Raw genomic sequence first — 56,567 nt, 5'->3', positions numbered from 1 at the left:
CGCTGGAAGCGGACCTCCGCGGCCTGCTCCAGCACCCGCAGGTCCGCCGCGTGCCGCGCCAGCGTCGCCCGCGCGCGGAAGTCACCCGGCCGCTGCCCCGGACCCACCAACTCCGACCGGTGCGTCGACGCCTGAAGGCGAACCGATACTTCAGCGAGCGCCTCACCGGTCAGCCAGCGCGCCGCCGGCCCGGGTCTGCCCCAGGTCAGCGCGGCGAGCGAGGCATCCACCGCCCCGCCGGGCGCGTCGAGGCCGTCGTCCGACCGGTGGTCGAGCAGCCGCTCGGCCAGGGTCTCCAGCCCGGCCCGGTACGGCGTACGGGACAGCCGCCGCGCCGCCGCGTACACGCGCGCGGGGACCAGCACCGACCCGTCCGCCTTGGCCAGCGCGGCGACCGGCCGGACCAGATGGCGCCGCTTGCGGTCCATCAGCAGGTCGGCCAGCCGCGCGGGATGGGCGTCCAGGACCTGACGCGCGCCGTACCCCGTGAAGTGGTCCGCGCTGCCGGCCGCCAGCCGCGCCCGGTGCCGGGCCGCCGACACCAGGGACGGCCCGGGTTCGTCGGTCAGCGGGACGTCCAGGTCGGCGTACGGCAGGGTCTCCTCGCCACCGGCCACGACCACGTGGTGCAGCCGCGGGTTCGCCGCCAGCGCCCCGGCCCGCTCCAGCTCGGCCTCGCGCCCCGCGACGGCGAGGTCGTTGAACGTGACGGCCAGCAGCCGCTCCCCCGCGCCCGTGCCGTGCCCCAGCACGGTGCCCGGCATCCCGGGCAGCCCCGCGGCCAGCAGCGCCAGTGTCCCGGAGGCCGGCCCGCCGGACAGGTCCGCCCCGATCCCCGGCACCGGCATCCCGCGCGCGGCACGCCGCTCGGCGGGTCCCATGCCGGGCACGGGCCCGGGGTCGATGTCCGCCCCGGGAACGTGCCGCGGCGCGGACAGCCGCGTCCGTACGGCCTCCACGAGGGCGTCGCGTACGGCGTCGACCGCGCTGTCGGGATCGGCGGGCGGAGCGGCGACCGCCAGCGAGGCGACGGGCTCGTACCCGGCGACCTCCCGCGCCCCGGCGCGCAGGATGAGGGCATGCCCCGGCGGAATGCGCTTCACGCCGTCGTACGGCGTGGAGTCGTGGAGCGCGGCGGGCACGTCAGGGGCGGCCAGCAGCGCGGCGAGGTGCCCGAAGTCGAGGTTGGCCTCGATGAGGTCGGCCAGCGGCAGCGCGGCCGTCGCGTACGCCGTGCCGCCGGCCCAGGGTGTGTAGAACACCGGCCGCGCGCCCGCGAGATCACCGCAGACGGTGATCCTCCTGCCGACCTGCACGATCGCGGTGTAGCTCCCGGACCAGGCGGTCAGATGCCGGAGTGCCCCGCCGCGCGCGGCGAACAGGGCGACGCGCAGTTGCTCGTCGGTGGCGCCGCAGATGCCGAGGACGGCGATCCGGGTGCGGTCGTCGGCCGCCACGACGCGCACCTCGTCGGGGCGCCAGTCGCCGACGGCCCACAGCGGATCGGGATCACCCCACAGGAGTTGGGAACCCACCGGGTGCAGGGTCTCACCGTCGTGCCCGGTGGCCCCCGCCGAACCGGCAGCGACGGCTCCCGCGGCGGTGCTGCTCCATCCCACCAACCACCGCATCGCCGCCTCCACAGGCTGTGGACAACCAGTGCACCGTACGAACCGGTTCACCATGCTGCCATGAAGGAAGCGCTCCAGAGGGTGCCCGCGCCGCTTGCGCTCCGCCGAATGCGCCCCGGCGGAGCCGCCTACGCCGCCCGGAACACCCCGAACTCCCGTACGCCGCACGACGGGCGGGCTAGACCGCCGCACGACGGGCGGGCTAGACCGCCGCACGACGGGCGGGCTCGACGGGACTCAACGAGAGGCGGAGAAGAAGAGCAACGGGAGGCGGAGCAGAGAGCGCGGAGACGGCACCGCTACGCGACCATCCGGCCACGGGACAAGCCCCGCCAGCGACACGTCACCAGTACGACTGCGACGCGAATGCGCCCCCGATACGCGCCCCAAACACGCCGGACGCGCCCTCAACGACCGTGGTCGGAGCCCTGATACCCCGCGAACGACGGGGTCGATTTTCAGCCAAATCGCCGATACGCGAGCAGCCTCGAACACGCTCCGTACAGGCTGGGCGCCGCGTCGCCCGGTCGCGTAGTCCGGGAGACGAGGCGCGCCTCCCGGACCGTTCCGCCGCCCGCGGGGATGGAGGCGGCGGTGTCCCCCAGCCCACTGGATCCAGTACAGCGGGCCGACCCACGCAGGGACCATGGAACCGCTCCCGCGATGGCCGGAGAAGAGCGCACGGACAGGCGCACTGCCACACAGCGGGAGCACGCCGCAACAGGCTGTATCTGAACCGCACTTCAGTACGGACCACAATCCCGCCAACCGGAACAATGCCCCTTAACGCTTGGGATGCGGCGAACTACGCTGGGTTTACGAATGCCGCGTGGTTATGCCAGCACGGCAGCCGTCTGTGTCGAGGGGTGGCGCATGTCCAGGGAGCAACGCGGGCCGAACGAAAAACTCGGCGCCGTTCTCGCCCTCGCGGGAATCAGCAACGCAGGCCTCGCGCGGCGCGTCAACGATCTTGGCGCTCAGCGAGGACTGACGCTTCGCTATGACAAGACGTCGGTGGCGCGCTGGGTGTCGAAGGGCATGGTGCCGCAGGGTGCGGCGCCGCACCTCATCGCCGCCGCCATCGGCCAGAAGCTCGGCCGCCCGGTGCCGCTCCACGAGATCGGCCTGGCGGACGCCGACCCCGCGCCCGAAGTCGGCCTCGCCTTCCCGCGGGACGTCGGCCAGGCGGTGAAGTCCGCGACGGAGCTGTACCGCCTCGACCTCGCGGGCCGGCGCGCCGGCTCCGGCGGCATCTGGCAGTCGCTCGCCGGATCGTTCGCGGTGAGCGCGTACGCGACGCCCGCCTCGCGATGGCTGATAACCCCGGCCGACAGTTCGGTCGCGCGTGACGTGGGCCCCGGTGAGGGCTCCGGCGCACCGCTCAAAGTCGGCCACAGCGATGTGCAGAAGCTGCGGGAGGCCGCCGAGGACGCGCGGCGCTGGGACTCCAAGTACGGCGGCGGCGACTGGCGTTCGTCGATGGTCCCCGAGTGCTTAAGGGTGGAGGCCGCCCCGCTCCTGCTCGGCTCCTACTCCGACGAGGTCGGCCGGGCCCTCTTCGGCGCCTCCGCCGAACTCACCCGGCTCGCCGGCTGGATGGCCTTCGACACGGGCCAGCAGGAAGCGGCCCAGCGCTACTACATCCAGGCCCTGCGCCTGGCCCGGGCGGCGGCGGACGTCCCCCTCGGGGGCTACGTCCTGGCCTCCATGTCCCTCCAAGCCACCTACCGGGGCTTCGGCGACGAGGGCGTGGACCTCGCCCAGGCCGCCCTGGAACGCAACCGCGGACTGGCGACGGCCCGCACGATGAGCTTCTTCCGCCTCGTCGAGGCCCGGGCACACGCGCGTGCGGGCGACGCCCAGGCGGCCGGCGGCGCCCTGAAGGCGGCCGAGAGCTGGCTGGAGCGGGCCCGCCCCGGCGACCACGACCCGAGCTGGCTCGGCTTCTACTCCTACGACCGTTTCTGCGCCGACGCGGCCGAGTGCTACCGCGACCTCAAGGCACCCCGCCAGGTCCGCCGCTTCACGGAGCAGGCCCTGTCGAAGCCGACGGAGGAGTTCGTCCGCTCGCACGGCCTGCGCCTGGTCGTGTCGGCCGTGGCCGAACTGGAGTCGGGCAACCTGGACGCGGCGTGCGAGCAGGGGGTGCGGGCGGTGGAGGTCGCCGGGCGCATCTCGTCGGCCCGTACGACGGAGTACGTGAAGGACCTCCTGCACCGGCTGGAGCCGTACGGGGACGAGCCCCGGGTGGTGGAGCTCCGCGAGCGCGCGAGGCCGCTGCTGATGGCCCCTGCCTGAGCATGTACCTGCCTACTGCCCCTCTCCGCGTTTGAAGGCGCTGTCAGTGGCGCAGTGCACTATCGGTAGTGGGAGGTGGTGCGGGTGCGGACCGCATACGACTGTGACGTGCTGGTGATCGGCGGCGGAATCGTCGGCCTGTCGACGGCGTACGCGATCACCCGCGCCGCACCTGGCACACGTGTCACCGTCCTGGAGAAGGAGCCCGGCCCGGCCCGGCACCAGACCGGGCGCAACAGCGGCGTCATCCACAGCGGCATCTACTACCGCCCCGGCTCCCTCAAGGCGCGCTACGCGGTGCGGGGCGCCGCCGAGATGGTCAAGTTCTGCGCCGAGTACGGCATCCCGCACGCGGTCACCGGCAAACTGATCGTCGCGACCGACCGCGCCGAGCTGCCCCGGCTGCACGCGCTCGTGCAGCGCGGCCGGGAGAACGGCATTCCGGTGCGGGAGCTGGGCGCACCCCAGATCGCGGAGTACGAGCCGGAGGTGCGGGGCCTCGCCGCCATACACGTCGGCACGACCGGCGTCTGCGACTTCGTCGCGGTCGCGCGTCAGCTGGCGCACGGCTCGGGGGCGGAGATCCGGTACGGCACGCGGGTCGTCCGCGTCGACCGCCGCCCCGAGCGGGGGGTCGCGGTGCTCACGGCGGCCGGGGACGTCGTACGCGGGCGGGTCATGGTGAACTGCGCGGGCCTGCACTGCGACGAGATCGCCCGGCTGACCGGGGACGAGCCGGAGGTGCGGATCGTGCCGTTCCGGGGCGAGTACTACGAGCTGGCCCGGCCGGAGCTGGTCCGGGGGCTGGTGTACCCCGTCCCCGATCCGGCGTTCCCCTTCCTCGGGGTGCACCTCACCCGCGGGATCGACGGCGGTGTCCACATCGGCCCCAACGCGGTCCCGGCGCTGGCCCGCGAGGGATACGGGTGGGGCACGGTCCGCTGGCGCGAGCTGGGGTCGACGCTGACCTGGCCCGGCTCCTGGCACATCGCCCGTCGGCACTGGCGGTACGGGGCGGGTGAGCTGCGCCGGTCGCTGTCCAAGGCGGCGTTCACGGAGGCGGTGCGCAGACTGCTGCCCGGGGTGTCCGAGGACGACCTGGTGCCGACGGCGGCGGGTGTGCGGGCCCAGGCGGTACTGCGCGACGGCACGCTGGTGGACGACTTCCTGATCCGCGAGGGCCCCCGCACGGTCCACGTACTGAACGCACCCTCTCCCGCGGCCACGGCGTCCCTGCCGATCGGCAGGGAGGTGGCGCGCAGGGCACTGAGCGCGCTGTGAGTGTGCCGGTGCCCGGCGTCGGTGCTAGGCCGGGTGGGTGCGCAACTCGGCGCGACGAGGTGCCTCCCCCAAGCTCTCGGCTTCGCTCGAGCAGGGGGGACCCCCACGCCCACCCGTGCCGCCCTTAGCGGCACGATTGCCCGCAGCTGAGCGGAACCGGCGGCCCGCACCCGCCGGACGACGCAAGGGGACGTGCCGGGGGGTGTCCGCCCGCAGCGGTTGGCGCGTCAACGGACAGTGCGCCGGCACGCAAGTCGATCGCGCCGTTCCGAGGACGGACACCCCCCGGCGCGGCCCCGACCCACCCCCGGCGCGGAGGCGAAGGCGCGCACCCCCACTCACCGCCCGTAAAATCGACCTCACTGTGTCTGACTCCGCGAACACCCCCGCACCCCCGCCCCACACCCCCGGCGTCTCCCTCCGGCACAGCCGGGCCAAGGGAGAGCCGCGCTTCCCCGACGGGCCGCAGGCCGACCCCGCCGGGTCGCACTTCGAGCGGCGGATCCGGAGTTTCCAGCCCCGGCGGAGCCGGGTCACAGCCGGTCAGGCCGACGCCCTGCAGCGGCTCTGGCCCAAGTGGGGCCTCGACATCGACGGCAGCCGGACCCTCGACCTGCCCGACCTGTTCGGCAACGACAACCCCGTCGTCCTGGAGATCGGCTTCGGCATGGGCGAGGCCACCGCCCAGATGGCCGCGGCCGACCCCGCCACCAACATCCTCGCCGTCGACGTCCACACCCCCGGCCAGGGCAACCTGCTCAATCTCGCCGACCGGAACGGCCTGTCCAACATCCGGGTCGCCAACGGCGACGCGATCATCCTGCTCCGCGAGATGCTCGCCCCGGACTCCCTCGACGGCCTGCGCGTCTACTTCCCCGACCCCTGGCCCAAGAAGCGGCACCACAAGCGCAGACTCATCCAGCCGGCCTTCCTCACCCTGGCCGCCACCCGCCTCCGGCCCGGCGCGATCCTGCACTGCGCCACCGACTGGGAACCGTACGCCGAACAGATGCTCGAGGTCCTCACGGCACACCCCGACTTCGAGAACACACAGGCGGACGGCGGTTTCGCGGCGCGCCCCGACTTCCGGCCGCTGACCCGTTTCGAGGGCCAGGGACTGGACAAGGGACATGTCGTGAACGACCTCCTCTTCCGCCGCGTACAGCACGTGGACCAACCCCCCACCGGCGCCTGACCGCATCCGGCGGTCTCCGTCTGCGGACAGCGCCCCTCCGTCGTTAGGGTCAATGCCGTGGCCACCTGCCCCCCACACCCGTCGTACCCCAGCGGCCCCACCGACGGCGCGCCCACGCCCGGCGCCCCCGGCGCCCTGCGGCACGCCCACTGGTGGCAGCGCCCCTGGGTGCGCTACGGCGCGCCGACCACGCTCCTCGCGCTCTCCGGCCTGGTCATCCTCGCCCTGGTCCGCGAAGAGACGGGCACGGAAGGGTTCCTGGTCGGACTGGGGCTGGCCGTCCTCCCGGTGCCGCTGCTCATAGCCGCGTTCCGCTGGCTGGACCGGGTCGAGCCGGGCCCCTGGCGGAACCTGGTGTTCTGCTTCGCCTGGGGCGCCTGCGCGGCGGCGCTGATAGCGATCGTCGCCAACAGCTTCGCGACGCGATGGATAGCGACGGCGACCGCGGACCCGGCCGGCGCGGACACCCTCGGCTCGACCGTCATAGCCCCCGTGGTCGAGGAGTCGGCCAAGGCGGCGGCCGTCTTACTGGTCTTCCTCTTCCGCCGCCGCGACTTCACCGGCATCGTCGACGGAGTCGTCATAGCCGGTGTCACCGCCACCGGCTTCGCGTTCACGGAGAACATCCTCTACCTGGGCACGGCCTTCGGCACCGACCAGCTCACCGGCCACACCGGCATCGCCTCCGTCACGGCGGCGACCTTCTTCGTGCGCATCGTCATGTCGCCGTTCGCGCACCCGCTCTTCACCGTCCTCACCGGCATCGGCTTCGGCATCGCCGCGCTCTCGGCGGACCGCCGCCCCGTCCGCCGCGTCGCCTTCCCGCTCGCCGGGCTGCTGCTCGCGATGGGCATGCACGCGATGTGGAACGGCTCGTCCACGTTCGGGGAGTACGGCTTCTTCGCCGTGTACGCGGCGTTCATGGTGCCCATCTTCGGGCTGCTGACCTGGCTGGTGGTCTGGACGCGGCAGCGGGAACTCAGGACCGTGCGGGAGGAGCTGCCCGCGTACGCCGTGGCCGGCTGGCTGACCCCGGCGGAGCCGTACGCGCTCGGCTCGATGCGGGCCCGGCGGATCGCCCGCCAGTACGCCCGCCGGCACGCCGGGAAGGCCGCGGCGCGGGAGGTGGCCCGGTACGAGGCGTACGCGACGTCCCTGGCGTTCCTGCGGCACCGGGCCGGCCGCGGCCGGGTCGGTGCCGACTTCGCCGTCCGGGAGCGGGAGCTCCTCGACGAACTGTGGCGGCGCCGGGAGGCAGCCCGCCCCGCGCTGGATCACGCGGCCCGGATCACGGCCCCTCCGGTCCCGGTGGCGGCCCCGCCCTGGCCGGTGTACGGGGTGTACGGCTACGGCCACCAGCCGACGCCGTACCCCGCGTACAACCCGTACCGCTCCTAGGGGGTATCCCCAGGCCTGCCTCAGGCAGAGGCCTCGGTAAGCCGTTCCGCCTCCGCCTCCGAGAGCGTCAGGTCGCCCACGCCCAGCAGCGCGGGCAGCTGTTCCACCGTCCGCGCGGAGGCGATCGGCGCCGCCACGGTCGGCTGCGCGGCGAGCCAGGCCAGCGCCACCGTGGCGACGGGCACGTCATGCGCCGAGGCGATCTCGTCGAGGGCGTCGAGGACCTTCCGCCCCCGCTCGGTCTCCAGGTGCCGCGCGGCACTGCCCGCCCGCGCGCTGTCGACGGTCGTACCGGGCCGGTACTTGCCCGTGAGGAAGCCGGAGGCGAGCGCGTAGTACGGAACGGCGGCGAGACCGCTCCGCTCGGCGAGGTCCTGGAGTTCGCCCTCGTAGGTGTCGCGGGAGACCAGGTTGTAGTGGGGCTGGAGGGCCACGTACCGGGCGAGTCCCTCGCGGTCGGAGAACTCCAGGGACTCCCGCAGCCGCTCCGCCGAGATGTTGGAGGCGGCGATGTGGCGCACCTTCCCGGCCTTCACGAGGTCGTCGAGGGCGCCGATGATCTCCTCCACCGGCACCTCGGGCCGGTCGAAGTGCGTGTAGTAGAGGTCGATGTAGTCGGTGCCGAGGCGGCGCAGGGAGGCGTCGGCGGCGGCCTTGATGTTGGCGGCGGACAGTCCCTGGAACTCGGGGTGCTGGCTGACCTTCGTGGCGACGACGACATCGGCGCGGTTGCCGCGCGCCCGGAGCCACTTGCCGAGGACGGTCTCGGACTCACCGCCCTGGTTGCCCTCGGCCCACGCCGAGTAGACGTCGGCGGTGTCGACGAAGTTGCCGCCGGCGGCGGTGTAGGCGTCGAGGACGGCGAACGACTGGTCCTCGTCGGCGGTCCAGCCGAAGACGTTGCCGCCGAGGGCGAGCGGGAAGACCTCGAGTTCGGAGGAGCCGAGTTTGCGCAGAGAAGTCATGTCCCGTGTCAACGGCCGTGCGGGGGAGGCTCATTCCACAGCGGACGCAAAACTCCCGTAAACGCCCCTCCGCACGGAACCGAGGACGCCGTGGTTCAGACGTTCAGGCCCTTGCCGCGCAGCCAGGCCAGCGGGTCGATCCCGCTGCCGGAACCGCCGGAGTGCACCTCGAGGTGGAGGTGGGCACCGGTGACGTTGCCGGTGGCGCCGACGCGGCCGATGACGTCGCCCGTGCTGACCTTCTGGCCGACGCTGACGCCGATCGACGACTGGTGCGCGTACCAGATCTCCGTGCCGTCATCGAGGGTCAGGACCGTCTTGTAGCCGTACGAACCGCTCCAGCCCGCCTCGGTGATGGTGCCGCTGTGCACCGCCTTGATCGGCGTGCCCGTGGGGGCGGCGAAGTCGAGGCCGGTGTGGTAGCCGGAGGACCAGTAGGCACCGGCCTGACCGAAGGTCGAGGTGATGGTGTACGAGGAGGTGGGCAGCGTGTACTGCTTGGCGAGGGCGGCGAGCCGCTCGGCCTCGGCCTTCTTCCGGGCCTCCTCCTCCGCCTTCCGCTTGGCTTCGGCGGCCTTGGCCTTGGCTTCCTTCTCGGCCTTGGCGGCGGCTTCCTTGGCGGCCTTCTCGGCGGCGGCCGCGGCTTCTTCGGCGGCCTTGGTCTCGATCTGGTCCTGCTGGTGCTCGGCCTGGGCCATGATCCGGGCGCGCAGCGCCTCGCCGGCGCCGGAGCTGCCCTGCTCGGCGTCCGCCGTGGCGGTGCCGAGGCTGCTGAGCGGAGTCGCGGAGCCCTGGGGGGTGTCGTCGTCCGAGATGAGGGAACCCACCGAGGGAAGGTCCGGCACGGAGATCGACACCGGCGGCTTGCCGGTCTGGGCGCTGGCCATGCCGCCGGCGCCCACGGCGGCTATGACGCCGACGCCCAGGACGGTGGAGCTGCGGGCGAGTCCTCCGCCGCGCTGCTTGGTGACGCGATGCCGGCCGCGGACGGGACGGATGGACTCCGCGGTGGGGTTCCATTCCTGGAACGGGCCCTCGTCGGTGCGCTGACCTCCGTAGCCGAAGGTCTCGGTGTCGCGCTGGTTCTGCGCGAACGGGGCCGCGGGGGCAGGCCGGTTGGACGCCACGTGGGCGTACTCCTTTCCTTCCTTCTCGCCTACCGGGTTAGCTGACGGGTTCGGAGCAGGAAGGTCTCCTACGCGCGTATACCGACCGTGCTTCCACGGCGGTATGCGTGCGATTCACCCCAAGTGGTGGTTCCCCGGTTCCCTTTCGGGATTCGGCGCGTGCGCACGGAGCCGCCTTCTGTGACGGCTGGGACGACCGCGCTGCGTTATCGAACGTTAATAGACGCGCGGTGGGTATTCCAGCGATTCCGCTTGATCATTAACCTTTTTCGCGCGGACTTACCCCCCATGACCGGGCCAAATCGGGCGAGTTGACCGCCACGTAAGTGACTCACGGGTTTTGACGGTGTGTCAGTCGTTATGCGGAGCGGCGCGATTCACTCACCGAAAGTAATGGAGGGCCCAGAGGAAACACCGAGGGCCGGAACCCTTTCGGATTCCGGCCCTCGGCCTTCAGTAGCGGGGACAGGATTTGAACCTGCGACCTCTGGGTTATGAGCCCAGCGAGCTACCGAGCTGCTCCACCCCGCGTCGTTGTGACACCAGTGTACGCCATCCGCGGGACCGCTCGCGCACACCCGCCGCTCAGCCGCCCGGGGCGCCCGCGTGGGTCAGGGTTTCCCAAGGCACGGGCGCAGGATCTGTTGGGCCGATCGGCCCGCGATCAGCACGACGGCCGCAGTCCGTACGACAGGTCGTGGTCCGTACTCCGTACGACAGGTCGTGGCCCGTACTCAGGGCGACAGGTGGCGGTTCGGGGCCTTGGCCCGCTCCTCGTGTTCGGGCAGGACGACGACCTCCACTCCCCCGGCGGCGAGGACACCGCTGCCGTCGGCCGCGGCCACGAAGGTGTCCGGCTCGCGCCAGGCCGTGACGACCCGCCGTACGCCCGCGTCGAGGATCAGCCGGGCGCAGGGTGCGGGGCGGGAGGCGCGGCGGGCGCACGGCTCCAGGCTGCTGTACACCGTCGCGCCGGGCAGGCGCCCGTCGGCCGGGTCGATCTTGGCCAGGGCCGCCTCCTCCGCGTGCACGACCGGGTCGCCGCCCTCGCGGGAGTGGCCGCGGGCCAGTTCCGTGCCGTCGGCCGCGACCACCACCGCGCCCACGCTGAACGCCGTGTCCGACGGCGGGCACTCCGCCGCCAGTGCGCAGGCGCGGGCCAGCCAGTGGTGGTCGGCGGCGACCGGGAGGGGGCCGGTGCCCGGGGCGGTCGGTTCGTAGCGCATGAGGACGACGTCCTCGATCCGCCGCGTCTCCAGCAGCCGGAGCCGGCCGGACTGGTAGCCGCCGGGGCCGAAGAGGCGGGGTGCCGCCGGGTCGCCCACGAAGAGCGGGGCGAGGACCAGCTGGAGTTCGTCGGCGAGGCCCTGGGTGAGGAGCTGGGTGTGGATCACGCCGCCGCCCTCGACCATGAGGCGCCGTACGCCCCGGACGTCGTGCAGGTGGGTGAGGAGCCGCCGCCAGTCGAGGCCGGGGCCGAGGGGGACGACGTCGGTGGCGAGGCCGAGGGCGCGGGCGCGTTCGGCGCCCTGGTCGGTGGTGTAGAGGACCTTCGCGCCGCCGGTGTGCCAGAAGCGGGCGTCCGGGTCGAGCTCGCCCGTGCCGCTGACGGTGACCTTGAGGGGGTACTCCGGCTTGCCTGCGGCGGTGCGGGCGGCGCGCCGCTCCGCGGAGTTGACCAGGAGGCGCGGGTTGTCGGCGCGGATCGTGCCGGCGCCGACCAGGATCGCGTCGACGGACGCCCGGACCTCGTCGACCCGGTCGAAGTCGGCCGGGCCGGACAGGAGGAGGCGTTCGGGTCCGGTGTCGTCCAGGTAGCCGTCGAGGGAGACGGCGGCGGACAGCAGGACGTACGGGTGGGGCATCGACGCTCCGCGGCTGGTCGGGACGGCGGAAGGGACAGGGCTTGGTTCAAGTTTGAAACAAACCTACACTGGCGGCATGACGACTCGCTGGCTCACCCCCGAGGAGCAGCGCGCCTGGCGCGCCTACATCGCCGCCTCGCTGCTCCTGGAGGACGCGATCGACCGGCAGCTCCAGCAGGACGCCGGCATGCCGCACCTGTACTACTCCATCCTGTCCGTCCTGTCGGAGTCCCCGGAACGGCGGCTGCGCATGACCGATCTCGCCGAGCGGCTGAAGATCACGCGCAGTCGGCTGACCTACGCGGTGACGCGGCTGGAGAAGGACGGCATGGTGCGGCGCGAGGCCTGCCGCTACGACAAGCGGGGCAGCATCGCGGCCCTGACCGACGAGGGCTTCGCCGTCCTGGAGCGGGCGGCGCCCGGGCATGTCGAGACGGTACGGAGCTTCCTGTTCGACCGGCTCAGCGCGGAGCAGGTGGGACAGCTGGAGGAGATCTCCGCGGCGATCGCCCAGGGCCTCCAGGAGGAGGGGACGCGGCCGGACTCGGACGACGTGCCGTGGCGGCGGAGGGCAGCCTCGTCGGCCTGTTCGTGACGCGCGCCACAGGGGCCGTATCCCTCATTGCTTCAAATTTAAAGCACGAGTAGGGTTCCGATCGTGGTTCTGCTTCAAATCTGAAGCAGTACGGCTGTGCAGCCGCCAGGAATACGGCTGTGCAGCCGACAGGAAACGGAACCCGGAGGCCCCGCATGCCCGACACCCCCGCTGTCATCGCCACCCCGCGCTCCCGCGTCCGGGTCCCCCTGCGCTTCCACGACGGCTACGAGGTCGACGCCGAGCTCGTCACCTTCCACGGCCTGGCCGACGGCCAGGAGCACGTGGCCGTCGTCCTCGGCGAGCCGGGCCCGGTCCCGCTGGTGCGGCTGCACTCCGAGTGCCTGACCGGGGACGTGTTCGGCTCGGCCCGCTGTGACTGCGGCCCCCAGTTGCGCGAGGCGGTCGAGCGCATCGCCGAGCGCGGCGGCGTGCTCCTCTACCTCCGTCAGGAGGGCCGGGGCATCGGCCTCTACAACAAGCTCGACGCGTACGCCCTGCAGGACCAGGGCCTGGACACGTACGAGGCGAACGCGGCCCTGGGGCTGCCGGAGGACGCCCGCGACTACACCGCGGCGGCCCAGATGCTCCGGGCCCTGGGCATCGGCGAGCTGGACCTGCTCTCCAACAACCCCGACAAGGCGGGCCAGTTGCGCGAGCTGGGCGTCGGCGTGCGCGACCGCGTCCCCACCGGCGTCTTCACCACCGCGCACAACGTCCGCTACCTGCGCGCCAAGGTGCTGCAGACCCAGCACACGCTGCCGCTCGCCGCGCTGACGGAGCTCAGCGCCGGCTGATCCGGCGGGAGCGCTGAACGGGACTGCTTGTCCCTCGGCTCTTCGGGTACAGCCTTTGCAAGAGGGCGACCTCCGCTGCACCCAGAGCTTATGGAAAGTGATCGTTTCGTGACCGATCTCGGCGGCCCCGGCGACTACCGGGCGAGGAGACCGGACGACGGCCCGGAGGCCGTCGCGGCGCAGATCGCCGATGCCGTGGAGAGCCTGACGGACCTGTGGTCGGTCGCCGCCCAGGAGGCCTCCCTGCGGCTGTCCCCGCACCAGCTGCGGGCGCTGCGCATCCTGCAGGCGGCGCCCGGCCTGAACCTCACGGCGCTGGCGGAGCGGCTGGACATCGGCCTCCCCACGGCCAGCCGGCTCTGCGACCGCCTGGCGGCGGCAGGCCTCCTGGAGCGCGTCCCGCACCCGGACACCCGCCGCGAGGTGCTGCTGATGCTCACCCCGCACGCCCGGCACGTGCTGGGCGAGGTCGCCGACCGCCGGGCAGGGGCCCTGGCCAAGGCCCTGGCGGCGATGGAACCGGCCGAACGGGCGGCCTTGAGCAGGGGCCTGCGGAGCTTCCTCACTGCCCAGAACAGGCCGGCACGCCACGACAGGCCGCCCCGCGGCTAACCGGAACGGGCCGGTACGCCCCCCGGGCAACTAGCCGGAGCCGGCCTCCCGGCAACCAGCCGAAACGGTCCGTACGCCACGACAGGCCCCAGCGACCAGCCGGAACCGGCCCTCACGGCGACTTGGGCGAGGAGGGAGATCGTCTCAGCCCGTCGCCAGCATCCCCGAGCGCAACCGCGCCACCGTCCGCGAGATCAGCCGGGACACGTGCATCTGGGAGATGCCGAGGCGGGCGCCGATCTCCGCCTGGGTCAGCTCCTCCACGAAACGGAGGTGGAGGATCAGCCGCTGGCGCTCGTCGAGTTCGGCGACCAGGGGGGCCAACGCGTGGAAGTCCTCGACGAGTTCCAGGGCGGGGTCCTCCTCGCCGATGAACTCCGAGAGCGTCGCGTCGCTCTCCTCCGCGTCGCCGCTGACCGCGGCGTCGAGGGAGGAGGACAGGTAGCCGTTGGCCGCGATCTGGGCCTCGACGACCTCGTCCTCCGACAGGTTCATCAGCGCCGCCAGTTCCGCGACCTTCGGCGCGCGGCCCAGCCGGGAGGCCAGTTCCTCGGTGGCCTTGGCGAGTTCCGTACGGGCCTCCTGCAGGCGGCGCGGCACGTGCACGGCCCAGGACGTGTCACGGAAGAAGCGCTTGATCTCGCCGATGATGTACGGCACCGCGAAGCTGGTGAACTGCACCTCGCGGGAGACCTCGAACCGGTCGATCGCCTTGATCAGCCCGATGACGCCGACCTGCACGACGTCGTCCATCGACTGTCCGCTGCTGCGGAACCGGCGGGCCGCGAACCGCACGAGCGACATGTTCATCTCGATGAGCGTGTTGCGCGCGTACTGGTATTCGGGCGTGCCCTCCTCCAGCACGGCGAGCCGGTCGAGGAACTGTCCGGTCAGCTCGCGCGCGTCCTGCGGGGTGAGCTTCTGGGGCTCCGCGATCTGCGGCAGCACCTCGCCGGTGTCGGTGCCGGAATCCGTCGTCGTGCCGATGCGCATGGTCGTCGTCACGGGCCCTCCCTCGTAGTTCCGGCCCGCTCCGATCCCCCGACAGGCCACCACCAGCGCCGCTACCCGCACTCGCCCGGCTCATGCCCCGCGTTCACCCCGTCGAGACGTAGACCACAGTCGATGCAGGTCGGGGCGGTGTCGGGGTACCCGCAAACGTGTTGTGACGGTACGGGCGACTACGGGCAGGAGGGTGGGCGGTGCGACGGAGAGGAAGAGACCAAGGGGTTCCCGGAGCGAACAGTTGTCGTTTGACAACTATAGTTGCAAGGCAACAAAGTAACCGTGCCACAGGGCCGCGGGAAAGGAAACGGAAAGGCCGAGTCGTTCCCGCGGGAGGCAGGTCAGGCAGTCCGGGTACCGGACGCGCGGGAGTCGTCGGAGTCGTCGTGTATCTGGGCCGCCGCCGCGTCGCAGAACGCCTCCAGCCCCTGCAGCAGCGCGACCCGCTTGGCGGCGGGCATCTGGTCGAGCACCGCGCGCAGCGCCTCCTCCCGGCGCACGCGCAGATCGGCCAGGAAGGCCCGGCCGCGGCCGCTGAGCCGCAGGCGCACCTCGCGCCGGTCCACCGGGCTGACCACGCGCTCGACGAACCCGGCCGCCTGGAGCCGGTCGCACAGCCGGCTGGTCGAGGGCGGGGTGGAGGCGAGGGAGTCGGCGAGCGTACGCAGGTTGATGCCCTCGTGGTGCTCCAGGATGAGCAGCACGCGCAGCTGGGAGGCGGACGCCGGCGCCGTCGAGGCCCGGCCCCACAGGACCTCCAGCAACTCCGCGGCCGTGGAGGTCACACGGGCGACCTCTGCTGGCTCAGGGCGGGGTCGGAGGGAAGTCACAGTCACACTCTCGCAGGCACCGGGATGGCCGTCAGCGTACTAGGCACGCGAGCGGCCGGGGCGGCACCGGCCCGGGCCGCGGCCGCCCACCACGCCGTCGACCGTACGCGCGAGGCCCCGCACGCGAGCCCCGAACGGGACGACCCGCACCCCATGACCCGCGCGCGACGCCCGTACAGGACGCCCCGCACAACCCCATGACCCGTATCCGACGGCCGCGCCCGTGGGCCCCGTGCCCGAGGGAGCGTCGACGACCGACCGAGGATTGGTGTTTCGACCATCGTGACCGCGACCGTGAACAGATTCGTGGCCGCCGAGCGTGCTCTGCGCACGGCGGCGCCCCACCAACTGCTGGACGCGGTCCGTCGTGTACTGACCGATCAGTACGCGGCGGACTCCGTCGAGCTGTTCCTGGCCGACTACGGCCTGACGGTGCTCCAGCCGGTGTCCGTGCTGCCGCACACCCTCCAGCCGGTGTCCGTGCACAACAGCCCGGCGGGCCGGGCCTTCGGCGCGCAGGAACCGTACGTGGAGACCCTTACGGACGACCTCGTGCGCGCGCACCTGCCCGTCACCGTGCGCGGCGACCGCCTCGGCGTGCTCACCGTGACCCTGCCGGGCGGCGATCACGCCAAGGGCTGCCTGGCCGAACTGGCCGAGATCGCCCAGGTGCTCGGGCACGAGGTGGTCGTGGCCGAGCGGGACACCGACCTGTACCTCCAGGCCCGCCGCAGGGACCGGCTCACCCTCGCGGCCGAGATGCAGTGGCAACTGCTGCCCGGCCGCTCCTGCGTCCGCCCCGAGTACGAGCTGGGCGCGCAGCTGGAGCCCGCGTACGCGATCTTCGGCGACAACTTCGACTGGTCCGCCACGGCCGACCGGCTCAGCCTCTACGTCACCAACGGCATGGGCGAGGGCATAGAGGCCTCCCTGCTGACGAACCTGGCGATCAACGCGCTGCGCAACGCGCGCCGGGCCGGCATCCCGCTGGCCGACCAGGCCGCCCTGGCCGACCAGGCGGTGTACGCCCACTACCGGGGCCGCTGCTACCTGTCCGTGCTCATGCTCGACTTCGACCTGGCCACCGGCCGGGTCCGGGCCGTGGACGCCGGGTCCCCGCACCTGCTGCGGCTGCGTCAGGGCGCGGTGGAGCGAGTGGACTTCGACGCGCAACTGCCGCTCGGCATGTTCGAGGAGACCGACTACGTGGCCCAGGAGTTCCGGGCCGAGCCGGGCGACCGGCTGGTCTTCGTCAGCGACGGCGTGTACAACGTCGCCTCGCCGCGCGGAGAGCCGTACGGCGACGCCGCCCTGTCCCGGGCGATCCAGTCGACCCGGCTGCTGCCTGCCGCCGAGGTGCCCCGGGCCATCCTGCGCGAGCTGACCGGCCACCGCGGCAGAACCGCCCCGGACGACGACGCCCTGGTGGTCTGCCTGGACTGGCGTGGCCGGTGAAGGACGGGGCAAGCGCTGGTCAGGGGCGTGGAGAGAAGTCGTTTGGTGGTGCCGTACGGCGGCACTAATGTTTGTCATATGGCAAGTAACGGCTGAGGCGCCGTCGCGTGACCTCGGTCCGGCCAGTGCAAGGGAGCGATGCAGGTGTCGGTGTCGGTGTCGGTGTCGGAAGAGAACGCGGAACAGGAGCCGGCCGCCCAGCAGGTGAGTGCCTTCCTCGAACGGCGCCGGGAGCAGATCGCCCAGCGGTGGGCGGACGCCGCGCTGTTCCGCACGGTCTTCACCGTGTCCCGCGACGAGGCGGTGGAGGCGGGCAGGGCCGTCGCGGCCGCGCTGGCCGCGGTCGCGGCCTCCGGACGGGTGGACGACATCCGGGCCGCCGGATTCGAGGCGGTGCGCGACCAGCTGGGGCGGATGGCGGCCTCCCGCGCCCGGACCGGAGCCGACCAGGACGGCATCGCCGACGAGGTGGCCGCCCTGCGCGAACCGGTGACCGAGCTGCTGCGCGCCGAGTACCCGGACCCGTACGCCCCCGAGGCCCAGGAGCCGCTGCTGGCGCTGACCGTGCTCATGGGCACCCTGCGCCTGGTCGTGCTGGAGACGACGGTCAGCGCCGGCGAGGAGGTCATCGCCCGGCAGCGCGAGCAGCTGCACGAGGTGGCCACCCCCGTGATCAAGCTGTGGGACAGCACGGTCGCCGTCCCGCTGATCGGCACGCTGGACAGCGCCCGCAGCCAGGTGGTCATGGAGAGCCTGCTGGACGCGATCGTCGCCGAGCGCGCCCGGTACGCCATCCTCGACATCACCGGCGTGCCCACGGTCGACTCGCTGGTCGCCCAGCACCTGATGAAAACGGTGGCGGCGGCGCGGCTGATGGGCGCCGAGTGCATCGTCTCCGGCATCCGGCCCGCGATCGCGCAGACGATAGTGCACCTGGGCATCGACCTCGGCACGGTCCTCACGCGCTCGAGCCTGGCGGACGCCCTGGCCTACGCGCTCAGCCGGCAGGGCGTGGGAATCGGGCCGGTGGCGGCGGCCGGCGCGGCCCCGACGGCCGACGCGGGCGCGCGGTGACCGGGGCCGCCGGGATCGGCCCCGCGGGCGGACACGGCTTCACCGTGCCGGTCCTGCAGCTGGGCGACGTCCTGCTGGTCACCCTCCAGGGGGAGCTGCACGACGGGATGGCCGAGCAGCTCCAGCAGGACGTCACGGCCCGGATCTCGCACACCCGGGTGACCGGTCTCGTGATCGACATCTCCGGGGTGGAGATCGTCGACTCGTTCCTGGGCCGGGTCCTCGCCGAGATCGCCGCCGGCGCCGGCCTGCTGGCCGCCCGTACGGTGCTGGCCGGGATGCGCCCGGCGGTGGCGATCACCCTGGTCGAGCTGGGGCTCACGCTGCCCGGACTGCGGACGGCTCTGGACGTCGAACGCGCGATGGAGCTGCTCGGCGCTGCCGCGCGCCCGGGTGAGGTGAGTCCGTGATGCGGGCCGGCCACGCCGCACCGGCCGTCGTGCCGATCGGCTCGGACGCCGACCTGGCCTGGGTCAGGCAGCAGGTCCGGCAGACCGCCGCCGAGCTCGGTTTCGGCCTGGTGCAGCAGACCAAGCTCGTCACCGCGGCGAGCGAACTGGCCCGCAACACCCTCGTCCACGGCGGGGGCGGCCAGGTGCGGATCACCCCGCTGGACACCGGGCGGTCGCAGGGCCTGCGGCTGGCCTTCGTCGACACCGGCCCCGGCATCCGCGACCTGGAGCAGGCGATGACCGACGGCTACACCAGCGGCGGCGGGCTCGGACTGGGCCTGAGCGGGGCCAAGCGGCTGGTCCACGAGTTCGAGGTGGACAGCCGGCCCGGCGAGGGGACCACCGTCACCGTCACCGCCTGGGCCACGCCCGTGCCGCCCTCCCGGCCGGGGGCGCTGTGATGAGCGGGGTGTGGGACGTTCCGGTGGACGACTCGACCCGGGTGCGGGACGTGCGGGTGGCGGCCGAGGAGGCCAGCGCCCTGGCCGGCCTGGGACCGCACCGCACCGCGACCGCCGCGCTCGTGGCGACGGAGCTGGCGACCAACCTGCTGCGGCACGCCGACGGCGGGCGCGTGCTCATCAACCTGGTCGACAGCGCCCGCGCCGACGGCCGGCGTGCGGCCGTCCAGCTGCTGTCGCTGGACCACGGCCCGGGCATCCCGGACGTCGCGCAGGCCATGCGCGACGGCTACAGCACCGCCGCCTCCCTGGGCGCCGGGCTCGGCACGTGCCGGCGCATAGCGAACGCCTTCGACCTGCACAGCGCCCCCGGCCGGGGCACCGTGGCCATGGCCCGCATCGACCATGAACCGGCCGTCCGGGGCGCGTCCCCGCCGCGTCCGCGCGCCGGCGGCGTCAACGTCCCGCTCGGCCGGGCCGAACACTCCGGCGACGCCTGGGAATGGGTGCAGGGCGGCGACCGCCTGACGCTCCTGCTCGCCGACGGCCTCGGGCACGGCGCCAAGGCCGCCGAGGCCTCCACGGCGGCGGTGACCGAACTGCGCGGGGTGGCCGACCGGTCCCCCGCCGAGATCCTGCGGCACCTGCGCGAGCCCCTGCGCCGCACCCGGGGCGCGGCCGTCGCCGTGGCCCAACTCGACCTCGTATCCGGCCGGCTGGACTTCTCCGGCATCGGCAACATCGGCGCCCGGCTACGCACCGGCGGCACCTGGAAGGCGCTGCTGTCCCAGCCCGGCATCGTGGGCGCGCAGGCCCCGGCGACCGTGCCCGTGCAGCGGGAGCCGTGGCACGCCGACAGCCTGCTCGTCCTGCACAGCGACGGCCTGCCCGCCCGCTGGACACCACCCGACGACGACACGCTCCTCACCCGCGACCCGGCGGTGGTCGCCGCGGTGATCCTCCGCGACGCGGGAAGCGCGGCCCGCCCGGTGCGCGACGACACGTGCGTGGCGGTCCTGGGCGGCGCCTAGGACGCCGTACGCGCCGATCCGCCTGCCCGATTTATCCGTAATGCGAGTATGGGTGAGCCCGAGCCGGGATACTCGTCCGAAATGGTACGGATGCTGAAACGGCACGGAAGGCACGACGAGCATGTCGCGGCCGACCAAGAGGCCGAGGCCCCCAAGGCACCACAGGCCGGGCCGGACGAGCAAGTGGAACGGCAGGCGCCGGACACTCCGGCGGATCTGCCCAAGCGCTCCTGGGGAGCGGTGCTGAAAGGCACCCTGAAGGAGTTCAAGAAGGACGAGCTGACCGACCGGGCGGCGGCGCTGACCTACTACGGGATCCTGGCGCTGTTCCCGGCGCTGCTGGCGCTGATCTCGCTGCTCGGGATCGTCGGCCAGTCCGCGACACAGCAGGTGCTGGACAACATCCAGAAGCTCGCCCCGGGCGCGGCGCAGGACGTCCTGCGCAACGCGGTGCAGCAGATGCAGGGCAACGCCGGACTCGGCTCGGTCATGGCGATCGTGGGTCTGGCGCTCGCGGTGTGGTCGGCATCCGGCTACGTCGCCGCGTTCATCAGGAGTGCGAACGCGGTCTACGACGTCCCCGAGGGCCGTCCGGTATGGAAGGTGCTGCCGGTCCGCGTCGGCGTGACCGTGGTCCTGATGGTCCTGGCCGTGGTCAGTGCGGTGATCGTCGTGTTCACCGGAGGACTGGCCCGGCAGGTGGGCACCGCGCTGGGGGTCGGTGACACGGCGCTGACGGTGTGGTCGATCGCGAAGTGGCCGGTGCTCGTCGTCCTGGTCACCATCATGATCGCGATCCTGTACTGGGCGACGCCGAACGCGAAGGTCCGCGGCTTCCGCTGGATCACGCCGGGCAGCTTCCTGGCGCTGGTGATCTGGATGATCGCCTCGGCCGGCTTCGCGCTGTACGTGGCGAACTTCGCCTCGTACAACAAGACCTACGGCACGTTCGCCGGTGTGATCATTTTCCTGGTGTGGCTGTGGATCACGAATCTGGCGATCCTGCTCGGCCTGGAGTTCGACGCCGAGATGCATCGCCAGCGTGCCGTCGCGGGCGGTCATCCACCCGGCGATGAGCCGTACGTCGAGCCGCGCGACACCCGGAAGTGGGACGAGGAGGACCGTCGCCGCTTTGAATCCTGAGGTCGCGGCTCGTGTGTGAAAGGGCTCCGGGCGGTAAGTCGGCTGATCATGGGGATGAAGGCGGAGCTGCGCGACGGGGATCACCGGCTGACCAGGCGGATGATCGCGTCGGGGCCACCGTGGGTGCGGCAGGTCGCGCCCGCGGTGGAGGAGGCGGCTGAACACACCAAGATCTGGTGCGCTGCGGCCGCGGTGATGGCCACCGTCGGCGGGTGGCGCGGCCGGACGGCGGCCGCCGCCGGGGTCGCGGCCATGGCGACGGCTCAACTGCTCTCCAACGCGGTCGTCAAGCAGGTGTCCCGACGGCGCCGCCCGCCGCCGCACTGGGTCCCGCCGGAAGATCTTCAAGGCCGCCCGGACAGCTCCTCCTTCCCCTCCGGGCACACGGCCGCCGCCTTCGCCTTCGCCGGCGCCGTGGCACCCGTCTGGCCGGCCGCCGGTGCCGTGTGCGGGGTGTCGGCGGTGATGGTGGCGGCGGAGCGGGTGCACAGCGGTGCCCACTACCCGTCCGACGTGGCCGCCGGCGGCGTACTCGGCCTGACGGCGGCCGCCCTGATACGTGCCGCACCCCGTCTGCTGCGGCGACATGTGCTCTGACGAGCGGTGACGCGTCGTCGTGGGGTATTCGGGGACCCGGTCGGAGTGCGGGTGGCGGCACCATCCCCGCCGACGCCCCCGCCGCAGACGGTGGACAGCGTCAAGACCGACGTAGCCGAGATCAAGGAGAAGACGCAGCGATGACCCAGGCCCGAGAAAAGGCAACGGCCGTCAAACAGCAGGTCGCCGAGAAGACCACACACGTCAGCGCTCAGGTGCGGGACAAGGCGACGCACGCCGCCCACATGGTGCAGGACAGGACCCCGGAGCCGGTGCGCGCCAAGGCCGCCGCGGCCACTGGCCAGGTCCGCGACAAGGCCGCGCACGTCGGAGAACTGGTACGGGAAAAGGCGCCTGAGCCAGTGCGCGAGAAGGCGGACGAGGCCATGCGGATGGCACGGTCCAACCGAACCCCGCTGTACGCCGCGGCCGGAGCGCTCATCGCGCTGCTGTTCGTACGTCGTGCCATGAGGCGGCGATGAAAGGCGCGAAGGTCGCCTACAAGCCGGTCGGTCCGGGTGTTCAGACAGGCCTGGAAGAAGCCCGGTCCCGATGAGGACGCCCCCGACGCCACCGACGAGGAGCGCACCTGGCGCGAGGTCATATCGGCGGTGGTCCTCCAGGGCGCGATCGTCACCGGCGTCAAAGCCGCCGTGGACCGCGGCAGCGCCGCCGCACACGACATCGGCTCGCGACCGCGGCCCCGCTCTCCTTCGGGAGCGCGAGGCCGCTTCGTCATCTCCGGGCCAACTTGACGACGGGCGATCCTGCGGCTCGCTGGCAACGAGGACATCGCCGTCGGCCGACGCCTGTGACAGCCGGTTGTGCTGCCCCGGAGTGCGATCAGGCCGGTCATGTGGCCGATGGTTTCGGGCAGGGCGGTGAGGGTGTTCTCGTATTCAGTCAGTGTCCGTGGCAGCAAGGACCGCGATCGCCTGCCCGGCCGGCCGCAGCGCGGCCACGGCGAGGTCCCAGGCCACTTGGTAGAACCAATCGGACGAGGGATCGGCGATGAACCAGTGTGTCTGTTCGACCAACGCCGCCGTCTGCGTGATCAGGGCGTCGGCGGGAGCGCCGACCAGGCCGCCAAGGGAGTGCCAGGCAGCGAGCCGCCCGTACGCGCCATACAGGCCGGTACCGTAGGCCGGGCTGCGCACTGCCGCGGTGAGCAGCACCCGCAGCACCCTGTCCGAGGAGGCCGAGTGCAGCCGGGCCAGCGCCTCCTCCTTCGGCCATGCGGTCAGCGGAAGCCGCTCGAAGACGGCCGCGAAGTCGTCCGGCGACACAGGGGCCGGGGACCAGAACTCCTGCGCAGCGACCAGTCCGTTGGACCGCTCGCGCCAGTGCCGCACCGCGGCGCCCAGGGCCTCAGCCACCTCCGCGACAGTGATCTCCACCGGGTCGACCTCGGCGCTGCGCCGACGCATTTCCGGTGAGACCCGGAGCTCGGGCTGGTCACTGTGCTTCGCCACCGTTGACGGAGGCAAAGCCCATGTCCAGTCGCGCGGCGCACGCGGCGGCCTGCGCAGCCCCCGCTCCGTCGGTAGCAGGTGGAGCGGCAGCACCGCGAGCGGGTGCTGCTCGTTCACCAGCGTTTCCCCGAAGGACCGCAGCACGGGGTACTCCGCGATCGGGACGCCTCTGAGTACCAACTCGTGCAGGAGGCATGCCTTGAATTCGTGTGACACCGCGGGGCCGGGCTCCTCGCCGTACATCACCGCGGCGATGTCCTCAGCCCGGTGACCCAAGGCCACCATCTGGGCCAGGCGACGCTCAGCCGTGACCTGTGCGGATCCTCCGGGCCACAGGCTGAACGGCACGCTCATCAGAGCGCACAGGCTACGCCGGCCCGGCGAGGCGGCGAGGGCTGTTGGCACGCGGTCGAGCGTTGCCGAGAAGTCCACATTATTCAGCGGTTCCAGTCGGCGAGCCTTGTCACTCTGCATGGCGGATTCACCTGGTCTCACTCTCTACAAGTACGGTGACTCGGCTGGCGCCGTGCGGCGCCAGCCGAGTATCGCCGTGCTCTGCATGGCCCATGCCTGGTGGACCAGGTCAAGAACCTTGCGCCGACCAACCATCCGGGTCGGCACCGTTGCTTTTGGGGAGCCAGATCCGGGTCGTCCGTCGGGCAGGGTGTCCTCCCACCGGAAATGAAGCAGCGCCCGACCCGACCGACGTCGAGCCAAGCGCTGCATCGCAGGTCCGAGGGGGTTTGCCCCCGTCCGCGAACGGTAGGCCCTGTGGGACTCGAACCCACAACCAATGGATTAAAAGTCCACTGCTCTGCCAATTGAGCTAAGGGCCCAGGCGATGTTGCCCCCACGAGCATAGCCGGACAACGCCGAGTCTCCGATCGGGTATCGGGTCCCGGTCGTGCCGCAGGGGCGCCGGAGCGCCGTGGCCCGCCCCGAGGGGGCCGGGCCACGGCGCTCTTCACGCGGGTGTGTCAGCCGTTGCGCTTCCAACGCGGCTTGTCCTCGCGGCGCTGGAAGGAACCGCCGCCGCGGTGGTCGTCACGACGGCCGTAGGGGCGGTCGTGGCCCGGACGGTCGTGGCCGCCGGAGCGGAAGCCCGGACGGTCGTCGCGGCGGTCCCGGTTGAAGGGACGGTCGCTGCCCCGGTGCCCACCGCGCTCGTCCCGGCGGAAGCCGCCGCGCTCACCGCGGTCACGGTTGAAGCCACCGCGGTCGTCACGACGCTCGAACGAACGCCCGCCACGGTCGTCACGGCGCTCGAAGGAACGACCGCCACGGTCGCCCCGGTCACCCCGGTCGTCACGGCGGAAGCCGCCGCGCTCACCGCGGTCGCCCCGGTCCGCCCGGTCGTCCCGGCGGAAGCCGCCACGGTCGCGGTCGAAGGAACGACCACCACGGTCACGGTCCCGGTCCCGGTCCCGGTTGAACCCGCCCCGGTCGTCACGACGCTCGAACGAACGCCCGCCACGGTCACGGTCGCGGTCGAAGGAACGGCCACCCCGGTCACGGTCGAAGGACCGGTCCCGGTCAGCCGAACGGTCACGGTCGAAGGACCGGTCCCGGTCGGCGTACCGGTCACGCCCGGCTCCGCCGCGCTCCACGCGCTCCTCGCGCTCCACGCGCTCCACGTCCTGCGCGGTCGGCTGCTCCGGCACCGACACCTCGACACCCGCCGGAACCTCCGCGGCCTCCCCGGCCGCCTGCGGCTCCTCGCCGCGCTCGCGCGCGACCCGCGCCAGCAGCCGGTCGGCCTCCTCGCGCAGCTCGTTCGCCCGCCGCTGCGCCCGCTCCAGCTCCTTGGTGAGCTGGGCGACCTCACGCTCGGCCTGCTGCGCGGCGTTGCCCACCGACTCGGCCTGGACCTCGGTCATCGACCGGGCCCCGGTGATCTCGGCGACCTCCGGGTCGAAGGCGCCGGCGCCCTGGATGATGTGGCGCGTGGCGTCGACGCCCGCGTCCTCCATCAGCCGGAAGATCTGGCGCCGCTGGTGCGGGAGCGACAGCGACACGACCGTGCCCGTGCGGCCGGCACGCGCCGTACGGCCGGCCCGGTGCAGGTAGTCCTTGTGGTCGCCGGCCGGGTCCACGTTCAGCACCAGGTCGATGCCGTCGACGTGGATGCCGCGGGCGGCGACGTCGGTGGCGACGAGGACGTTGACGTACCCGTCCTTGAAGTCGGCCAGGGTCCGCGTGCGCGCGCCCTGGGTCATGCCGCCGTGCAGCGCGTCGGCCTTCACGCCGGAGTCGCGCAGCTGCTCGGCGACACGGTCGGCGCCCAGCTGGGTGCGGACGAAGATGATCGTGCGGCCCTTGCGGGAGGCGATGGCCGCGGTGACCGGCGCCTTGTCCTTGGGCTTCACGATGAGGATGTGGTGCGACATGGTCGTCACGGCGCCCTGGGCGGCGTCGACCTCGTGGCTGACCGGGTTGTTCAGGTACCGGTCGACGAGGGTCTTGATCTCGTTCTCCATGGTCGCGGAGAAGAGCATCCGCTGACCGCCCGCGGGGATCTGGTCGAGCAGCTCCGTCACCTCGGGCATGAAGCCCAGGTCGGACATCTGGTCGGCCTCGTCGAGAACGGCGATCTGCACGTTCTCCAGCGAGCAGGCGCCGCGGTTGATGATGTCGCGCAGCCGGCCCGGGGTGGCGACCAGGATGTCGACGCCCTTCTCCAGGGCGTAGATCTGGTTGCCCATGGACGTTCCGCCGCAGACGACCTTCATCTTCAGGCCGAGGACGTCGCCGTACGGCTGGAGCGCGTCGGCGACCTGCATGGCGAGCTCACGGGTCGGCGTGAGGATGACGGCGCGCGGCTTGTGCTTCTCGGTACGGCCGCCGGCCAGCGTGGCCAGGGTCGGCAGACCGAACGACAGGGTCTTGCCGGAGCCGGTGCGGCCGCGGCCGAGGATGTCCTTGCCGGCCAGGGCGTCCGGGATGGTCGCGGCCTGGATCGGGAAGGGGCTGGTCACGCCGTTCTGCGCGAGCTTGCGCACGATGCCCTCGGGCAGGCCGAGGTCGGCGAAGGTGGTCTCGGGGGTGGTGTCTTCGACGGCCTCGTTCTCGGGCACGACGATGTGATCAGTACTGGCGATGGACATGCGAATGCGAAACCTTCCGGAGTCTCAAGTCGGCACGCGCCCGTCAACTCCGTGATTCGCGATTCGCAATACGACCGCCTCAATGCGGTCCACCACGGCAAAGGAGAGTACGCGCCACACGGCGCGCTCTGCGGTGGCGCCGGGCAAGATGGGATCAAACGATCTGCCACCATACGCACTCCGGGCCCCGCAAGGCAAACCGGACTGGTACGGCACCCTTCACAAGGCCGGGCGGGCGTTTTTTGTTCCCGACGTTTCCGCGGAACGCCCGGCCCCGCCCAGCAGGGCTAAAACTCAGGGCCACGCAGGGCTACGCAGGCGAGCCCGCCTCCGGCGCCGGCTCCCGCTGGGCCAGCTGCGGCTCCGGCGGCTCGTGCGCGGACGACGACGGCTCCGGCGTCGGCTCCGGGGACGTCGTCGGCTCGGGCGGCGTCGGCGTGGGCTCCGGCTCGGTCGTCCGGGTGGGCGTGGGCTGCGCCGGTGGCTTCGGCGTCGGCTTGGCCGGCTTCACCGGCTTGCCGTCCCGGGGCGCGGACGCACTCGCGTCCGGGGTCGGCGACGCCCCGGGCGGGGCCGACTCCCCCGGCCCGCCGCGCTCGCCCTTCTTCCCCTTCCCGCCCTTGCCGCGCCCGCGCTCGCCGTCGGCGGCCGCGGCCCCGAACCCGTCGGCGCCGCCCGACACCGCCGAGCCGCCGTCGGGTTCCTCCCCGCCCCGCTGCGCGGCGGAGTGCGACGGCTTGGCGCTCCCGCCCGCGTCGTCGTCCCCCACACTCATGCAGCCGGCGGCAGCGGCGACGGCCACGGCCGTGGCGGCCAGACGGACGGGTACGAACAAGGGGCGCACGGGGCCACCTCCGGGAAGGGTGATGGAGTCAACACCTCCAACTCCCGCCGCCCACAAGAGGACACGCGCCCCGTATTCACAACCCGCTCAGCCGTAGCCCAGGGCGTGAAGGCGCGCGTCGTCGATGCCGAAGTGGTGCGCGATCTCGTGCACCACGGTGATCTCCGTCTCGGCGACGACGTCCTCCCGCGACTCGCACATCCGCAGAGTCGGGTTCCGGTAGATGGTGATCCGGTCCGGCAGCACACCGGCGTACCACTCGCCCCGGTCGGTCAGCGGCGTCCCCTCGTACAGCCCGAGCAGCTCGGGATCGTCCGTCGGCGGTTCGTCCTCGACGAACACCGCGACGTTGTCCATCAGTCGCGTCAGCTCCGGCGGGATCCGGTCGAGCGCCTCGGCGACCAGCTCCTCGAACTCCTCGCGCGTCATCTCCAGCACAGGCCCATTGTCGGCCACGACCCCGCCGTACGAGAGCCTTCCGGCCTCGCATATCCGGCCCCGGACTTGGGCATACGGGACCAATGGCCCGCGTCCCCGCCGCAGTCCTGAGTGTCCTGAACCCGATCCGCAAGGCCCCGCGCGCCCTGGCCCGCCTCTACCGCTCGCGCCAGGCGCCCACCACGATCGAACTCGTGCCGCAGCCCCATCCGTGGGCCCGCGCGGCGGGACTCGTGGCCGTCGTCCTCTTCGGCGCCTGGCTCGGCCTGCTGGTCGTGGGCAACGTCCGGGTCCCGGTCGGCCCCATGAACACGACGATGACCCTGCGCCCGTCCTTCACCGGCGGGACGAAAATCAATATCTCGCCGCTGGGCGCCCTGGAACTGAACAGCCACATCGCCCCCGTCCGCCTGGACGTGAACGTCGACCAGCTCGACCCGGACCGCGCCCAGGCCCTGGTCGACCACCCCGAACGCCTCTCCGGCCTCCAGGACGAGGTCACCCAGGACGTCGGCCGCGGCACCCTCGACCTGGCCGTACGGTCATCCGTCGCCGTCGTCGCCGGCGCCACCGCCCTGGGCCTCGCGGTCTACCGCCGCCCCCGCCGCGCCCTGGCCGCCGGCGGCCTCGCCCTCACCCTCCTCGCGGCCTCGGGCGGCACGGCGTACGCCACCTGGCGCCCCGACTCGGTCCTGGAGCCGAAGTTCTCCGGCCTGCTCACCTCGGCCCCGTCCCTGGTCGGCAACGCGCGCAGCATCGTCACGGAATTCGACGTCTACCAGAAGGAGTTGGCCCGCTTGGTCACCAACGTGACCAAGCTCTACGACGCCACCTCGACCCTCCCCGCCTACGCGCCCGACCCCTCCACCATCCGGGTCCTGCACGTCTCCGACATCCACCTCAACCCGGCGAGCTGGAAGATCATCGCCTCGCTGGTGGAGCAGTACAAGGTCGATGTGATCGTCGATTCGGGCGACACGATGGACCACGGCACGGCCGCCGAGAACGGCTTCCTGGACCCCATCGAGGACCTCGGGGCGCCCTACGTCTGGGTCCGCGGCAACCACGACTCGATGATCACCCAGCGGTACATGGAGGGTCTGAAGAACGTGCACGTCCTGGACGGCGGCCGGGCCCAGACGATCAAGGGGCTGCGTTTCGCGGGCATCGGCGACCCCCAGTTCACCCCGGACCGCTCGAAGCAGCCCGGCGCGGAGCAGTCCCAGGAGCTGGCCGGCGCCCGCCTGGCCACGGCCCTGCGCGACCAGCGCACGGCAGGCACCCCGGTCGACATCGCCATCGCCCACGAGCCCTCCGCCGCCCGTGAGGTCGACGGCGAGGTCCCCCTGGTCCTGGCCGGCCACCTCCACCACGACGAGATGGAAGTCCTGAAGTACGGCACCCGGCTCCGCATCGAGGGCTCCACGGGCGGCAGCGGCCTGCGCGCCATCGAGGGCAAGCACCCGGACCCCATCGAGGCGTCGATCCTCTACTTCGACCGGGACACCCGCCATCTCCAGGCCTGGGACGAGATCGAGCTGGGCGGCCTGGGCCTCACGACGGCCGAGGTCAGCCGCCACCTCCCGGAGGAGAACCAGCCCGGCGCGAGCCCGTCCCCGAGCACCCCCACGGAGACCAGCCCCTCGCCCTCCTCCTAAACCGTTTTGGCGATAGCTCCCGCCATCCCATATGCTTCTCACGTCCCCGACGCGCTGAGAAGCGCCCAGGCGGGCCGATAGCCCTCATCGTCTAGCGGCCTAGGACGCCGCCCTTTCAAGGCGGTAGCACGGGTTCGAATCCCGTTGGGGGCACGCACCACCCTGTGCGACACTGTCGTACGAAGCTTGGTCCTGTGGAGCAGTTTGGAGTGCTCGCCACCCTGTCAAGGTGGAGGCCGCGGGTTCAAATCCCGTCAGGACCGCTGAGGTTTCACGTGAAACCTCGTGGCTGGGTAGCTCAGTTGGTACGAGCGTCCGCCTGAAAAGCGGAAGGTCGCCGGTTCGACCCCGGCCCCAGCCACCGCAGCCCTCACCAGGGCTTGAGCCCCTCTCCGATATCAACGGAGAGGGGCTCTTTCGTGCCGTGCGGCGCAGCGGCTAGTCGTTCCCGTTGCCCTGCTGCGAGCGGGAATTCCGGCTCGCGCTGCGGGTCAGTTCGCTGCCGAGCAGCGTCATCCTGGCCACACCGCGTGCCCAGCGCGGGGCGTCCCCCCGGGCCGCCCAGAAGACGCAGACGCAGCCGCCGATGACGAGCAGAACGACGACCGCCAGTATGGCCACGAGCATGCTCAACCCCCTGTTTCGTGTGATGGTCCGCGTCATCCTGTCAGGCGGAGCTCACCTCCCGCAGGCCACAAGCCACACGGCCCTCGCTGCGCAGCCGAGTGCGCGGCAGCGGCAGGCGCGCGGCTAGGCCGACGCCACGCCCTCCCGGGGGCCGACCCACTCGGTCAGGGCGGTCAGCAGCGCGTCCTGGTCGTGGTCGTCCGCGGCCCAGGCGACATAGCCGTCCGGCCGTACCAGCAGCAGCGCCGGTCCCTGGGGACTCGCCGGGGCGACGGTGATCAGCCGCTCGCCCCAGCCCGTCACCTCGGGGCACCGGCCGACGAGGACGAAGCGGCAGGCGCGCAGTGCCTCGTACAGCCGCCGCGCGGTGCCGGCGCCCGGGGCGAGTCGCAGGTCGGGGGCGCGCCGGCCGGTGTGCGGGTGCGCGCCGCGCGGCGCCGGATAGGCGATGGAGATCCCCGTCGCCTCGGCCGCGAGACGGTCGGCCAGGGGTGGCAGCGCGGCGGCGGCGCGCGAGGCCAGGTTCATGGCGGTGCGCAGCACGGGCGTGTGGATCAGCGCCAGCCGCATCATCCTGCCGCTGTCCCGGATCACCTTCCGGCCGATCGGGTGCCGCTCGGCCTGGTACCCGTCGAGCAGTTCCTCCGGAGCCCGCCCCCGCACCACCGCGGCCAGCCGCCAGGCCAGGTTGGCGGCGTCCTGCAGGCCGGTGTTCATGCCCTGACCACCCGCCGGCGAGTGCACATGCGCGGCGTCGCCCGCGAGCAGCACCCGCCCGAGCCGGTAGCGCGGCGCCTGACGCTCGTCGGTCTGGAAGCGGGAGAGCCAGCGCGGGTCGTGCATGCCGAAGTCGGTCCCGAGGGCCTTGCGGGTGATGGTCCGCACGTCCTCCAGATCGAGCGGGGCCTCCACCGGCAGCTGCTTGGCGCGGTCCCAGGCGACCACCCGGTGCCAGCCGTCGCCCAGCGGGGAGACGAAGGCGATCCCCTCCCGGACCGCGTTCGCCAGCGGCATGCCCTGCGGCACGTTCAGGCGGACGTCGGCGAGCATCACCGAGCGCAGGACCGCCCGGCCGGGGAACGGAAAGCCCAGCGTCCTGCGCACCACGCTGTTCATGCCGTCCGCACCGACCACATAGCGGGCACGCCAGGTGTGGACCGTGTCGTCGAACCGGCGTACGGACACGCTGACGCCGTCGGCGTCCTGCCGGAGTCCGGTGACCTCCGCGCCGAGCCGCACGTCGGCGCCGAGCGCCCCGGCGCGTTTCGCCAGCACCGCCTCGGTCTCGTGCTGCGGGGTCAGCAGCATGTACGGGAACCGGCTCGGCAGGCGCTTCAGGTCCAGCTGGGCGTCCCCGATCATCTGCAGCTTCCCGATCCGGACCCCGCGGGTGACGAGTTCGTCGGCGACGCCCCGGGCGTCCAGCAGCTCGAGCGTGCGCGCGTGGACCGCGAAGGCACGGGTGAGCAGCGACTCCTGGGCGCGGCGCTCCAGCACGGTGACGGACACCCCCGCCGCGGCAAGGTCTCCCGCGAGCATCAGACCGGTGGGACCGGCCCCCACGATCAACACTTCGGTGGCTTCAGGCATGGGACGGGAGGCCCTCCAATCAGGTGCGGCTGCCGTACGGCCTCACCGCCCATGCAATCCCCGCCCGAACGAGAAACGGTCAAACCTCACTCCGCGCCGACGCGCCGACGCGGAGAGGGCGGCGAAGCCCGCGCCGCTCCCCGCCGCACCCCGGGACAAAAGCGTTAGCCACGAATTTCCCGAGGATGAGATCCTGGATCCCGTATGTCTACGCACTCCGCCCCCGCCCTCGGCGCCCTCGCCCCCCGCCTGACCGAGCTGTCCCTGCGCGACGCGCACCGGCTCGGGCGCAGGCTCGAAGGTGCGCGCAAGATCCGTAAGCCGGAGGCCAGGGCCGCCGTGCTCGCCGAGATCGAGGCGGAGATCGCCAAGGGCGAGGAGCGGATGGCCGGCCGCCGGGCCCGCGTGCCCGAGATCACGTACCCCGAGCAGCTGCCCGTCAGCCAGAAGAAGGACGACATCGCGGCCGCGATCCGCGACCACCAGGTCGTGATCGTCGCCGGCGAGACGGGCTCCGGAAAGACCACGCAGATCCCCAAGATCTGCATGGAGCTCGGCCGGGGCGTGCGCGGCATGATCGGGCACACGCAGCCGAGAAGGATCGCCGCCCGGACCGTCGCCGAGCGCGTCGCCGAGGAGCTGAACACCCCCCTCGGCGAGACCGTCGGCTGGAAGGTCCGCTTCACCGACCAGGTCGACCCGGACGCCACGTTCGTCAAGCTCATGACGGACGGCATCCTGCTCGCCGAGATCCAGACCGACCGCGAGCTGCGCGCCTACGACACGATCATCATCGACGAGGCCCACGAGCGGTCCCTCAACATCGACTTCCTGCTGGGCTACCTCGCCCAGCTGCTGCCCAAGCGCCCCGACCTCAAGGTCGTCATCACCTCGGCGACCATCGACCCCGAGCGCTTCTCACGGCACTTCGGCGACGCCCCGATCGTCGAGGTCAGCGGCCGTACGTACCCGGTCGAGGTCCGCTACCGCCCGCTCCTCGAAGAGGACGGCGACGACGCCGACCGCGACCAGATCACCGCGATCATCGACGCCGTCGAGGAACTGCAGAAGGAGGGCCAGGGCGACATCCTCGTCTTCCTCTCCGGCGAGCGGGAGATCCGCGACACGGCCGACGCCCTGACCAAGAAGAACTACCGCTTCACGGAGATCCTGCCGCTCTACGCCCGGCTCTCCCACGCCGAGCAGCACCGCGTCTTCCAGCCGCACACCGGCCGCAGGATCGTTCTGGCCACGAACGTCGCCGAGACGTCCCTGACCGTCCCGGGCATCAAGTACGTCATCGACCCCGGCTTCGCCCGCATCTCGCGCTACAGCCACCGCACCAAGGTCCAGCGCCTGCCGATCGAGCCGGTCTCGCAGGCCAGCGCCAACCAGCGCAAGGGCCGCTGCGGCCGTACCTCGGACGGCATCTGCATCCGCCTGTACAGCGAGGACGACTTCAACGCCCGCCCGGAGTTCACGGACGCGGAGATCCTCCGGACGAACCTCGCCTCCGTCATCCTGCAGATGACCGCGGCCGGCCTCGGCGACATCGAGAAGTTCCCCTTCATCGACCCGCCGGACCACCGCAACATCCGCGACGGCGTGCAGTTGCTCCAGGAGCTGGGCGCCCTCGACCCGGCGCAGAAGGACCCCCGCAAGCGGCTCACGGACACCGGCCGCAAGCTCGCCCAGCTGCCCGTCGACCCGCGCCTGGCCCGCATGGTCCTGGAGGCCGACAAGAACGGCTGCGTCCGCGAGGTCATGGTCATAGCCGCCGCGCTGTCCATCCAGGACCCGCGCGAGCGCCCCGCCGACAAGCAGACCCAGGCCGACCAGCAGCACGCCCGCTTCAAGGACGAGACCAGCGACTTCCTGGCCTACCTCAATCTCTGGCGGTACATCCGCGAGCAGCAGAAGGAGCGGGGCTCGTCCTCCTTCCGCCGGATGTGCAAGCAGGAGTACCTCAACTTCCTTCGCATCCGCGAATGGCAGGACATCTACTCCCAGTTGCGCACGGTCGCCAAGCAGATGGGCATCCACCTCAACGAGGACGACGCCCCGGCCGACCGCATCCACGTCTCCCTCCTCGCGGGCCTGCTGTCCCACATCGGCATGAAGGACGTGAAGGACGGCGCGAAGAACGAGTACCTGGGCGCCCGCAACGCAAAGTTCGCGGTCTTCCCCGGCTCGGCCCTGTTCAAGAAGCCCCCGCGCTTCGTGATGTCCGCCGAACTCGTCGAGACCTCGCGCCTGTGGGCCCGCGTCAACGCGAAGATCGAGCCGGAGTGGGTCGAACCCCTCGCCCAGCACCTCATCAAGCGCACCTACAGCGAGCCGCACTGGGAGAAGGACCAGGCGGCCGTGATGGCGTACGAGAAGGTCACGCTGTACGGCGTGCCGATCGTGGCGCAGCGGAAGGTCAACTACGGGCGGATCGACCCGGAGATCAGCCGGGAGCTGTTCATCCGGAACGCGCTCGTCGAGGGCGACTGGCGCACGCACCACAAGTTCTTCGCGGACAACCGCAAACTCCTCACCGAGGTCGAGGAGCTGGAGCACCGCGCCCGCCGCCGGGACATCCTCGTCGACGACGAGACGCTGTTCGACTTCTACGACCGGCGGATCCCCGAACACGTCGTCTCCGGCGCCCACTTCGACTCCTGGTGGAAGCGCAAGCGGCACGAGCAGCCCGAGTTCCTCGACTTCGAGCGCGAGATGCTCATCAACGAGAAGGCGGGCGAGGTCACCAAGGCCGACTACCCGGACTCGTGGCGGCAGGGGAACCTGAAGTTCCGTGTCACCTACCAGTTCGAGCCGGGTGCGGACGCCGACGGCGTGACCGTCCACATCCCGCTCCAGGTCCTCAACCAGGTCACGGACGAGGGCTTCGACTGGCAGATCCCGGGCCTCAGGGAGGAGCTCGTCACGGAGCTGATCCGCTCCCTGCCCAAGCCGATCCGCCGCAACTACGTCCCCGCGCCCAACTACGCGAAGGCGTTCCTCGACAAGGCGGTCCCGCTCCAGGAGCCCCTCACCACCACCATGGCCCGCGAGCTGCGGCTCATGGTCGGAGTCCCCTTCGACGCCGAGGACTTCGACTGGGACAAGGTGCCCGACCATCTCAAGATCACCTTCCGGATCGTCGACGAGCGGCGCCGCAAACTGGCAGAGGACAAGGACCTGGAGGCGCTGAAGCTCCGGCTGAAGCCGAAGGCGCGCAAGGCCCTCTCGCAGGCGGCAGCGGCGACGGCCGAACGCCAGGGCGGCGAGTCCCTGGAGCGCGAGGGCCTCACCGACTGGACGATCGGCACGCTCACCCGCGTCTTCGAGACGCGCAGGGCCGGCCAGCCGGTCAAGGCGTACCCGGCGCTGGTCGACGACGGCGACACGGTCTCGGTCCGCCTCTTCGACACCGAGGCCGAGCAGGCCGAGGCGATGTGGAAGGGCACGCGCCGGCTGATCCTGCGCAACATCCCGGTCAACCCCGCCAAGTTCGCCTCCGAGAAGCTGACGAACGCCCAGAAGCTGGCCCTGTCCGCGAATCCGCACGGCTCCATCCAGGCCCTCTTCGACGACTGCGCGACGGCCGCCGCCGACAAGCTGATCGGGGACTTCGGCGGACCGGCGTGGGACGAGGAGTCGTACCGCAAGCTCTACGACAAGGTGCGCGCCGAGATCGTCGACACGACCGTCCGTACGGTGGGCCAGGTGCAGCAGGTCCTGGCGGCCTGGCAGGCCTGTGAGCGCCGCCTGAAGGCCGTACGCAGCCCCGCGCTGCTGCCGAACCTCCAGGACGTGCGGGGGCAGCTGGACGCCCTGGTGAAGCCGGGCTTCGTGACGGAGGCGGGGCTGCGCCGGCTGCCGGACCTCATGCGCTACCTGGTGGCCGCCGACCGGCGCCTGCAGCAGATGCCGACGAACGTCCAGCGGGACACGACCCGCATGGAGAAGGTCCACGAGATGCGGGACGAGTACGCCTGGCTCCTGGAGCAGCTGCCGCAGGGCCGGCCGGTGCCGCCGGCGGTCCTGGAGATCCGCTGGATGCTGGAGGAGCTCCGGGTCAGCTACTTCGCCCACGCGCTGGGCACGGCGTACCCCGTCTCCGACAAGCGGATCGTGAAGGCGATCGACGCGGCGGTGCCGTAACGACGTGGGCACCCAGGGTGAGTTCGACCAGGGGCCCACCCTCCTGTACAGTCTCTTCTCGCAGCGCAGCACAAGAAAAGCGCCGCGAAACCTGGTCCTGTGGAGCAGTTTGGAGTGCTCGCCACCCTGTCAAGGTGGAGGCCGCGGGTTCAAATCCCGTCAGGACCGCAAGAAGCCAAGGCCCGCACCCCGCGAGGGGCGCGGGCCTTGTCGCATGCCCGGCGGAGGCCGCGCCCGCGGCGCAGCCGCCATCGGATACAGCACATCCCGTCAGGACCGCATCGCAAGAGCCCGGATCTTCGGATCCGGGCTCTTTTTTCACGCGCTCTGACTTCGAAGAAGCCCCCTGGGCCCCCTCACGCCGTCTTGACGCCCCCTCATTCCCTAGGTACCCCAGAACCAGGGCCGTTCCCGGTACGGCCCCCTGGAGGTGGCGTATGGCGGCATCGGCTAGGCACGAGACGCGGGCCCTGCTCCGCGCGCACCTGGCGGCCGCGTCGTCGTACCGGCATCTCACGCGACACTGCCCGATCTGCCACCACCTGCTGCGGCTCGCGATGGAGTCGCCCCCGCGTGCCGCCCGGGCCGCGGCCCCGGCCACCGAGGAGACCGTCCAGGGCGAGAGCCCCGCGCCCGCGTGAGCGCCGGCGGCCTCAACACCCGCGCGGACAGGGGGCGCTGGAGCCGCAGGCTCCTCTACCGCACGGTCGCCAGGACTAACAAGCCGCTTGGTATGTGACGGGTGTCACCGCATGAGTTCGGGAAAGTGCGGTACTTACCCGCCTCCTACAACAGGTCAATTTAATATGTGCAATTGCACCCCACTCCGGGCGCCGCACACAGGGGATCCGACACCCCTCCCCAGACTCCGACAAGGCCGCTCACAGCAAGGCCGGCACACCCACAGTCGGCACACAAAAAAGATCGCGCTGGACCCGGCGGAGTCCAGCGCGACCGACGACGCACCCTGTTACGTGCCTACAAAGCTCTGACCGGCTTGGGCGTGGGGCCTGTTGGGGCAGGACCCGCGTCGCTTGGAGCTGTGGTTCCGGACGTCACGGCCAGTGGGGGACCGGCCGGTTTGCCCGGTTATTCAGTTGTTCAGGCCTCGCTGCGCTGCTGCGGAATGCCCGCGAGCAGAGCGCGGACCTCGGCCTCGCGGTAGCGGCGATGCCCGCCGAGCGTGCGGATCGACGTGAGCTTGCCGGCCTTCGCCCACCGCGTGACCGTCTTGGGGTCGACGCGGAACATGGTGGCGACCTCAGCCGGGGTCAGCAGCGGCTCGGCATCAGGGGTGCGAGCGGTCATGAGCGGCCTCCTCGGGAGAACCGAACCTTCTCGGTTCTTTCCTCTAAATTCTGCACCTTGACCCGCGTTGCCCGAAATGGCGGACGCGAGTCGAGTCGGTTATAGGACGAACGGCTTGTCCTCGGCACTACAACTACACCATCTGTCCAGCCGCGTCGGCCAAACCGATGGAATTGCCCCTCCAGGTGTTCATCAGCGACGGAAGCCGATGGACCATGCCATAGCGGACAGTCACGCCACTGTGACGATCAGTCACAGGACGATCAGGAGTCACCAGACCCCCCAAAGCGTGCAATGCTGAGATTCCGCCCATAGTGCAGCACTACGGGACGGAAGGAGCCCTCCCCGGACTCCTTGTCCTATTTTGGCATGAGGAGGGGCAAGGGGCGCAAGGGCCACGTACGTGTAGTCCGTCACGCTTGGCCTACTTGAGAGGTACGCCCGGATCGGGTCCTACGTCCCTTGCTGACGAAGCCTCAGGAAACGCACAGTCCGCTTCAGGAACTCGGTGCGAGGACGAAACCCCAAATCGGGCGGTTCGTCAAACGTCAGTTCGTTACCGACCACGAGCGGTCCGTACGGAACGCGAGGTCAGAGGTCAGTTCGCCGACCGCAGATCCCGCACGGAACGCCACCGCTCCACGAGCCGGGCGTACGCCGCCCCCGCGGCCGTGCCGTCGCCCCGGCGCAGGGCGGCGATGCCCTCGGCCACGTCCGCCGCCGAGTGGTCGTCCTCCAGGGCGCCGGCCGGCAGGGCGTGCACCAGGCCGCCGTAGTCCAGCTCCACGAGCGAGCGCGGGTGGAACTCCTCCAGCCAGCGCCCGACATCCATCAGGCCGTCGATCAGCGGCCCCTCGTCCATGGCCTCCCGCAGGGCCCGCAGGCCCCGGGCCACGCGCCGCCGGGCCTGGACCATGGGCGTGCGGTAGCGGAGCACGGGCGGGCTGTCGACCGAGGCGCCCTTGTCGTACTCGCGCTCCTCGTCGGAGACGAGCACGAACCAGTTGATCGGCACCTGCCAGGTCGCCGTACGGATCCACGGCCGGGCGTCCGGGTTGATCGCCAGCCAGCGCTCGTAGTCCTGGGCGGCCTGGCGGCGCAGGACGGGCGGCAGGACCGCGTCCAGGACCGGCGGCGGCAGCTCCTCCGAGAGCTCCTCCAGGGCCAGCCAGCCGCGCAGCCGGGTGCGCCAGGGGCAGACGCAGACGACCCCGTCCACGTCGAGCACGAAGGCGTCCTCGCTCTCGTGCACCGGCACCGGGACCGGCGGGGTGGGCGCCAAGTCGGCCAGGGCGCGCCGGAGTTCGTCCTGGTACGAGGGGCGGTCCGGGCGGCGGGCGTAGCGGGCCCAGTGGCCGCGCTCCGGCTCGGGGAAGGCGGCCAGCGGTTCGTACACGCGCAGATAGCTCGCGTAGGGGACGATCACCGAGGACACCTTGGGCACGCCTGCTCCCTCCCCCGCGCACCGCCGTGAAAACCTGCGGAGCCCACTCACGATCGCGCGGGAAATCTATGCAAATCGTCGCACGGCTGTACTCCGGTCGGAGGTGATCCTGTGCACGGTGCGGTCGGCGGGCCGAACAGGCTCTAATCTCATACTCAACAGTCCCCGCCACCTTCCCCCACAGCCAAAAGCGCGGGGGGACCCCACGGGAGCTGGTCTCCACCCGCCGCAACTTACTCAGGAGTCACCACAGTGACCGACGTAACCGGCGCACCTGCTGATGTACTGCACACCCTGTTCCACTCGGACCAGGGGGGTCATGAGCAAGTCGTCCTCTGTCAGGACCGCGCGAGCGGCCTCAAGGCCGTCATCGCCCTCCACTCCACCGCCCTGGGCCCCGCGCTCGGCGGTACGCGCTTCTACCCGTACGCGACCGAGGCGGAGGCCGTCGCCGACGCGCTGAACCTCGCCCGCGGGATGTCGTACAAGAACGCCATGGCCGGGCTCGACCACGGCGGCGGCAAGGCCGTGATCATCGGCGACCCGGAGCGGATCAAGACCGAGGATCTGCTGCTGGCGTACGGCCGGTTCGTGGCCTCGCTCGGCGGCCGGTACGTCACCGCCTGCGACGTCGGCACGTACGTCGCCGACATGGACGTCGTGGCCCGCGAGTGCCGCTGGACGACCGGCCGCTCCCCGGAGAACGGCGGCGCCGGGGACTCCTCCGTCCTCACCGCCTACGGCGTCTACCAGGGCATGCGCGCCTCCGCGCAGCACCTGTGGGGCGACCCCACCCTGCGCGGCCGCAAGGTCGGCATCGCCGGTGTCGGCAAGGTCGGCCACCACCTGGTCGATCACCTGCGCGACGAGGGGGCCGAGGTCGTCGTGACGGACGTGCGCGAGGAGGCCGTGCGCCGGGTCCTCGACCGGCACGCCGAGGGCGTGACGGCGGTCGCCGACACCGAGGAGCTGATCCGGGTCGAGGGCCTGGACATCTACGCCCCGTGCGCGCTCGGCGGGGCGCTGAACGACGACAGCGTGCCGGTGCTGACCGCGCGGGTGGTCTGCGGCGCCGCCAACAACCAGCTCGCCCACCCGGGCGTGGAGAAGGACCTCGCCGACCGCGGGATCCTCTACGCGCCGGACTACGTGGTGAACGCCGGCGGCGTCATCCAGGTCGCCGACGAGCTGCACGGCTTCGACTTCGAGCGGTGCAAGGCGAAGGCGTCGAAGATCTACGACACGACGCTGGCCATATTCGCACGTGCGAAGGAAGACGGTATTCCGCCGGCTGCCGCGGCCGACCGGATCGCCGAGCAGCGGATGCACGACGCGGCCCTGGCGCGCCGGGCGCGCTGACCCCCGAGCGACCGGAACCGCCTCCGCGGTTTCGCACGTTTGGCCGGTACCCGTCGGTGGGCAGTTAGAGAGAACTCTCACTTCTACCGGCGGGTCGACCGCCGATAAGTGGTTAAAATCGCGGTTGACCAGCGAGGACGGGGCGCCTCGAAGGTCCTGGGCGCGGGCACGTCATGCGGGCGACGTACCGTATGGGCGCGGGCTCAGGTACCGTGGAAGCCCTACGGACCGGTCTCTCTACGGAGAGTCCGTGCCGGACCATGAACGCGTGTCAAGACTCTGGGGCCGTCGAGCCCCGTCGTTGAGGGGGTCGAGCCATGGGGCGCGGCCGGGCCAAGGCCAAGCAGACGAAGGTCGCCCGCCAGCTGAAGTACAACAGCGGTGGGACTGACCTCTCACGCCTGGCCGAGGAGCTGGGCGCATCGACGTCGAATCCGCAACCGCCGAACGGCGAGCGGTTCGAGGACGATGAGCACGACGACGACCTGTACGCACGGTACGCCGACCTCTACGAGGACGACGACGAGGACGAGGACGGCCAGTCCCCGCAGCATCGTCGCGGCGCTTGACCTTGCACTGAGCACTTGCCCGGTCGGTGACCTCGGTCACCGACCGGGTTCTGTGCTGCCTTCGGGTCCTCAGTCGGCGTAGTCACCGATCAGGGCGGCACCCGTGGTGTGCTCGCCCCGCTCCGTGATCTCTCCTGCCACCCAGGCGTCCACGCCGCGGTCGGCGAGGGTCGCCAGGGCCACCTCGGTGGACTCCTGGGGCACGATCGCGATCATGCCGACGCCCATGTTCAGGGTCTTCTCCAGCTCCAGGCGCTCGACCTGACCCGTCTTGCCGACGAGGTCGAAGATCGGGGCCGGGGTCCAGGTGGAGCGGTCGACGATCGCGTGCAGGTCGTCCGGGATGACCCGGGCCAGGTTCGCCGCGAGTCCGCCGCCGGTGACGTGGCTGAAGGCGTGCACCTCGGTGGTGCGCATCAGGGCCAGGCAGTCCAGCGAGTAGATCTTCGTCGGCTCCAGCAGTTCCTCGCCGAGGGTGCGGCCGAGTTCCTCGATGTGCGCGTCCAGAGCGAGGCCCGCCTGGTTCAGCAGGACGTGCCGGACGAGGGAGTACCCGTTCGAGTGAAGACCGGAGGACGCCATGGCGATCACCGCGTCACCCGTCCGGATACGATCCGCGCCGAGCAGCCGGTCGGCCTCCACGACGCCCGTACCGGCGCCGGCGACGTCGAAGTCGTCCTCGCCCAGCAGGCCCGGGTGCTCGGCCGTCTCGCCGCCGACCAGGGCGCAGCCGGCCAGCACACAGCCCTCGGCGATGCCCTTGACGATGGCGGCGACCCGCTCGGGGTGGACCTTGCCGACGCAGATGTAGTCGGTCATGAACAGCGGCTCGGCGCCGCAGACGACGATGTCGTCCATGACCATGGCGACCAGGTCGTGGCCGATCGTGTCGTAGACGCCGAGCTGCCGGGCGATGTCGACCTTGGTGCCCACGCCGTCCGTGGCGGAGGCGAGCAGGGGTCGCTCGTAGTGCTTGAGCGCGGAGGCGTCGAAGAGGCCGGCGAAGCCGCCGAGGCCGCCGAGGACCTCGGGGCGCTGGGCCTTCTTCACCCACTCCTTCATCAGCTCGACGGCGCGGTCGCCCGCTTCGATGTCGACGCCCGCGGCTGCGTAGCTGGCACCAGTTGTCTCAGACATGGCTAATGAGAACCTTCGTGTCGTACAGCAGGTAGTGCGGACCGTCTACGGACGGCGGATCGCGTCGGCGGCGGCCGTGGCGGCCGGGCCGGCGGCCAGCTCCGTCTCCAGCAGCTGCTTGCCGAGCAGCTCGGGGTCGGGCAGCTCCATCGGGTACTCGCCGTCGAAGCAGGCGCGGCACAGGTTCGGCTTGGCGATGGTGGTCGCCTCGATCATGCCGTCGATGGAGATGTAGGCCAGGGAGTCGGCGCCCAGGGAGGTGCCGATCTCGTCGATCGTCATGCCGTTGGCGATGAGCTCGGCGCGGGTGGCGAAGTCGATGCCGAAGAAGCAGGGCCACTTCACGGGCGGCGAGGAGATCCGGATGTGGACCTCGGCGGCGCCGGCCTCGCGGAGCATGCGGACCAGGGCCCGCTGGGTGTTGCCGCGCACGATCGAGTCGTCGACGACGACCAGGCGCTTGCCCTTGATGACTTCCTTCAGCGGGTTCAGCTTCAGGCGGATGCCCAGCTGGCGGATGGTCTGCGAGGGCTGGATGAACGTACGGCCCACGTAGGCGTTCTTCACCAGGCCGGCGCCGAAGGGGATGCCGGAGGCCTCCGCGTAGCCGATGGCGGCGGGGGTGCCGGATTCCGGGGTCGCTATCACCAGGTCGGCCTCGACCGGGGATTCCTTCGCGAGCTTGCGGCCCATCTCCACCCGGGAGAGGTACACGTTCCGGCCGGCGATGTCGGTGTCCGGGCGGGCCAGGTACACGTACTCGAAGACGCAGCCCTTGGGCTTCGCTTCCGCGAATCGGGAGGTGCGCAGGCCGTTCTCGTCGATGGCGACGAACTCGCCCGGCTCGATCTCGCGGACGTAGGAGGCGCCGCAGATGTCGAGGGCGGCGGACTCGGAGGCGACGACCCAGCCGCGCTCCAGCCGGCCGAGGACCAGCGGGCGGATGCCCTGCGGGTCGCGGGCCGCGTACAGGGTGTGCTCGTCCATGAAGACGAGGGAGAAGGCGCCCCGGACCTGCGGGAGGACGCTGTGGGCGGCCTCCTCGATGGTCAGCGGCTTGCCGTCCTCGTCCGTCTGGGCCGCGAGGAGCGCGGTGAGCAGGTCGGTGTCGTTGGTCGCCGCGACGCGCGGGGTGCGGCCGCCCTCCTGCTTGGGCAGGTCGGCGACCATCTCGGCGAGCTGGGCGGTGTTGACGAGGTTGCCGTTGTGGCCGAGCGCGATGGAGCCGTGCCCGGTGGCGCGGAACGTCGGCTGGGCGTTCTCCCAGACGGACGCGCCGGTGGTCGAGTAGCGGGCGTGTCCGACCGCGATGTGTCCCTGGAGGGAGCCGAGGGAGGTCTCGTCGAAGACCTGGGAGACCAGGCCCATGTCCTTGAAGACGAGGATCTGTGAGCCGTTGCTGACCGCGATTCCCGCGGATTCCTGGCCTCGATGCTGGAGGGCGTAGAGCCCGAAGTACGTGAGCTTGGCGACCTCTTCGCCCGGAGCCCAGACACCGAAGACGCCACAAGCGTCCTGGGGGCCCTTCTCACCGGGGAGCAGGTCGTGGTTGAGTCGTCCGTCACCACGTGGCACGTCATCGAGTGTAGGCGAGGTCGACCACTGGTCCGAATTGGGGATACCGGACTTTCCGGTGGATCACCGCCCGGCGACGGCTCGCACACTCGTGCCGTTTTCGCTGGTCAGGGTGAGGGTTTGGTGATCAACTCGATACTTGGCCGTCCCGTCGAAAAGTCGCAGGAGCTTCTTCTCGTCGGCCATGAGTGAGTCTTCGCACATCATTCGGGTCGTCGCCGGAGGGCCGAGGGTGATATGGCCGTCGCGGACCGTGGCCTTGGCGTTGACCTTGTTGCAGCCGAGGCTGCCGGCGACGGTGCCCTTCTTCTCGTCGAAGGTGAGGTGGGCGCGGTCGCCGGCCCTCGGGGTCGTGACGGTCCACTTGGTGCCGGCCAGCGGGGCGTCCTCGGCCTTCGTCAGGCGGACGGTGTCCCCCTTCTCGGTGGTGAGGGTGAGGCGGTCGCCGTCCACCCGGGCCTTGAGTTCCTGGTCGGAGAGTGCGCGCGCGAGGGTCTCCTCGAACGCCATGGGCTTGTTCTCGCAGGCCATCTCGGTGGCCATGGTCTTGCCGAGCCGGATGCGGTCGCCGTCGACGGTGGCCTCGGCGCCGAAGGTGTTACAGCCGAAGCTGCCCTCGGCCCGGCCCCGGTCGATGGTGACGTGGGCGCCGGTGGGGGCGCGGTGGGTGGTGCCGTCGGCCGTGACGCTGTCGACGTTCCACCGCAGGCCGGTCACCGGCTTCCCGGCATCCACCGAGGCGCTGCCGCCGTCCGCCTTCTCGCTGCCGCAGGCCGCAAGGAGCGGGACGAGCATGGCGGCGGCCGTCAGGGTCATGCGCTGCTTCTGCCTGTCCATGCCACTTCGACGGGGGACCTGGGGGGATCGGTTCCCCTTATGTCATCAGGGGCAGGTGTTATCTCATCAGGGGCAGGTGGGCCGACAGATCCGCCCGCTCTCCGCTCGCGCTGACCTTGGCGTCCTCCACCGCCCGCGCCCAGGCCACCCGCCCGGTCGCCAGCCGGATCCAGGTCAGCGGGTCCGTCTCGACGACGTTGGGCGGGGTGCCGCGGGTGTGCCGGGGCCCCTCCACGCACTGCACCACCGCGTACGGCGGCACCCGCACCTCGGTCGAGCCGCCGGGGGCCTTCACGGCGAGCGCGTCGGCCAGCAGCCGGGTGCAGGCGGCCAGGGCCTGACGGTCGTAGGGGACGTCCAGGCCGGGGACGGCGGCGTTGAGGTCGTCGGTGTGGACGACGAGTTCGACGGTGCGGGTGACGAGGTAGTCGGCGAGGGTCATGGCGCCGGTGCGCGCGGCGAGGACGCGGGTGCCGGGGGCGGCCGCGAGCTTCTCGGCGAGGCGCTCCTCGGTCCTGTCGTACAGGGTGTCGAGGTCGGGGTTGGCCTCGGCGAGCTGCCGGGTGCCGTCGTCGATGTCGGCGGCTCGGACGGCGGTGGCGAAGGGCCAGTCGAGGAGGCCGAGTTCCGGTTTCGCCGGCTCGTCGCGGTCGAGGTTGCGGCTGACGGTCTCCACGGCCATGGTCACGTGGGCCGCCAGCTCCCGGACCGTCCAGTCGCCGAGCCTGGTCGGCAGGGCGAGCTGCTCGGGGGTGAGGGTGCGGACGGCCTGCCGCACGTGCCCGAACTGGGCGAACACGGCCGCCTGGATCTTGACGGGGTCGTAGCTGCGGGTGCGCTTCTTGGCCGGAGGCATGGGGGTCAGCCTAGATCGGCGGCGGGCAGGTTCTTCTGCCGAGGCATGGCGAAGCCCCCGCCCGGCGGCCGGGCAGGGGCTTCGGCGTGGGTGGTTACGCCAGCAGGGCCGGGATGGTCCCCTCGTGCGCCTCGCGCAGCTCGGACAGGGGGAGCGTGAACTCGCCCTGGACCTCCACCGTGTCGCCGTCGACGACACCGATGCGGGTGGCCGGGAGGCCCCGGGCGCCGCACATGTCGGTGAAGCGGAGCTCCTCGGAGCGCGGCACGGCCACGATCGCGCGGCCCGCCGACTCGGAGAACAGGAAGGTGAAGGCGTCCAGACCGTCCGGGACGATCAGGCGGGCGCCCTTGCCGCCCAGCAGGGCCGACTCGACGACCGCCTGGATCAGACCGCCGTCGGACAGGTCGTGCGCGGAGTCGATCATGCCGTCGCGGGAGCCGGAGATCAGGATCTCGGCCAGCAGGCGCTCGCGCTCCAGGTCGACCTTGGGCGGCAGACCGCCGAGGTGGTCGTGGATCACCTGGGACCAGGCCGAGCCGCCGAACTCCTCGCGCGTGTCACCGAGGAGGTAGAGCAGCTGGCCCTCCTCCTGGAAGGCGACGGGCGTGCGGCGGGCGACGTCGTCGATGACGCCCAGGACCGCGACCACCGGGGTCGGGTGGATGGCGGCCTCGCCCGTCTGGTTGTAGAGCGAGACGTTGCCGCCGGTCACCGGGGTGCCGAGCTGCTGGCAGGCGTCGGCGAGACCGCGCACGGCCTCGGCGAACTGCCACATCACCGCCGGGTCCTCGGGGGAGCCGAAGTTCAGGCAGTCGGAGACGGCGAGCGGCTTGGCGCCGGTGGTGGCGACGTTGCGGTACGCCTCCGCCAGGGCCAACTGGGCGCCGTGGTACGGGTCGAGCTTGGCGTACCGGCCGTTGCCGTCGGTGGCGATGGCGACGCCGAGGCCGGTCTCCTCGTCGATCCGGATCATGCCGGAGTCCTCGGGCTGGGCGAGGACGGTGTTGCCCTGCACGAACCGGTCGTACTGGCTGGTGATCCAGGACTTGGAGGCCTGGTTCGGGGAGGCGACCAGCTTCAGGACCTGGTCCTTCAGCTCCTCGGACGTCTGCGGGCGGGGCAGCTTGTTCGCGTCGTCGGCCTGCAGCTCGTCCTGCCAGGACGGGCGGGCGTAGGGGCGCTCGTAGACCGGGCCCTCGTGGGCGACCGTGCGCGGGTCGACGTCGACGATCTTGCCGCCGTGCCAGTAGATCTCCAGGCGGTCGCCGTCGGTCACCTCACCGATGACGGTGGCGATGACGTCCCACTTCTCGCAGATCTCCAGGAAGCGGTCGACCTTCTCCGGCTCGACGACCGCGCACATGCGCTCCTGCGACTCGCTCATGAGGATTTCCTCGGGCGAGAGAGTCGAGTCACGCAGGGGTACGTCGTCCAGCGTCACGCGCATGCCGCCCGAGCCGTTCGAGGCGAGCTCGGAAGTGGCGCAGGACAGGCCGGCCGCGCCGAGGTCCTGGATGCCGACGACCAGCTTCTCCTTGAAGGCCTCCAGGGTGCACTCGATGAGGAGCTTCTCCTGGAAGGGGTCGCCGACCTGGACGGCGGGGCGCTTGGAGGGCTTGGCGTCGTCGAAGGTCTCGGAGGCCAGGATGGAGGCGCCGCCGATGCCGTCGCCGCCGGTGCGGGCCCCGTACAGGATGACCTTGTTGCCGGCGCCGGAGGCCTTGGCGAGGTGGATGTCCTCGTGCCGCATGACGCCGATGGCACCGGCGTTGACCAGCGGGTTGCCCTGGTAGCAGGCGTCGAAGACGACCTCGCCGCCGATGTTGGGCAGGCCGAGGCAGTTGCCGTAGCCGCCGATGCCCGCGACGACGCCCGGCAGGACGCGCTTGGTGTCGGGGTGGTCGGCGGCGCCGAAGCGCAGCGGGTCGACGACCGCGACCGGGCGTGCGCCCATGGCGATGATGTCGCGGACGATGCCGCCGACACCGGTGGCCGCGCCCTGGTAGGGCTCGACGTACGACGGGTGGTTGTGCGACTCGACCTTGAAGGTGACCGCGTAACCCTGGCCGACGTCCACGACACCGGCGTTCTCGCCGATGCCGACGAGCATCGCGTCGGACTCGGGGGCCTTCTCGCCGAACTGGCGCAGGTGCACCTTGCTGCTCTTGTAGGAGCAGTGCTCCGACCACATCACCGAGTACATGGCCAGCTCGGCGCCGGTCGGGCGGCGGCCGAGGATCTCGACCACGCGCTCGTACTCGTCCTTCTTCAGGCCCAGTTCGGCCCAGGGCAGCTCGACGTCGGGGGTCGCGGCCGCGTGCTCGACCGTGTCCAGAGGCGTCCGGCTCATGCGTTGACCAGCTTCTTGAGGATCGAGGTGAAGAACGGGAGGCCGTCGGTGCGACCGGTGCCGACCAGCGGCTCGACGGCGTGCTCGGGGTGCGGCATCAGGCCTACGACGTTGCCGGCCGCGTTGGTGACGCCCGCGATGTCGTTGTTCGAGCCGTTGGGGTTGACGTCCAGGTACCGGAAGGCGACCCGGCCCTCGGCCTCCAGCGCGTCCAGCGTGTGCTGGTCGGCGACGTACTGCCCGTCGATGTTCTTCAGCGGGATGTGGATCTCCTGGCCGGCGGTGTAGTCGCTGGTCCAGGCCGTCTCGGCGTTCTCCACCCGCAGCTTCTGGTCACGGCAGATGAAGTGCAGGTGGTTGTTGCGCAGCATCGTGCCGGGCAGCAGGTGGGCCTCGGTGAGGATCTGGAAGCCGTTGCAGATGCCGAGGACCGGCAGTCCGGCCTTCGCCTGCTCCAGCAGGGGCTCCATCACCGGCGAGAAACGGGCGATGGCCCCGGCGCGCAGATAGTCGCCGTAGGAGAAACCACCGCACAGCACCACGGCGTCGACCTGCTTGAGGTCCTTGTCCTTGTGCCAGAGGGCGACGGGCTCGGCGCCCGCGAGCCGGATCGCACGCTGCGTGTCCCGGTCGTCGAGCGAGCCGGGGAAAGTGACGACGCCAATACGAGCGGTCACTTCACGGCCTCCGCGACTTCCTCGACCCGGACCGTGAAGTCCTCGATCACGGTGTTCGCGAGGAAGGACTCCGCAAGATCGTGAATGCGGGCGAGGGCGGCCTCGTCGACCGGCCCGTCAACTTCCAGTTCGAAACGCTTTCCCTGGCGGACGTCCGAGATCCCCTCGAAACCCAGCCGCGGCAGTGCGCGCTGCACCGCCTGGCCCTGGGGGTCGAGGATCTCCGGCTTGAGCATGACGTCGACTACGACGCGTGCCACTGGCACTCCCGGTGTGTGGTGCTGAGCAGGTTCCTTCAGACTACCCGCACAAAATTTCTACGCGCGTCGACTTGTAGGAAGCTACGTGACCGTCATCACGATCCGGCATCGACGAGCACACACGCGAAAATTTCCGGGAAAGATTCCGGATCGACACCCGAAACCTATTGCGTTCGGCCACGCGAAAGGATTTAGTCGGGCTTCGCAATGCATTGTCGGGCACTGTACAAATAAATTGGGCAAGTGCCACAGGAAGGGACCGATATTCGTGGCGCAGAAGGTCGTGGTCACTCTCTTTGACGACATCGACGGCTCGGAAGCGACGGAAACGATCGCCTTCGGACTGGACGGCAAGTCGTACGAGATCGACCTGAGCGAAGTCAATGCCGGTGAACTGCGGAAGGCGCTCGCGCCCTACGTCGAGGCCGGCCGCAAGCGGTCCCGCTCGGGCCGGGCGTACCGGCAGACGGAGGTCGCCCCCGACCCCTCGGCCGTGCGCGCCTGGGCCCAGGCCAACAAGATGGACGTCCCCGCGCGCGGGCGGATCCCCAAGAGGGTCTACGAGGCGTTCAGCGCCGCGCAGTGACGGCCCCCGGGCCCCGCACCGACGACCGGTCACCGGCCCCTCGCGGCAACCGACTTGCGCAGCACCCCCGCTGATCAGCTAGAGTCTGGAGCACGCCGAGGGGCACGGCCGAAAGGCCCAGCTCACGGAACATGCGGGTGTAGTTCAGTAGTAGAACATCCCCCTTCCAGGGGGAAGGCGCAGTGTGCGATTCCTGTCACCCGCTCTGCATCGCCGTACCGACCACTGATGTGGATCAGGTAGGCTGGTGCTCGCACCGGTCAGTGAAAGCTGGTCGGGAGCAATGCGGACGTAGCTCAGTTGGTAGAGCGCAACCTTGCCAAGGTTGAGGTCGCGAGTTCGAGCCTCGTCGTCCGCTCGGGAAATGAGACCCCGGTCCTTCTGGACCGGGGTCTTTTTGTGCTCCAGGGGCCCTCCTGACATTTGTCATGCCGAGTGATGACAGCCCGCACTGCTCCCGTCCCCCTGGCGACGGGACGATTGAGCCATGGAAACCAACGGACACGAACACGTGATTGAGGTCACTGACCTGCGGCGCGTGTACGGGGGCGGGTTCGAGGCAGTAAGCGGAATCAGCTTTTCCGTACGGCGCGGGGAGATCTTCGCCCTGCTCGGCACCAATGGCGCGGGCAAGACGTCGACCGTCGAACTGCTGGAGGGACTCGCGCCGCCGGCCGGCGGGCGGGTACGGGTCCTCGGGCACGACCCGTACACCGAGCGGGCCCTCGTACGCCCCCGCACCGGCGTGATGCTCCAGGAAGGGGGCTTCCCGTCCGAGCTGACCGTCGCGGAGACCGCGCGGATGTGGGCGGGGTGCGTCAGCGGGGCCCGGCCTCCGGCGGAGGTCCTGGCGCTGGTCGGGCTGGAGCCGAAGGCCGGCACCCGGGTCAAGCAGCTCTCCGGCGGACAGCGCCGCCGGCTGGACCTGGCGCTCGCCCTGCTCGGCGACCCCGAGGTGCTCTTCCTGGACGAGCCGAGCACCGGACTGGACGCCGAAGGCCGCCGCGACACCTGGGAGTTGGTGAGCGCGCTGCGCGACGGCGGTACGACGGTGCTGCTGACCACGCACTACCTGGAAGAGGCCGAGAACCTCGCCGACCGGCTGGCGATCATGCACGAGGGACGGATCGCCGTCACCGGGACACCGGCCGAGGTGACCGCCACGCAGCCGTCGCGGATCTCCTTCGAACTGCCCGAGGGCTACTTCGTCGGCGATCTCCCGCCGCTCGGCGAGCTGGGCGTGACCGGCCACGAGACCGACGGCCGGACCGTCCGGCTCCGCACCCATGAACTGCAGCGGTCCGCCACCGGGCTGCTGATGTGGGCCGAACGGGCCCGGGTGGAGCTGCGCCGCCTGGACGTGCGCTCGGCCTCCCTGGAGGAGGCGTTCCTCGGGATCGCCCGGGACGTCTCCACGGGCCGGACCACGGGAACGACGACGAAGGAGTACGCGGCATGAGCGCCACGCAGACGACGCCCCGGCCGGCCCCGGCGGCGACGACCCCGCTGAGCCGGATGACCGCTCTCGCCCGCGCCGAACTGACCCTGCTCGGGCGGACCAGGGGCGCGCTCGTCGCGGCGCTGTTGGTGCCGCTGGTGATGCCGGTCAGCGTGCGGTCGGCGGCGGAGGAGATGGACCTCGCCGGGACGGGGCTGAACACCGGCACCCTCGTGCTGCCCGCCGCGGTCGGCTTCTCCCTGCTGTTCGCCGTCTACTCGGTGCTCGTCGGCGTGTTCGTGGTCCGCCGTGAGGAACTCGTCCTCAAGCGGTTGCGCACCGGCGAGCTGCGGGACGCCGAGATCCTGGCCGGCTCGGCGCTGCCGGCCGCCCTCACCGGGCTCGCGCAGTGCCTGCTGCTGACGGCGGGCTGCGTCGCCCTGCTGGACCTGACCGCGCCGTCGGCGCCCCATCTGGTCGTGCTCGGCCTGCTGTCGGGGCTCGTGATGTGCGCGGCCCTCGCCGCGGCCACCGCGAGTTTCACCCGGACCGGCGAGAGCGCCCAGGCCACGCCCATGCCGCTGCTGCTGGTCTCGATGATCGGCTCCGGCATGTTCTGGCCGCTTGAGCTGATGCCGGACCGGGTGGCCTCCGTCTGCGAGCTGCTGCCGCTGACGCCCGTGGTCACGCTGGTGCGCGGCGGCTGGGCCGGGAACCTCTCCGGGTACGAGGCGCTGGGCGCTCTCGCGACCGCGATGGCCTGGATCCTCATCGCGGTGTTTGCTGTACGGCGGTGGTTCCGCTGGGAACCGCGGCGCTGACCGAAGGGGGAGTGACGGGCTGATGCGCGGGCCGGGCAGGTGGTGGCGGCGGAAGACCACGCCGGAGAAGGTCGAGACGTACACGCGGTGGTCGTTCCACTTCTTCGCGGTGATGGAGTTCTTCTCCGTCGGGCTCACGTCCGTGGCCCCGCTCGGGGCGCGGCTGGGCAGTGCCGTCATGGCGGTGGTGGCCGTGCACGCCGGCCTCTGCTTCGTGACCGTCTCCCGGGCGATCGACTGGACACGAGGCCGCAGGCCCCAACCCACCGGGCTGCTGTGGACACTGGCCGCCGTCACCGCCGCGATCGCCGTCGCCGCGATCGGCGTCGCCGAGCACGGACCCAAGGGCGAGGACGTCGACGCCGCCGCCGGGGGCGTCTTCGGGGTGATCCTGATCTTCGGTCCCGGCATCATCGCGCTCGGCGTCCGCGACCGGCGGCGCGCGTTCGCCATCGCGGGCGGCTTCGCGGCCGGCACCTGGACCGTGGCGTTCGCGCTCGGCGCCTCCGCGCTCACGGCGCTCTTCACGGCGCTGATCGTGCTGATCGGCGGCGTGTTCATCGCCTTCACGGCGGTCTTCTCGATCTGGCTGCTGAACGCCGTCTACCGACTCGACGAGGCCCGCGAGACCCGGAGCCGGCTCGCCGTCGCCGAGGAGCGGCTGAGGTTCGGGCGGGATCTGCACGACGTCATGGGGCGGAACCTCGCGGTGATCGCGCTGAAGAGCGAGCTGGCCGTGCAGCTGGCCCAACGGGGGCGGCCGGAGGCCGTGACCCAGATGGTCGAGGTGCAGCGGCTCGCGCAGGAGTCGCAGCGGGAGGTGCGGGAGGTCGTGCGCGGCTACCGGGAAGCCGACCTCGGCTCGGAACTCGCCGGTGCGCAAGGGGTGCTGGCGGCGGCCGGCATCGACTGCACGGTCGGCGGGGCACCGGTGGCCGGGCTGCCGCCCGCGGTGCAGTCCGCCCTGGGGTGGGTGGTGCGGGAGGCCGCGACGAACGTCCTGCGGCATGGGGACGCACGGCGGTGCGCGGTGCGGCTGCGGGTGCTGGAGGGGCGTGTGGTGTTGTCCGTGGAGAACGACGGGGTGAGCGAGTCGGGGAAGGAACCCGGGGCCGGACCGTCCGGTTCGGGGCTCGCCGGGCTGCGGGAACGCCTGGCGGAGATCGAGGGGACGCTGGAGGCCGGCCCGGCGGGGCGCGGGCTGTTCCGGCTGACGGCGGAGATCCCGCTGCCGTCGCCGCCCGCCCCTCCCGGCTCCGCCCCGGCCGTCATCGCGGCGCGCCCTGTGAGTGAGGTCACCTCGTGACGGCCGTGGAACCCATCCGGCTGCTGCTCGCCGACGACGAGCACCTCATCCGGGGGGCGCTCGCCGCGCTGCTGTCGCTGGAGGACGACCTGGTCGTCGTCGCCGAGGCGGCCACCGGGCCGGAGGCGCTGGCGATGGCCCGGGCGCACAAGCCCGATGTCGCCGTGCTGGACCTCCAGATGCCCGGGGCCGACGGTGTGAAGGTCGCCACATCGCTGCGGGCCGAACTGCCCGGCTGCCGGGTCCTCATCGTCACCAGTCACGGGCGGCCCGGGCATCTGAAGCGGGCGCTGGAGGCGGGGGTGCGGGGGTTCGTGCCGAAGACCGTGAGCGCGCAGCGGCTCGCCGAGCTCATCCGAACGGTGCACGCCGGGAACCGTTACGTCGACCCGGAGTTGGCCGCCGACGCGATCGCCGCCGGTGACTCGCCGCTGACCGCCCGGGAGGCCGAGGTGCTGGAACTCGCCGCCGACGGAGCGCCCGTCGCGGAGATCGCGGAGCGGGCCGCGCTGTCCCAGGGGACCGTGCGGAACTATCTCTCGTCGGCCGTGTCGAAGCTCGGGGCGGAGAACCGGCATGCCGCGGTGCGGCTCGCACGGGAGCGAGGTTGGGTATAGTGGTTCCCGCGCCACGGCGCATGCGAACGTAGCTCAGTTGGTAGAGCGCAACCTTGCCAAGGTTGAGGTCGCGAGTTCGAACCTCGTCGTTCGCTCCAGCGAGAAGCCCCCCGGTTCCGGCCGGGGGGCTTCTTCGTGTCTGATTCTGTCTACGACCAGCTCGTGCCGGTCAGGCGCTCGTACGCCTCCACGTACTTGGCACGGGTGGCGTCGACGACCTGCTGCGGCAGCGGGGGCGGCGGCTGCTCGCTCGCGCGGTCCCAGCCGGACTCCGGCGAGGTCAGCCAGTCGCGGACGAACTGCTTGTCGTACGACGGCTGCGCCCGGCCCGGCTGCCACTGGTCGGCCGGCCAGAAGCGCGAGGAGTCCGCGGTGAGGACCTCGTCCGCGAGGACCAGGTCGTCGCCGTCGAAGCCGAACTCGAACTTGGTGTCCGCGAGGATGATGCCCCGCTCCCGGGCGATGTCCCGGCCCCGCGAGTAGACGGCGAGGGTCACCTGGCGCAGCTGCGCCGCGGTCTCCGCGCCGACCTGGCGGGCGACCTCCTCGTAGGGGACGTTCTCGTCGTGCTCGCCGACCTCGGCCTTGGTGGCCGGGGTGAAGATCGGGGCGGGCAGCTCACTGCCGTCGACCAGGCCCTCGGGGAGGGCGAGGCCGCAGACCGTGCGGGACTCGTTGTACTCGGCCAGGCCCGAGCCGGTGAGGTAGCCGCGGGCCACGCACTCCACGGGGACCATCCGGAGCGACTTGCAGATCAGCGTGCGGCCCTCCCAGTCGGCGGGGGCGCCCGCCGGGAGTTCCGTGCTCAGGACGTGGTTCGGGACCAGGTCGGCGAGCTGGTCGAACCACCACAGGGAGAGCTGCGTGAGGATCCGGCCCTTGTCGGGGATCTCCGTCGGCAGTACCCAGTCGTACGCGGAGATGCGGTCGCTGGCGATCATCACGAGGTCGCCCGCCTCGTTCTGGTACAGCTCGCGCACCTTGCCGGTGTGCAGATGTACCAGGCCCGGAACCTGGAGCGGCTCGGGCTTTTCGACGAATCCGGACACGGTTCCTCCCCGTGGTTCTGTACGAGTGGCTCGATTCTCCCGTATGCGAGCCTGATCACGGACAGCGGGTCAGTCGCGTTTGCAGATGCGGTCCAGAAGGTTGACGGTGGCGCGCTGGATGCGCCCGTCGACGTGGCCGGGGCGGTCCAGGGCCGGAGACCAGGCGAACGTTCCGGATGCGAAGACCCAGGCGCCGGAGGGGGCGCGGTAGAGGGACGTCTCCTGGTGGCGGAGGACGCCCTCCTTGTCGGTGTACGGGGAGTGGGCGAGCAGCATGCGCTCCTCGTGCTCGGGCAGCGGGGTGCGCGGGAAGTAGCGGTCGGCCTCGCCCGCGACCAGGCCCTCGATCTCGTCGCCCTCGTGCGCCCCGGTCGCCTCCCAGAGCCAGTGCCCGGCGTTGCGCACGATCAGCGGGTGCGGCTCGGGGACGTGCCCCGCGTACTGGATGCCGAGGAGCTGCTGCTCCGCCCGGTCGATCTCCCGCCACAGCACCGGCTTGCCCGGGCCCCTGCGCTTGCGGCAGGTCAGCAGCCGGTGGGGGACGCCGGACGGGGAGGGGCCCAGCTCCACCTGCCAGTACATCGAATTGGCGGAGAGGAAGACGAGCGAGGTGCCGGCGTCGCGGGCGGCCTCCACGGTCCGGCGCATGTCGGCCGACCAGTACTCGTCGTGGCCCGGGAAGACCAGACCGCGGTAACGGGCGGGGTCGACGCGGCCCGCGTGCAGGTCACTGGAGTCGGCGTAGGCGACGTCGTAGCCGTAGCGCTCGGCCCAGCGGATGAAGTCGTAGGCGTGGCCGACGTGCAGGGGGAGGCCGGCGCCCGCGTACGGTCGGTCGAAGGAGACCGTCGTGGCGGCGTCGGCCTCGCCCAGCAGCCGGCCCTGGTCGTCCCAGGCGTGGTAGAGGCTGGCGCCGGTGCGGCCGTCCTCCGGGTAGAGGTTGTACGCCTGCCAGGTGATGTCGGGCAGGACCAGGAGCAGGTCAGCCGGCTGGTCGTGGCGGACGGTGAACGGAACGTGGGAGCGGTAGCCGTCGGCGGTGGTGAGCACGGCGACGTACGCGCCGATGTTCCAGTACGACGGGACCTGGAGGCGCCAGGAGAGCCACCAGTGGTGGCAGGAGACCGTACGGTCGGCCGTGAGCGGCGGGGGCTGCACGATGCCGGACAGGCGCGGGCTGGTGGTGATCTTGGCGGCGCCGTCACCGCCGTAGTGGCCGATGCGGTAGATGTCGACGCCGAACTGCTGGGGCGGGTCGACGGTGATGTGGAAGTCGATGGCCTCGCCGGGGGCGACCGCGCCGGTGGAGGTGAAGCCCTTGATCTGGCGGTGGACGTCGTCCGCCGCGCGGGGGCCGCCGGAGCGGGTGCCCTGCTTCGGCGCGTGGGGCGCGTGGGGCGCGTCCTGGTCCGCGTACCAGGGGACGACCCGGCCCGTGTCGTCGAAGTACGTCACGCTGCCGCGCAGCCATGGGACGGGGCCCAGGCCGAAGGGATCCGTCACGGCGTGTGCCAGCGCTCCCGACTCCCAGCGGCGGATCTGCTCCGGACCCATGGTTGCTTCCCCTCCCCTTCGCCCCCGTGGTCGTGCCTGCTGATGTGGTGCGTGGTGTCTGGTGGTGGTGCGGTGTGTGGTGTCGTGTGTGGTCTTGTGTGTTTGTCGTATGTCGCGCGCCTTTGCCATGCACGCGAACGGTCCAAGCACATCACATAACGCGCGCACTTCGTCACTGTTCGTTTCGAATTGGCCAGAAGCGGAAGGCAGTGCTCCGGTGGGTGGGGGCCAGGGACCGGCCGGGGTCAGGCGAGCCGGACCGGCTTCTCCGGGCGTATGCCCAGGTCGGCCAGCCAGGTCCGGAGCGGGGCGGCGTCGCCGTCCTCGATCAGGGCGAGGACCTTCGGCGCGAGATCCGGCGTGCGGGCGCCGTCGAGGAGCAGGGTCGGGCCGTCCAGCCAGTCCAGGCCGGGCCTCGCGCCGGCGGTGTCCATCGCGGCGCAGCAGACCATCGCCGTGAGGTGGTCGGCGAGCAGGTCACGGGACGAGCGCGGGGGCTGGAGGGGGAAGAGGGGGAGCGTGCGGTCGTCCCAGAGGGCGGCGGCGGGATCGGCGGCCGTGGCGTCGAGGGCCGTGGGGGACGACGGGCGGGGGGTCGCGGCTTCCTCGCGGGACAGCTCGGCGCTGAGGCGGGCGGCCAGGGCGGCGCTGCGGGCTGTTGTGCCGGAGAGGTCTTCGTCTTCTTCGTCTTCTCTGTCTTCTTTTTCTTCGTCTTCTCTGTGGTCTTCTTCGGTGTCGGCCGCGGTGGGGTGGGCTGGTCCGGGTCCGGTTGTGGGTCCGGCTCCAGGTCCGGTTGTGGTGGCGCTGTCGGGGGTGGCGTGCGTCAGGTGGTCCAGGACGCGGGCGAGGGTCGGGGCGCTGGTGGCGGCCGTCGTGGGGCCGGAGGCGGGGCGGACGCCCAGGGCGTCCAGGACGCGGTGGAGGCGGGCCGCGTCCACGCGCCACTTGCGGTCCACGACCTCCTCCGGATACTCGCTCCAGGCCACCGGCGACCAGTCGGGCCCGGGCCCGGCGGGGCCGCCGTGGAAGAGGCGAGCGGCGAGCAGGGAGGCGGCCTCGTCGACCGTGCCCGGCTCCTCCAGCAGATCACAGGCCGGCCGCTCCCCCAGCCGGGACGCGAAGCCCTCGGCCAGGCGGTCGCGCCGGGACAGCTCCGTGAGCGCCGCGACGACACCGGCGTCGAGCCG

General features: G+C 71.5%; 49 protein-coding genes, 9 tRNA genes, 1 pseudogene and 1 riboswitch (2 of these 60 running past the window's edge). Of the genes and pseudogenes, 33 read left to right on the top strand and 26 right to left on the bottom strand.

Going from position 1 to position 56,567, the window contains the following annotated elements; all coding sequences use genetic code 11:
- Nucleotides 1-1,631 carry the 5' portion of an asparagine synthase-related protein gene (locus ABZ386_RS30900; RefSeq protein ID WP_351347947.1) on the bottom strand. It extends 487 nt beyond the left edge of the window, so 1,631 of the gene's 2,118 nt are visible here — the first part of the coding sequence; its start codon is at nt 1,629-1,631; the stop codon falls past the left edge of the window.
- Between the two features lie 873 nt (nt 1,632-2,504).
- On the opposite strand from ABZ386_RS30900, the gene ABZ386_RS30895 reads away from it, so the two are divergent.
- From ABZ386_RS30895 to ABZ386_RS30880, 4 genes are all read left to right on the top strand, one after another.
- A complete protein-coding gene (locus ABZ386_RS30895) occupies nt 2,505-3,929 on the top strand; it encodes an MFS transporter (RefSeq protein ID WP_114253924.1) in 1,425 nt (474 codons plus the stop codon).
- A gap of 75 nt (nt 3,930-4,004) precedes the next feature.
- Nucleotides 4,005-5,210 carry an L-2-hydroxyglutarate oxidase gene (lhgO, locus tag ABZ386_RS30890; protein WP_351347945.1) on the top strand — a complete coding sequence of 402 codons (1,206 nt, stop codon included), beginning with the start codon at nt 4,005-4,007 and terminating at the stop codon, nt 5,208-5,210.
- Nucleotides 5,211-5,574: 364 nt separating this feature from the next.
- Complete coding sequence (gene trmB / locus ABZ386_RS30885; protein ID WP_355719562.1) at nt 5,575-6,405, top strand: tRNA (guanosine(46)-N7)-methyltransferase TrmB; 831 nt, start codon at nt 5,575-5,577, stop codon at nt 6,403-6,405.
- A 57-nt stretch (nt 6,406-6,462) separates the two neighbouring features.
- The gene (locus tag ABZ386_RS30880) at nt 6,463-7,803 is read left to right on the top strand and encodes a PrsW family intramembrane metalloprotease (protein WP_355719565.1); all 1,341 of its coding nucleotides are present in this window, start codon (nt 6,463-6,465) and stop codon (nt 7,801-7,803) included.
- 20 nt (nt 7,804-7,823) lie between these two features.
- Here the strand turns inward: ABZ386_RS30880 and ABZ386_RS30875 are convergent, their stop codons facing one another.
- The 4 genes from ABZ386_RS30875 to ABZ386_RS30860 form a co-directional block, all read right to left on the bottom strand.
- A complete protein-coding gene (locus ABZ386_RS30875; RefSeq protein WP_358966825.1) occupies nt 7,824-8,768 on the bottom strand; it encodes an aldo/keto reductase in 945 nt (314 codons plus the stop codon).
- A gap of 95 nt (nt 8,769-8,863) precedes the next feature.
- Nucleotides 8,864-9,895, bottom strand: coding sequence for a M23 family metallopeptidase (locus tag ABZ386_RS30870; RefSeq protein WP_351347937.1), 1,032 nt, complete (start codon nt 9,893-9,895; stop codon nt 8,864-8,866).
- Nucleotides 9,896-9,906: 11 nt separating this feature from the next.
- Nucleotides 9,907-10,063, bottom strand: a riboswitch (cyclic di-AMP (ydaO/yuaA leader).
- A gap of 289 nt (nt 10,064-10,352) precedes the next feature.
- Nucleotides 10,353-10,426: transfer RNA gene (locus tag ABZ386_RS30865), tRNA-Met, on the bottom strand.
- 203 nt (nt 10,427-10,629) lie between these two features.
- Nucleotides 10,630-11,760 (bottom strand): dihydrofolate reductase family protein, encoded by a 1,131-nt coding sequence (locus ABZ386_RS30860; RefSeq protein WP_356503464.1) that lies wholly within the window; start codon nt 11,758-11,760, stop codon nt 10,630-10,632.
- Between the two features lie 76 nt (nt 11,761-11,836).
- Here ABZ386_RS30860 and ABZ386_RS30855 point away from each other — a divergent pair, with 76 nt between their 5' ends.
- The 3 genes from ABZ386_RS30855 (at nt 11,837) to ABZ386_RS30845 (ending at nt 13,764) form a co-directional block, all read left to right on the top strand.
- The gene (locus ABZ386_RS30855; RefSeq protein WP_351347933.1) at nt 11,837-12,355 is read left to right on the top strand and encodes a MarR family transcriptional regulator; all 519 of its coding nucleotides are present in this window, start codon (nt 11,837-11,839) and stop codon (nt 12,353-12,355) included.
- 155 nt (nt 12,356-12,510) lie between these two features.
- Entirely contained in the window at nt 12,511-13,152 is a 642-nt protein-coding gene (ribA, locus tag ABZ386_RS30850) for a GTP cyclohydrolase II (protein ID WP_037766823.1), read from the top strand.
- Nucleotides 13,153-13,260: 108 nt separating this feature from the next.
- A complete protein-coding gene (locus tag ABZ386_RS30845; RefSeq protein WP_351347930.1) occupies nt 13,261-13,764 on the top strand; it encodes a MarR family transcriptional regulator in 504 nt (167 codons plus the stop codon).
- A gap of 144 nt (nt 13,765-13,908) precedes the next feature.
- On the opposite strand, the gene ABZ386_RS30840 is transcribed toward ABZ386_RS30845, so the two are convergent.
- Nucleotides 13,909-14,757: an RNA polymerase sigma factor SigF gene (locus tag ABZ386_RS30840; RefSeq protein WP_198678427.1), complete on the bottom strand. Its 849-nt coding sequence runs from the start codon at nt 14,755-14,757 to the stop codon at nt 13,909-13,911.
- 353 nt (nt 14,758-15,110) lie between these two features.
- On the bottom strand, nt 15,111-15,554 hold the full coding sequence (locus ABZ386_RS30835) for a MarR family transcriptional regulator (protein ID WP_114253933.1): 444 nt from the start codon (nt 15,552-15,554) through the stop codon (nt 15,111-15,113).
- A 339-nt stretch (nt 15,555-15,893) separates the two neighbouring features.
- Between ABZ386_RS30835 and ABZ386_RS30830 the strand changes: the two genes are divergently transcribed.
- The 9 genes and pseudogenes from ABZ386_RS30830 to ABZ386_RS30790 all read left to right on the top strand — a co-directional run bounded on the left by ABZ386_RS30830 (nt 15,894) and on the right by ABZ386_RS30790 (nt 22,507).
- Nucleotides 15,894-17,054 carry a PP2C family protein-serine/threonine phosphatase gene (locus ABZ386_RS30830; RefSeq protein WP_358966822.1) on the top strand — a complete coding sequence of 387 codons (1,161 nt, stop codon included), beginning with the start codon at nt 15,894-15,896 and terminating at the stop codon, nt 17,052-17,054.
- 138 nt (nt 17,055-17,192) lie between these two features.
- A complete protein-coding gene (locus ABZ386_RS30825) occupies nt 17,193-18,128 on the top strand; it encodes an STAS domain-containing protein (protein ID WP_351347926.1) in 936 nt (311 codons plus the stop codon).
- The gene (locus tag ABZ386_RS30820) at nt 18,125-18,538 is read left to right on the top strand and encodes an STAS domain-containing protein (RefSeq protein ID WP_198678212.1); all 414 of its coding nucleotides are present in this window, start codon (nt 18,125-18,127) and stop codon (nt 18,536-18,538) included. Before ABZ386_RS30825 ends, ABZ386_RS30820 begins: the two co-directional genes overlap by 4 nt.
- Nucleotides 18,538-18,981, top strand: coding sequence for an anti-sigma regulatory factor (locus ABZ386_RS30815; RefSeq protein WP_351347924.1), 444 nt, complete (start codon nt 18,538-18,540; stop codon nt 18,979-18,981). The genes ABZ386_RS30820 and ABZ386_RS30815 overlap by 1 nt, the downstream gene beginning before the upstream one ends.
- Nucleotides 18,981-20,012, top strand: coding sequence for an ATP-binding SpoIIE family protein phosphatase (locus ABZ386_RS30810; RefSeq protein ID WP_351347922.1), 1,032 nt, complete (start codon nt 18,981-18,983; stop codon nt 20,010-20,012). Before ABZ386_RS30815 ends, ABZ386_RS30810 begins: the two co-directional genes overlap by 1 nt.
- A gap of 81 nt (nt 20,013-20,093) precedes the next feature.
- Nucleotides 20,094-21,155, top strand: coding sequence for a YihY/virulence factor BrkB family protein (locus tag ABZ386_RS30805; protein ID WP_351347920.1), 1,062 nt, complete (start codon nt 20,094-20,096; stop codon nt 21,153-21,155).
- 48 nt (nt 21,156-21,203) lie between these two features.
- Nucleotides 21,204-21,752 carry a phosphatase PAP2 family protein gene (locus ABZ386_RS30800; RefSeq protein ID WP_351347918.1) on the top strand — a complete coding sequence of 183 codons (549 nt, stop codon included), beginning with the start codon at nt 21,204-21,206 and terminating at the stop codon, nt 21,750-21,752.
- Between the two features lie 140 nt (nt 21,753-21,892).
- On the top strand, nt 21,893-22,234 hold the full coding sequence (locus ABZ386_RS30795) for a hypothetical protein (RefSeq protein ID WP_358966819.1): 342 nt from the start codon (nt 21,893-21,895) through the stop codon (nt 22,232-22,234).
- Nucleotides 22,231-22,507: pseudogene (locus ABZ386_RS30790) on the top strand (DUF4235 domain-containing protein). The gene ABZ386_RS30795 and the pseudogene ABZ386_RS30790 overlap by 4 nt, the downstream one beginning before the upstream one ends.
- A 144-nt stretch (nt 22,508-22,651) precedes the next feature.
- Here ABZ386_RS30790 and ABZ386_RS30785 read toward each other — a convergent pair.
- The 5 genes from ABZ386_RS30785 to ABZ386_RS30765 all read right to left on the bottom strand — a co-directional run bounded on the left by ABZ386_RS30785 (nt 22,652) and on the right by ABZ386_RS30765 (nt 27,610).
- Nucleotides 22,652-23,698 (bottom strand): DUF6183 family protein, encoded by a 1,047-nt coding sequence (locus ABZ386_RS30785; protein ID WP_358966816.1) that lies wholly within the window; start codon nt 23,696-23,698, stop codon nt 22,652-22,654.
- Nucleotides 23,699-23,987: 289 nt separating this feature from the next.
- A tRNA-Lys gene (locus ABZ386_RS30780) sits at nt 23,988-24,060 on the bottom strand.
- 141 nt (nt 24,061-24,201) lie between these two features.
- Complete coding sequence (locus tag ABZ386_RS30775) at nt 24,202-26,328, bottom strand: DEAD/DEAH box helicase (protein ID WP_358966813.1); 2,127 nt, start codon at nt 26,326-26,328, stop codon at nt 24,202-24,204.
- Between the two features lie 310 nt (nt 26,329-26,638).
- On the bottom strand, nt 26,639-27,172 hold the full coding sequence (locus ABZ386_RS30770) for a hypothetical protein (RefSeq protein WP_358966810.1): 534 nt from the start codon (nt 27,170-27,172) through the stop codon (nt 26,639-26,641).
- 87 nt (nt 27,173-27,259) lie between these two features.
- On the bottom strand, nt 27,260-27,610 hold the full coding sequence (locus tag ABZ386_RS30765; protein ID WP_358966807.1) for a metallopeptidase family protein: 351 nt from the start codon (nt 27,608-27,610) through the stop codon (nt 27,260-27,262).
- An 83-nt stretch (nt 27,611-27,693) separates the two neighbouring features.
- Here ABZ386_RS30765 and ABZ386_RS30760 point away from each other — a divergent pair, with 83 nt between their 5' ends.
- The 4 genes from ABZ386_RS30760 to ABZ386_RS30745 all read left to right on the top strand — a co-directional run bounded on the left by ABZ386_RS30760 (nt 27,694) and on the right by ABZ386_RS30745 (nt 29,629).
- A complete protein-coding gene (locus ABZ386_RS30760) occupies nt 27,694-29,268 on the top strand; it encodes a metallophosphoesterase (protein ID WP_356619779.1) in 1,575 nt (524 codons plus the stop codon).
- A gap of 80 nt (nt 29,269-29,348) precedes the next feature.
- Nucleotides 29,349-29,421 (top strand) — tRNA-Glu (locus ABZ386_RS30755).
- A 35-nt stretch (nt 29,422-29,456) separates the two neighbouring features.
- Nucleotides 29,457-29,531, top strand: a tRNA-Asp gene (locus ABZ386_RS30750).
- Nucleotides 29,532-29,555: 24 nt separating this feature from the next.
- Nucleotides 29,556-29,629, top strand: a tRNA-Phe gene (locus ABZ386_RS30745).
- Between the two features lie 77 nt (nt 29,630-29,706).
- Here ABZ386_RS30745 and ABZ386_RS30740 read toward each other — a convergent pair.
- Both ABZ386_RS30740 and ABZ386_RS30735 read right to left on the bottom strand, forming a co-directional pair.
- Nucleotides 29,707-29,895, bottom strand: a complete 189-nt coding sequence (locus ABZ386_RS30740; protein ID WP_356503471.1) for a hypothetical protein — start codon at nt 29,893-29,895, stop codon at nt 29,707-29,709.
- Between the two features lie 123 nt (nt 29,896-30,018).
- Nucleotides 30,019-31,485: an FAD-dependent monooxygenase gene (locus ABZ386_RS30735; RefSeq protein WP_351347905.1), complete on the bottom strand. Its 1,467-nt coding sequence runs from the start codon at nt 31,483-31,485 to the stop codon at nt 30,019-30,021.
- Between the two features lie 204 nt (nt 31,486-31,689).
- Between ABZ386_RS30735 and hrpA the strand changes: the two genes are divergently transcribed.
- From hrpA to ABZ386_RS30720, 3 genes are all read left to right on the top strand, one after another.
- Nucleotides 31,690-35,634, top strand: a complete 3,945-nt coding sequence (hrpA, locus tag ABZ386_RS30730; RefSeq protein WP_351347903.1) for an ATP-dependent RNA helicase HrpA — start codon at nt 31,690-31,692, stop codon at nt 35,632-35,634.
- A gap of 93 nt (nt 35,635-35,727) precedes the next feature.
- A tRNA-Asp gene (locus ABZ386_RS30725) sits at nt 35,728-35,802 on the top strand.
- A gap of 269 nt (nt 35,803-36,071) precedes the next feature.
- Nucleotides 36,072-36,275: a DUF6274 family protein gene (locus ABZ386_RS30720; RefSeq protein ID WP_351347901.1), complete on the top strand. Its 204-nt coding sequence runs from the start codon at nt 36,072-36,074 to the stop codon at nt 36,273-36,275.
- Nucleotides 36,276-36,735: 460 nt separating this feature from the next.
- Here ABZ386_RS30720 and bldC read toward each other — a convergent pair whose 3' ends face one another.
- Nucleotides 36,736-36,942: a developmental transcriptional regulator BldC gene (gene bldC / locus ABZ386_RS30715; protein ID WP_003949541.1), complete on the bottom strand. Its 207-nt coding sequence runs from the start codon at nt 36,940-36,942 to the stop codon at nt 36,736-36,738.
- Nucleotides 36,943-37,540: 598 nt separating this feature from the next.
- Nucleotides 37,541-38,386 carry a hypothetical protein gene (locus ABZ386_RS30710; protein WP_114253963.1) on the bottom strand — a complete coding sequence of 282 codons (846 nt, stop codon included), beginning with the start codon at nt 38,384-38,386 and terminating at the stop codon, nt 37,541-37,543.
- A 252-nt stretch (nt 38,387-38,638) separates the two neighbouring features.
- Between ABZ386_RS30710 and ABZ386_RS30705 the strand changes: the two genes are divergently transcribed.
- A complete protein-coding gene (locus ABZ386_RS30705; protein WP_358966803.1) occupies nt 38,639-39,745 on the top strand; it encodes a Glu/Leu/Phe/Val dehydrogenase dimerization domain-containing protein in 1,107 nt (368 codons plus the stop codon).
- A 317-nt stretch (nt 39,746-40,062) separates the two neighbouring features.
- Nucleotides 40,063-40,314, top strand: a complete 252-nt coding sequence (locus ABZ386_RS30700; RefSeq protein WP_114253965.1) for a DUF3073 domain-containing protein — start codon at nt 40,063-40,065, stop codon at nt 40,312-40,314.
- A gap of 69 nt (nt 40,315-40,383) precedes the next feature.
- On the opposite strand, the gene purM is transcribed toward ABZ386_RS30700, so the two are convergent.
- From purM to purS, 7 genes are all read right to left on the bottom strand, one after another.
- Nucleotides 40,384-41,451, bottom strand: a complete 1,068-nt coding sequence (gene purM, locus ABZ386_RS30695) for a phosphoribosylformylglycinamidine cyclo-ligase (RefSeq protein WP_351347896.1) — start codon at nt 41,449-41,451, stop codon at nt 40,384-40,386.
- A 45-nt stretch (nt 41,452-41,496) separates the two neighbouring features.
- Complete coding sequence (purF, locus tag ABZ386_RS30690; protein WP_114253967.1) at nt 41,497-43,026, bottom strand: amidophosphoribosyltransferase; 1,530 nt, start codon at nt 43,024-43,026, stop codon at nt 41,497-41,499.
- 63 nt (nt 43,027-43,089) lie between these two features.
- Nucleotides 43,090-43,863: an META domain-containing protein gene (locus tag ABZ386_RS30685; protein WP_358966800.1), complete on the bottom strand. Its 774-nt coding sequence runs from the start codon at nt 43,861-43,863 to the stop codon at nt 43,090-43,092.
- A 58-nt stretch (nt 43,864-43,921) separates the two neighbouring features.
- On the bottom strand, nt 43,922-44,719 hold the full coding sequence (locus ABZ386_RS30680) for a sterol carrier family protein (RefSeq protein WP_356672055.1): 798 nt from the start codon (nt 44,717-44,719) through the stop codon (nt 43,922-43,924).
- A gap of 94 nt (nt 44,720-44,813) precedes the next feature.
- On the bottom strand, nt 44,814-47,072 hold the full coding sequence (gene purL / locus ABZ386_RS30675; RefSeq protein ID WP_358966796.1) for a phosphoribosylformylglycinamidine synthase subunit PurL: 2,259 nt from the start codon (nt 47,070-47,072) through the stop codon (nt 44,814-44,816).
- Nucleotides 47,069-47,749 (bottom strand): phosphoribosylformylglycinamidine synthase subunit PurQ, encoded by a 681-nt coding sequence (gene purQ, locus ABZ386_RS30670; protein ID WP_351347887.1) that lies wholly within the window; start codon nt 47,747-47,749, stop codon nt 47,069-47,071. Before purQ ends, purL begins: the two co-directional genes overlap by 4 nt.
- Nucleotides 47,746-48,009 carry a phosphoribosylformylglycinamidine synthase subunit PurS gene (gene purS, locus ABZ386_RS30665; RefSeq protein ID WP_010045045.1) on the bottom strand — a complete coding sequence of 88 codons (264 nt, stop codon included), beginning with the start codon at nt 48,007-48,009 and terminating at the stop codon, nt 47,746-47,748. The genes purQ and purS overlap by 4 nt, the downstream gene beginning before the upstream one ends.
- 268 nt (nt 48,010-48,277) lie before the next feature.
- Between purS and ABZ386_RS30660 the strand changes: the two genes are divergently transcribed.
- The 8 genes from ABZ386_RS30660 to ABZ386_RS30625 all read left to right on the top strand — a co-directional run bounded on the left by ABZ386_RS30660 (nt 48,278) and on the right by ABZ386_RS30625 (nt 52,875).
- Nucleotides 48,278-48,595 carry an Lsr2 family protein gene (locus tag ABZ386_RS30660; RefSeq protein ID WP_351347885.1) on the top strand — a complete coding sequence of 106 codons (318 nt, stop codon included), beginning with the start codon at nt 48,278-48,280 and terminating at the stop codon, nt 48,593-48,595.
- A 133-nt stretch (nt 48,596-48,728) separates the two neighbouring features.
- A tRNA-Gly gene (locus ABZ386_RS30655) sits at nt 48,729-48,800 on the top strand.
- Nucleotides 48,801-48,880: 80 nt separating this feature from the next.
- Nucleotides 48,881-48,953: transfer RNA gene (locus ABZ386_RS30650), tRNA-Gly, on the top strand.
- 129 nt (nt 48,954-49,082) lie between these two features.
- Entirely contained in the window at nt 49,083-50,054 is a 972-nt protein-coding gene (locus ABZ386_RS30645; RefSeq protein ID WP_351347883.1) for an ABC transporter ATP-binding protein, read from the top strand.
- Nucleotides 50,051-50,854, top strand: coding sequence for an ABC transporter permease (locus ABZ386_RS30640; RefSeq protein WP_351347881.1), 804 nt, complete (start codon nt 50,051-50,053; stop codon nt 50,852-50,854). Before ABZ386_RS30645 ends, ABZ386_RS30640 begins: the two co-directional genes overlap by 4 nt.
- 22 nt (nt 50,855-50,876) lie before the next feature.
- Complete coding sequence (locus ABZ386_RS30635; protein WP_358966794.1) at nt 50,877-52,160, top strand: sensor histidine kinase; 1,284 nt, start codon at nt 50,877-50,879, stop codon at nt 52,158-52,160.
- A complete protein-coding gene (locus ABZ386_RS30630; RefSeq protein WP_355715655.1) occupies nt 52,157-52,777 on the top strand; it encodes a response regulator transcription factor in 621 nt (206 codons plus the stop codon). Before ABZ386_RS30635 ends, ABZ386_RS30630 begins: the two co-directional genes overlap by 4 nt.
- Before the next feature lie 22 nt (nt 52,778-52,799).
- Nucleotides 52,800-52,875 (top strand) — tRNA-Gly (locus tag ABZ386_RS30625).
- Between the two features lie 51 nt (nt 52,876-52,926).
- Here ABZ386_RS30625 and ABZ386_RS30620 read toward each other — a convergent pair.
- The 3 genes from ABZ386_RS30620 to ABZ386_RS30610 all read right to left on the bottom strand — a co-directional run.
- Entirely contained in the window at nt 52,927-53,826 is a 900-nt protein-coding gene (locus ABZ386_RS30620) for a phosphoribosylaminoimidazolesuccinocarboxamide synthase (RefSeq protein WP_356503485.1), read from the bottom strand.
- A gap of 69 nt (nt 53,827-53,895) precedes the next feature.
- Nucleotides 53,896-55,380, bottom strand: coding sequence for a N,N-dimethylformamidase beta subunit family domain-containing protein (locus ABZ386_RS30615; protein ID WP_358966792.1), 1,485 nt, complete (start codon nt 55,378-55,380; stop codon nt 53,896-53,898).
- Between the two features lie 245 nt (nt 55,381-55,625).
- Nucleotides 55,626-56,567, bottom strand: partial view of a hypothetical protein gene (locus tag ABZ386_RS30610; protein ID WP_358966843.1) — the 3' portion only. 903 nt of this gene lie beyond the right edge of the window; only the last 942 of its 1,845 coding nucleotides appear in the window; the start codon falls outside the window, past its right edge; the stop codon is at nt 55,626-55,628.

The organism is Streptomyces sp. NPDC006140 (assembly GCF_040628815.1).
Lineage (GTDB): Bacteria > Actinomycetota > Actinomycetes > Streptomycetales > Streptomycetaceae > Streptomyces.
Note: the sequence above shows the minus strand (reverse complement) of the source record. Positions and strands in the feature narration are given on the sequence as shown.

Excerpts from the sequence above, each read along its gene's own strand:
- ABZ386_RS30615 (WP_358966792.1), bottom strand. The coding sequence starts at position 55,380 with ATGGGTCCGGAGCAGATCCGCCGCTGGGAGTCGGGAGCGCTGGCACAC.
- ABZ386_RS30785 (WP_358966816.1), bottom strand. The coding sequence starts at position 23,698 with ATGCAGAGTGACAAGGCTCGCCGACTGGAACCGCTGAATAATGTGGAC.
- hrpA (WP_351347903.1), top strand. The coding sequence starts at position 31,690 with ATGTCTACGCACTCCGCCCCCGCCCTCGGCGCCCTCGCCCCCCGCCTG.
- ABZ386_RS30840 (WP_198678427.1), bottom strand. The coding sequence starts at position 14,757 with ATGCGCATCGGCACGACGACGGATTCCGGCACCGACACCGGCGAGGTG.
- ABZ386_RS30855 (WP_351347933.1), top strand. The coding sequence starts at position 11,837 with ATGACGACTCGCTGGCTCACCCCCGAGGAGCAGCGCGCCTGGCGCGCC.
- ABZ386_RS30895 (WP_114253924.1), top strand. The coding sequence starts at position 2,505 with ATGTCCAGGGAGCAACGCGGGCCGAACGAAAAACTCGGCGCCGTTCTC.
- ABZ386_RS30810 (WP_351347922.1), top strand. The coding sequence starts at position 18,981 with ATGAGCGGGGTGTGGGACGTTCCGGTGGACGACTCGACCCGGGTGCGG.
- ABZ386_RS30700 (WP_114253965.1), top strand. The coding sequence starts at position 40,063 with ATGGGGCGCGGCCGGGCCAAGGCCAAGCAGACGAAGGTCGCCCGCCAG.
- ribA (WP_037766823.1), top strand. The coding sequence starts at position 12,511 with ATGCCCGACACCCCCGCTGTCATCGCCACCCCGCGCTCCCGCGTCCGG.
- ABZ386_RS30815 (WP_351347924.1), top strand. The coding sequence starts at position 18,538 with ATGCGGGCCGGCCACGCCGCACCGGCCGTCGTGCCGATCGGCTCGGAC.
- ABZ386_RS30740 (WP_356503471.1), bottom strand. The coding sequence starts at position 29,895 with ATGCTCGTGGCCATACTGGCGGTCGTCGTTCTGCTCGTCATCGGCGGC.
- ABZ386_RS30775 (WP_358966813.1), bottom strand. The coding sequence starts at position 26,328 with ATGTCCATCGCCAGTACTGATCACATCGTCGTGCCCGAGAACGAGGCC.
- ABZ386_RS30680 (WP_356672055.1), bottom strand. The coding sequence starts at position 44,719 with ATGCCTCCGGCCAAGAAGCGCACCCGCAGCTACGACCCCGTCAAGATC.
- ABZ386_RS30875 (WP_358966825.1), bottom strand. The coding sequence starts at position 8,768 with ATGACTTCTCTGCGCAAACTCGGCTCCTCCGAACTCGAGGTCTTCCCG.
- ABZ386_RS30720 (WP_351347901.1), top strand. The coding sequence starts at position 36,072 with ATGGCGGCATCGGCTAGGCACGAGACGCGGGCCCTGCTCCGCGCGCAC.
- bldC (WP_003949541.1), bottom strand. The coding sequence starts at position 36,942 with ATGACCGCTCGCACCCCTGATGCCGAGCCGCTGCTGACCCCGGCTGAG.
- ABZ386_RS30640 (WP_351347881.1), top strand. The coding sequence starts at position 50,051 with ATGAGCGCCACGCAGACGACGCCCCGGCCGGCCCCGGCGGCGACGACC.
- ABZ386_RS30860 (WP_356503464.1), bottom strand. The coding sequence starts at position 11,760 with ATGCCCCACCCGTACGTCCTGCTGTCCGCCGCCGTCTCCCTCGACGGC.
- ABZ386_RS30735 (WP_351347905.1), bottom strand. The coding sequence starts at position 31,485 with ATGCCTGAAGCCACCGAAGTGTTGATCGTGGGGGCCGGTCCCACCGGT.
- ABZ386_RS30800 (WP_351347918.1), top strand. The coding sequence starts at position 21,204 with ATGGGGATGAAGGCGGAGCTGCGCGACGGGGATCACCGGCTGACCAGG.
- ABZ386_RS30805 (WP_351347920.1), top strand. The coding sequence starts at position 20,094 with ATGGTACGGATGCTGAAACGGCACGGAAGGCACGACGAGCATGTCGCG.
- ABZ386_RS30645 (WP_351347883.1), top strand. The coding sequence starts at position 49,083 with ATGGAAACCAACGGACACGAACACGTGATTGAGGTCACTGACCTGCGG.
- ABZ386_RS30825 (WP_351347926.1), top strand. The coding sequence starts at position 17,193 with ATGCAGGTGTCGGTGTCGGTGTCGGTGTCGGAAGAGAACGCGGAACAG.
- ABZ386_RS30760 (WP_356619779.1), top strand. The coding sequence starts at position 27,694 with ATGGCCCGCGTCCCCGCCGCAGTCCTGAGTGTCCTGAACCCGATCCGC.
- purL (WP_358966796.1), bottom strand. The coding sequence starts at position 47,072 with ATGAGCCGGACGCCTCTGGACACGGTCGAGCACGCGGCCGCGACCCCC.
- ABZ386_RS30685 (WP_358966800.1), bottom strand. The coding sequence starts at position 43,863 with ATGGACAGGCAGAAGCAGCGCATGACCCTGACGGCCGCCGCCATGCTC.
- ABZ386_RS30795 (WP_358966819.1), top strand. The coding sequence starts at position 21,893 with ATGACCCAGGCCCGAGAAAAGGCAACGGCCGTCAAACAGCAGGTCGCC.
- ABZ386_RS30635 (WP_358966794.1), top strand. The coding sequence starts at position 50,877 with ATGCGCGGGCCGGGCAGGTGGTGGCGGCGGAAGACCACGCCGGAGAAG.
- purM (WP_351347896.1), bottom strand. The coding sequence starts at position 41,451 with ATGTCTGAGACAACTGGTGCCAGCTACGCAGCCGCGGGCGTCGACATC.